This window comes from uncultured Psychroserpens sp., from assembly GCF_947501425.1.
Taxonomy (GTDB): domain Bacteria; phylum Bacteroidota; class Bacteroidia; order Flavobacteriales; family Flavobacteriaceae; genus Psychroserpens.
Window position 1 is genome coordinate 346,028 of sequence record NZ_CANMVN010000001.1, and the last position, 57,671, is coordinate 403,698.

A 57,671-nucleotide genomic window follows, 5' to 3' on the forward strand; every position below is an offset into this window, starting at 1 on the left:
GGTTGATCTATTAAAACAACCAAGATATATGATGGAACGAATTGATATCATTCCGGATTTGATACCAAAAGAGCACATTTTTAAAAACTTTGATTCCTGTTTAAAATGGATCAAATCAAATGTTGAAGATGAATATTAATAACACTCATAAGAGAATAAAAAGAAACACAATATGAAAAATACAGCAATTACTAAAGAAGTACAAGGCGCATTTACACCAGATGGTGTATTGCAAGATCTTTTAGAAGGAAATAATCGTTTTGTTAACGGCAATACAGAAGCAACTGATAACTCTGCATTAGTCAACCAAACCACTACAGGGCAATATCCAAAAGCTGTAGTGTTGTCGTGTATTGATTCACGTGTACCTGTTGAAACAGTTTTAGATCAGGCTATTGGTGACATTTTTGTAGCCAGAGTTGCTGGTAACTTCGAAAATGTAGACATTTTAGGAAGTTTAGAATACTCTTGCAATGTTGCGGGAAGCAAACTGATACTCGTACTGGGTCATGAGAGTTGTGGCGCAGTAAAAGCAGCTTGTGATGGAGTTGAACTTGGAAATATTACAGCGATGCTGGATAATATTATGCCTGCGGTAAAAAAATCTGCAGTTGAAGTAGAAGGCGAAGCTAACTCATCTAATAAGGCTTTTGTAGCTAAGACTGTCGAAAATAACGTACGATTAACGATAGAACGTATTCGTGAGAAAAGTCAGATATTAACCGAAATGGAAGATAATGGTGAAATCAAAATCGTTGGAGGCGTGTATAGTCTGCATACTGGAAAAGTGAATATGTTATAATAGATTATTCATAATAGTAAAACAAACTGTCTACAGCTTAGTAGGCAGTTTTTTTATGCCTCAGTAGTGTTGTCTTCAGTCTCATCTGGATCTTCCTTCCCTTTGTTCAAAATACTAGGGAAAATCATAGGTGCTAAACTTTTAACAGGCTCATAAAGAATTGAGTCTTCCAGGTCCTCTTCATCAGCAAAAGGAATCGTATTATTCATATTATCAAATACAATAAGCAATACACTTAAGATCAATCCTATCTTTAAAGCACCAAACACACCACCCAACAGTTTATTTAGAATGCCCAAAGCCGCAAAGTCAGCCAATTTAGTCAAGGCTTTTCCAGCAAGAGCAATGATTAAAACAATAATGACGAAGGTGATTGCAAAAGCTACAATATTGATATATTTTTCATCCCAGTCGAGACGACTATCCAAAAATTCTGCAGCAAAATTACTAAAGTGAATTGCGCCATAAACACCAGCAACCAATGCCACTAAAGAAGCAACTTCTACAAAAAGCCCTTTCATAAAACCTCTGATCAGGCCAAACAATAAAAGTGCGCCTAAAATAATATCAATTAAAGCCATAGTTTAGTCAGTTTTAGCAAACGTACACAAATTTTCTCATTTTAAAATAATAACGCATAACATGAACTTATAGTTTATTAACTTTACAAACTAATTTTTTTGAATAGATATAATGGCAAGAGACGAATTATTAAAACAACGTTGGGAACTTATTGTAGAGCGCCTTTCAGCAAAATTTTCTGATGGCGACCCGTTAGATCTTGACGCTATTATTTATCTCATTGGTGTACAAGAATTAGGACAATTAGACCGAAGATTCAAAAAAGATCACAAGCTGGATCTGATGCATATTGCTATATGCAAACTATTGACACCCTATGGATTTTACGAGTTTGATTATGTTGATGAAGATGGTTGGCCGCATTATAAAGTAAAAGAAGAATTACCACACTTAAAAGCAGGCGAACAAAGCATCCTCATGAAAGATGCTATTGTCAACTATTTCTTAGAAACCGAATTTATAGATTAGTTGTTTTGGCGTTTCCTCGTACGCTCAACGAAGTGTTTCGCGAAGTAGAGGTCAGGCTCTCGGTAGTCGCTTTCTCCATAGTTCTGTAAACTAAGGAGAAGAGCTCCAACAAAACCTCGATCCTTAACGCATATCTCGATAAAATTCATAAATTTGCGGTTCATTTTCAGGTATTATGATAGATAAGATAAAAGAACTCATAGCAGAAGCTGAAGCATTTAAAGCACAATCTAAAGAAGAGGTTGAGGCATTCCGTATAAAATATTTAGGTTCAAAAGGGCTTTTAAAACACTATTTTGCTGAGTTTAAAAATGTAGCCAATGAGCAGAAGAAAGAGTTTGGTCAAACCATTAACCAACTTAAAAAAACTGCAGAGGATAAAGTTAATGCCTTAAAAGAAGAACTGGAAAGTAAAGAAGAAACTGTAGGTGTTTATGGCGATTTATCTCGTCCTGGAGAACCTATAGAGATTGGTGCACGTCATCCTATTTCCATAGTAAAAAACCAAATCATCGACATCTTTTCACGAATTGGTTTTAATGTCAGTGAAGGTCCTGAGATTGAAGACGATTGGCATAATTTTACCGCATTGAACTTACCTGAATACCATCCAGCACGTGATATGCAAGACACGTTTTTTATTCAAACCAATCCAGATGTATTGTTGCGTACACATACCAGTTCGGTACAAGTGCGTTATATGGAAAATAATACACCTCCTATTCGTACCATTTCTCCTGGTCGTGTATTTCGTAATGAAGCCATTTCAGCACGTTCACATTGTTTCTTTCATCAGGTAGAAGGGTTGTACATTGATAAAGATGTAAGTTTTGCAGATTTAAAACAGACCTTGCAATATTTTACTACTGAGATGTTTGGTAAGTCAAAGATTCGCCTACGTCCATCATATTTCCCGTTTACTGAGCCAAGCGCTGAAGTTGATGTGTATTGGGGATTAGAGACCGAAACCGACTATAAAATGACCAAAGGTACAGGTTGGTTGGAAATTATGGGTTGTGGTATGGTTGATCCTAATGTCTTGGAAAACTGTGGTATTGATTCTAAAGAATACTCTGGTTTTGCTTTCGGAATGGGAATTGATCGTATTGCCTTACTACTTCACCAAATCAGTGATATTCGCATGTTGAGTGAAAACGATGTGCGTTTCTTGGAGCAGTTTAAGAGTGCGTTGTAGTTAATAAGGTGCATTCTCATTAACCTGTTTTAATAACCACGTTATATCACCTTCCATAACGTCTGATGCATTTTCGAATTTGATACGTTTGGCATGCTTACCTTTACCACTAAACTTAAGCCGTTCATGACTTATACTATCCACATGGTGTACATATAGCATGCAGGTGTCATTAGCTGCTTGTTGTATGCCACAAAGCACATTGTTTGTTCCATTTCGGGTGTACAAAGCTAATTTCACTTTAGCACCTCCAACAATAGATTCTTTCGCTTCAGGGAAAAAGGAAATGACAATATCTCGTAATTTAAGTCCTATCTTTTGCGCTTCCGAATTATCTGTAAATGTCTTTTTAAAAGCATCAAGTGCGTCCATGGTTTTGAGAATTGACTATGGCTAAGTTCGGTTTTTAAAAGGAAATATAAAAATCTAAGGAGCGTCTAAACATATTGTATTAATTTAGCTATCATGAAAAAAGACATCCAAATACCAGAAGTCAAAGACGTCTTTGTAGCTGTAGTTCAAGAGCAACATCCAGAGTACAAAACCGATGACTGGAATGCCTATATCATTAACAATAAAGATGTTGATCTTGATACGGTTCTTATTGTATCCAGAGGCTATTCCGAAGAAAAGATCACACCAGTCATGCGTCATACGATTAAGTTATTGCCTGCAAGAAGCTATGCTAAAATAGAATTCATGCAACATGATGTATTGCAATTAAATAATGAGTTTAAAGTGACATTTTTTGAAGGGAATCAAATGTTTGATAAAACCTATCTTTTCAGAAAAAACACCATCAATATTAAAGCCTTACAGACAGTTCCCTTAATGCAATTAAAAGGTGTTTTAGTAAAATAATATAAGATGTCAGATTTTAAACAAGACCTAAGTAATGAACTAAAGAACATTCAAGAAGATACAGTTCTCTCTCCCGAATATAGACGACAACGACTCATCATGTATCTCATAAGAACAAGTATCTCAGTAGTCTTGTTTTATCTGTTTTGGGAATATCTATGGGTAAGATGGGCACTGTGGTTGTATATCCCGTTAAACCTGATGTCTCTATTTTCAATTTTTGGATGGACTTATTTTTTGCGTAAAAAAATTAGTGAAACCCAACAACAGATCGATGATTTAGATGATTATGAAGACGAGTAATCAATCTAATTTTTCTGTTAACTTTTTAAAAACCTTTTTAGGATTTTTATTCTCATACAAAATCTCATAAACAGCTTCAATGATAGGTAGTCGCGTTTTCTTCTTGTTTCTAATATTGAGGTCGTGAGCACTTTTTGTAGCGTAATAGCCTTCAGCCACCATACTCATTTCCATTTGAGCAGATTTTACAGTGTAGCCTTTTCCAATCATGTTACCAAACATACGATTACGCGAAAATGTAGAATAACCCGTTACCAGCAAATCACCTAAATATGCCGAGTTATTAATGTTACGCTTCATCTTATGCATTTTTTTGATAAAACGCTTCATTTCTCTAATGGCATTGCTCATTAGTACGCTTTGGAAGTTATCACCATAACCCAATCCGTGAGCAATACCAGCAGCAATGGCATAAATATTTTTCAACATCACTGCATATTCGGTACCAATAATATCATCACTAATTTTTGTTCTGATATAGTTACTGGATAAGGCGTCGGCAATGGCTTGTGCTTTTTCGGCATCTGCACAAGAAATAGTTAAGTATGATAAACGCTCCAATGCAACCTCTTCTGCGTGACAAGGTCCTGCAATGACTGCAATATTTTCAAACGGAATATGGTAAATATCATGAAAATGCTCACCCACTAATAATCCCGATTCTGGCATGATCCCTTTAACCGCTGAGACCACAATTTTTTTGGAGATATCGACATCGAGTTTTTCTAATTCAGAATGTATGAAAGCAGATGGAATTACAAAAATCAACACATCAGCCCAATCAGCAATCTCATTGATGTCATTGCTCAACTTGAGTTGCTCCATATGAAACTCTACAGAGCTTAAATAACTTGGGTTATGTTGTTCTTTAATCAAATGCTCTTTGGTGTATACACTTCGCATATACCAACCAATTTCGTCCAGATTTTCTGAAAGCATCTTTACAATAGCTGTTGCCCAGCTTCCTGCACCAAACACAGCATATTTTAACGGTTGATTCATAAATGGATTATCAATTTCAGTTATTCAAAAATAAGCATTTTATGTGCGTTTTCCGAAGAGAATTCAGCAGACTTTCATATTTGGCACGCGTTTTGAATCTTCATTAATAGAAATCATAAAACGGACGACTATGAAAACGATGAAACTACTTTTAGGATTTGCTTTAACAGCAACATTATTGACCTCTTGCTATCAGGAGGAAGTCATCATAAATGACTTTAATAATCAGCCTGGTATCACATTAAACCAGTTGTTGAGCTCATATGAGTTATGGTATGTAGATATTAATCAGACTTTAGGTCCTGGCGAAACGCCGTTTTTACAAATTGCATTTACAGTATCGTTTAGAAATGGAGTACTCTATGCTAATAACAATTTGGTTGGTTTTGGTAGTCAGGGAAATGGGTATGGTATTGATGTTGGAACCTACGATGCGTATAATATGATTTTAGATGTCAACCATGATATTGATGGTTTTGAAACCTTTGATGTGTACCAAATTGATAACAACACGATAGAATTATACAATCCGTTCAATGATACGTCTTATTTCTTGAATGGATACCAGAGAAATACCTTTGATTACGACTTTGTATTCTATGATAATATTCATTATTTCTTACAGGAGTATGAAGCATGGGAAAAGACCTATACCAGTGAAATGGGAGTAATCAATGAGTTTGATGATGAGAACTACCTTCAGTTTTTAGCTGGCGGAAATGACTCAGAATTTAGAAGTTCTCAGGATGTTAATATCGCTGATCCAGCAAATATATACTGGGATTATACAGGCGTTTATGGTGTTGGAGACATTAGCAATAACATGTACTTGAAAACATTAACACTAGATTATGATTTCTTTGACAATGAATACTTCGAATTGAGCGTTATAAATGATCAAAGGATAGAATTATTTCATCCATCGTCTGAAACCATTTATGAATTTACAGGTCGAGGATACATTCAATTCCTGAGAGAATCTGGTCCTTCTGAAGATCGTTTAGATGATACAAAGAAGTTGAAAAAACGTAAGCAGAAAACTGCTAAGAAAGATAACCCAAGAGACAATACAAGGAGCTAAATTTTGGTTGGTTATTTAGTTTCCAGAAACGTCCAACTCATTCGTTTGAGTTGGGCGTTTTTCTTTGGTCTCTTTTTTACTTCGGAAAGTGACTTCTTGATGAGCTCTGGTGTCTTATATATGAAGTTGGTGCTTTAATTGGAATTGCCACATAATTTCACCAACTTTATAAAGACAGTAATAACATTAAAAACAAACAACTATGGGACTATTTTCATTTATTAAAAACGCAGGCGCTAAAGTTTTCGGAATAGGAAAAACAACTGAAGAAGAAGCTGCTGAAGCTAGAGCAAAAGCCGCAAGAGAAGCTGATGCTGCCGAATTACGATTAGAGGAAGCTGCAGCAAGAAATTTAGAAGAAACGATAACCGACTTACAACTACAGGTAGAGAATTTAAGTGTTTTTGTGGATGATGACATGGCGAGAGTATCTGGAATGGCTTACGATCAGGCTACAAAAGAGAAAGTCGTATTGGTTATTGGTAATACAGCTGGAATTTCTACAGTAGACGATCAAATGACGGTTGAGCATGTAGAGCCAGAAGCACAATTTCATACGGTTGCCAGTGGTGATACTTTAGGAAAAATTGCAAAGCATTACTACGGAAACGCCATGAAATATCCTGAGATTTTTGAAGCCAATAAACCCATGTTAACTGATCCTGATAAAATTTATCCAGGGCAGGTATTACGTATTCCAAACTTAGACTAAGCCTACGCATCTACTTCGCCTAAGCGGCTTGGTAGACCAAATAGCTTTGGCTTACTAAGTTTAATTTTACGATAAAAAAAAGCGCAACTATTGGTTGCGCTTTTTTTTGTTTGTATTGTTTCTATTTTAGGATAGCTTTTAAAGCTTCTACATCATAAGGTTTGGCTGTGATGGTTTTGTCTTTATCTAATACAAAATACGAAGGTGTAGATTCAATGCCATAAGCATTAGAGGTTGGGTTGTCCCATTTTCCTAAACCTAGCACATGAATAAAATCGGGATAATCACCAATCATTTTTGACCAGTTATCGGCTTCATCCTCGAGTCCGAAAGCAATCACCTTAAGATCTGTATTATCAGCTAAAAGCGCCTTTACTTTTGGAAGTTCATCAATGCAATGTCCGCAAGTACTGCTCCAAAAGATAACCAGGTATTGATCTGCAATATCCAGATCGTGAAGTGTTGTGGTTTTTGTTTTACCATCCTTTGTAATGGCAAGATCAAAGTTAGCAGCTTTATTTCCAACGGTATTGTTTTTATAAACGAGGAGTTTCTCCGTCAAGGCCTCATAACCCGTTTGTTTGGTAAGTTCCAGTAAGTGGTTATCAGTGACATAATTTGCTAATTCTGGATTATCCATACTTTTGAAACGACTCCAGATCATTTCGTATAAAATTGTTTTTAGTTGAATATTTCCTTCGCCAATACTCGTCATTAAATGGTCCACATCTTTTTTGTAAGTGGCGTTACTAGTATTGGCACTCATTCCGAAGATATAGGCCAAGACACGATCTACCATAAAGTCTGAACTTTGTAGTAGTGTATTACCAAAATCAACATGGTCTAGATAGGTGCGCTTTAAGTTTTTAGAATAGGTTGAGAGGTCTTCAAAACCTTCAGGAATATAAGGTGTGTTGGCTTTTACAAATGCCGAAGACATTAGATCTTTTGAAGCATCTTCGTAGGCATTTTGCGTATCGTTAAGTGTTTTAACAATATCAGCATAGGCTTTTTTATCTGTGCTTTCCTGAGTATAAAAATTACTTAAAGTCATATTGATCATCTCCATACTTTTAATGTAAGATGCCCAAAGTTGATTCTCTCGACTATCGGTAAAATCGAGACCATTCTCTAAATTGAAATTAAACGCAATAGATTCTCTTCCATTATAAATGAAATCAAAGTTGTTTTCCTCTGGAGGAAGCGCATATACGATTTTATAAATACCAGCATTCATAGTAGAATCCAGTGCCATGCTGAAACTGCCATCTTCGGCAAGTTCGGCTCTGTTGACATATTCTGCTCCAGTAGGTGTAGCGTGATATAAAAAAGCATAGGTGTATTGTTCAGCAGGTGTAAACGTGCCGCTAATGCTATGTTGTGCAAAAATGAATGTAGGAATCAATGTTAATAATAAAGCAAATCGTTTCATTAGTATGTAATTTTTATAAACACAGGTTCAATTTCAAATATCAAGCCAAATATCAGGATTTTTTTCTTTTCCGTCTAAAACTTTGCAGAATGTAATTACTGAAGAGGATTTGATCATAGTTGTCCTATGGTTTTTAAATCTCTTGAAGTCTGCTCAAAGCTTGTTTAACAGAGTTGATATGTTCAAAAGTAATCAACAGTCGTAAACCGTTTCTGGTTTGTTTTTCTTTCATTTTACAATCTTTTGGGCGGCTTTGGATGTACTGCAGCACTTTAGTGAAATTATCACTTTGATAAAACGGACTTTGCTGGTCGTTGATAAAATACCCAACAAATCGTCCTTTCTTCATGATGATCTTTTCCAGGCCAATTTTTGTAGCAATCCATTTAATACGGACACTGTTGAGTAAATCTATAACTTGTACTGGGAGTTCACCAAAACGGTCGAGAATCTCGGTTTCAAAAGTTTGTAATTCGTCTTCAGTTTTGAGCGTGTTGAGTTTGGTGTATAGGTTAAGGCGTTCGGTAATGTTATTGACATAGTCATCAGGGAACAACAATTCAAAATCGGTATCAATAGTGATATCTTTGACATAATCTTTTTCTTTTCCGTCGTCTTTATATAAATCTTTGAATTCATTTTCCTTGAGTTCTTCAATGGCTTCATTCAAGATCTTTTGGTAAGTATCAAAGCCTATATCGTTGATAAATCCACTTTGTTCACCACCTAAAAGATCACCAGCACCACGGATTTCTAAATCTTTCATGGCAATATTAAAACCACTTCCCAGTTCGGTAAACTGCTCTAAAGCTGTAATACGTTTTCTAGCGTCGTTGGTCATTGCAGAGTATTCTGGAGTGATAAAATAACAGAAGGCTTTTTTATTACTACGTCCAACTCGTCCGCGCATTTGATGAAGGTCACTTAATCCAAAATTATTGGCGTTATTGATAAAAATAGTATTTGCGTTTGGCACATCTAATCCACTTTCAACAATGGTTGTACTTACCAATACATCAAATTCCCCATTCATAAATGCAAGCATCAATTGCTCTAGTTTCTTACCGTCGAGTTGACCATGTCCAATACCTATTTTTGCGTCAGGCACAAGACGTTGAATCATACCAGCGACTTCTTTAATGTTTTCTATTCGGTTGTGAATAAAGAAAATTTGTCCGCCACGTTGAATTTCATAAGTAACCGCATCTCTAATGGTCTCTTCATTAAATCGTATCACATGACTCTCAATAGGATAACGGTTAGGTGGAGGCGTAGTAATAACCGATAGATCTCTGGCTGCCATTAGGCTAAATTGTAACGTTCTGGGAATTGGAGTTGCAGTAAGTGTGAGCACATCCACATTCTCTTTGAGTGTTTTTAATTTCTCTTTAACCGCTACACCAAATTTTTGTTCTTCATCAACAATGAGCAAGCCTAAGTCTTTAAATTTTACATTTTTATTGACCAATTGATGCGTCCCAATAATGATATCTACATGACCCTTTTCTAATTTCTCTAAGGTGATGCGTTTCTCTTTTGCTGTTCTAAAACGGTTGAGGTAATCTACAGTAACCGGAAAGTCTTTAAGACGTTCTGAAAATGTTTTGTGATGCTGATAAGCCAGAATCGTTGTTGGGACCAATACAGCCACCTGTTTACCATTATCAACAGCCTTGAAAGCAGCGCGAATAGCCACCTCTGTTTTACCAAAACCAACATCTCCACAAACGAGGCGATCCATAGGACGCTCACTTTCCATATCTGCTTTAATGTCAGCTGTAGAAGTGGTTTGGTCTGGTGTGTCTTCGTATATAAACGAGGCTTCCAATTCATGTTGAAGGTAACTATCGGGTTTATATTGATAGCCTTTTTCCAGCTTGCGTTTGGCATACACCTGAATCAAATTAAAGGCAATCTCCTTAACACGCGACTTCGTTTTTTGCTTGAGATTTTTCCAGGCTTTACTACCAAGTTTATAGACTTTAGGCGGTTTTCCATCTTTCCCATTAAATTTTGTGATCTTGTGTAGCGAGTGGATGCTCAAATACAAGACATCACGTTCGCCATAGACCAGTTTGATGGCTTCTTGTTTTTTGCCTTCGACATCAATTTTCTGGAGTCCGCCAAACTTTCCAATCCCATGATCAATATGTGTAACATAATCACCAATATCCAGATTGGTTAATTCTTTGAGTGTAATGGCTTGCTTTTTTGCATAGCCATTTTTGAGATGAAACTTATGATAGCGTTCAAAGATCTGATGGTCTGTATAACAGGTGATCTTTTGGTCATGATCAATAAAACCTTGGTAAAGCGAAAGGACTATAGTTTGGTAATGTACCTCCTGATCCACATCCTCAAAAATATCATGGAAACGTTTGGCCTGTTGCTCACTCACACAAGCAATATAATTGGTGTATCCTTTATTATGGTTGGTATTGAGATCATCAATTAATAAGTTAAATTGCTTATTAAATGAAGGTTGAGGTGTCGTATTGAAGACAATATGTTCTTCGGAAAATAAGCTTGATGTCCCAAATTCTATGAGTCTGAAATCCAGTAATTGTTGTTTCAGTAATTGAGAATTGCAAAAGAGTTCCTCAGGTTCTGAATGTTTTAATTCTGAAGACAAGGCTTTAAATGCCTCTTCAGCTTTTCTGAAGTTGTCATCAATTCGTGAAAATAGCAAATCGGTATTTTTTGAAAAAATGACTGTTTTTTGAGCAATATATTTTAAGAAACTCTGTCTGCTTTCCTCAAGAAATTTATTAGCAACATTTGGTATGATCCCAATTTTTTTGATTTGTTCTGTGGAGAGTTGTGTCTCTACATCAAAGGTTCTGATGCTATCTACTTCATCACCAAAAAACTCAATCCTGTAAGGTTCATCATGAGAAAAAGAAAATACATCAACAATGCCACCACGAACTGAGAATTCGCCAGGTTCAGTAACAAAATCTACACGTTTAAATTGGTATTCAAATAATACTTCATTTACAAAATCTATCGATAATTCGTCATTTACTGCAATTTTTAACGTATTCTTCTCAAGTTCACGACGCGTCACCACTTTTTCAAATAAGGCATCAGGATACGTAACAATAATAGCAGGTTTTTTTCGCGAATTGATACGGTTAAGTACTTCGGCACGAAGTAAGACATTAGCATTGTCGGTTTCTTCTATTTGGTATGGTCGTCTGTAACTTCCAGGATAGAAGAGAACATCTTTATCGTTGAGCAATACTTCGAGGTCATTAAGGTAGAATGCCGCTTCTTCCTTATCATTAAATACGAGTAGGTAAGGTGATTCTGTGACTTTAAAAGCTTCACTGATAACTAGTGATAATGAAGAGCCAACAAGACCTTTTAGATGTATTTTTGCTTCAGAATGGGTAATAGCTGTCTGCAGATTTTGCATTTGCAAAGCCTGTGCATACGTTTGCGAGAGAATGGTTTTACTCAAGGCATTTTATTTTGTGCAAATATAAAATTTTTGTGACACAGGTTATTGTTAAAATGTATTAATAAAACTATCTTTGTGGCACTAAAAAAACAAAATATATGTCATTTTCAGAATTATTCGAAAGCGGATTTAAAAAGCGTAACGAAGATCATTTTGCTGCAATTGTTAGAGTTGCTATGAGTGATGGAATTATCAATGATGCAGAAAAAGCATTTTTAGACCGTTTAGCGACACGTTTAGATATCACCGAAGCCGATTATAAAACAATACTTAAAGACTATCAAAGTCACCCAATCAATCCACCATTATCATATGATATGCGATTAGAGCGTCTTTATGATTTGGCGCGTATGGTTTGGGCAGATCACATTGAAGGTGAAGATCAGGTTAGATTGTTAGAAAAATTATGTATTGGTTTAGGGTTCAATCAGGATAATGTAAAATACATTACAGATAAGGCACTAACTTTAGTACATTACGAAGTAGATTTAGATGATTTTATTGAAAAAATGAAGAATATGAATCAATAAGAGATTTATATATTGAAATATAAGCAACCTTTTCAGGTTGCTTTTTTTATGCGTTGCGCATAAATTCTTCAGCTTTATCTACCATATTTTTGCTTCCGCAGATAAACGGCACACGTTGGTGTAATTCAGTAGGTTCGATATCCAAAATTCTTGTAAATCCGTCACTGGCTTTACCGTTAGCTTGTTCTGCTAAAAATGCCATTGGGTTACATTCGTAAAGTAAGCGTAGTTTACCTTCAGAATTTACTGAACTTTTAGGATATAAATAGATACCACCTTTAATCATATTTCTGTGGAAATCAGAAACTAAAGACCCAATATATCTACTTGTATATGGTCTGTCGCCTTCTTCCATTTGGCAGTATTTAATGTAGTTTTTTATGCCTTGTGGGAAATGTGTGTAATTTCCTTCATTTACAGAATAAATTTTTCCATTTTCAGGAAATTGCATATCAGGATGTGAGAGGTAGAAACTACCTATTGCTGGATTTAAGGTAAATCCATTAACACCGTCGCCAGTAGTGTAGACAAGCATGGTCGATGTTCCATAAACAATATAACCAGCAGCAACTTGCTGATTTCCCTTTTGAAGAAAGTCGTCGATGGTTACTGGAGTTCCAACTGGAGTTACACGTCTGTAAATAGAAAAAATTGTTCCAACCGATACATTGACATCGATATTGGAGGAGCCATCCAGAGGATCAATTAATACCACATATTTATTTTGGTGATTTTCATCCTGACTATTGATAGAAATAAAATCGTCTTCTTCTTCGCTTGCAATACCACAAACAATATTACGTTTTGTCATGGTTTGAATAAACTTATCATTGGCATAAACATCCAGTTTTTGTTGATCTTCACCTTGAATGTTCGTGTCTCCGGCAGTACCAATAATGTCAACTAAACCAGCTTTATTAACTTCATGGTTGACGACTTTGGCAGCCAATCGGATTGAATTTATTAAACGTGATAACTCACCTGAGGTGTATTTAAAAGAGGATTGATTTTCAATGATAAATTCACCTAGTGTTTGATTTTTTCGAGACATGCAGTTGGGTTGTTTTTACAAATATCTTATTTTTTTATTCAACTACAACGTTATCGTTAGATTATTATATGATAAAATTATTAAGTTTTAGACTATATTTGAGCTAAAGAAAAGCCATGACATTTTCCATCAGAAAAGCAATTAAACAGGATATGCCTAGAGTTCTGGAGCTTATCAAGGAACTAGCTGATTTTGAAAAAGAACCAGAGGCAGTTGAGGTGACTATTGAAGAATTAATCAAGGGTGGTTTTGAAGAGCCCGTTCAGTTTGTGTGTTTTGTTGCCGAGTGTAACAATCGTATTGAAGGAATTGCATTGGTCTATAACCGTTTTTCTACATGGAAAGGAGTTGTGCTTCATTTGGAAGATTTGATAGTAAGCCATAACATGAGAGGTTCTGGTTTGGGAACGGCACTTTTAGACGAAGTGGTTAGGTATGGTCAAAGTTTAGGGGTGAAACGTATCGGCTGGGAAGTATTAGATTGGAATCAATCTGCTATTGACTTTTATGAGAAAAAAGGTGCAGATATCAAACGTGATTGGCATATTGTACATCTTACAAAAGATGGAATGAAAAATTATATAGCAAATATTTAGAATGCAAGTATTTAAATTTGGAGGAGCCTCAGTTAAAAATGCTGAAGGTGTTAAAAATTTAGCTTCGGTGTTGCAACAAGTTGGTTATGAAAATACACTTGTAGTAGTTTCGGCAATGGGTAAAACTACTAATGCACTTGAAATTGTAATAAAAAACTATTTTGATAATAAGTCAGAATTACAAAGTTCTATCCAAGATGTCAAAAAGTATCACAATGAGATTCTTTTAGAACTTTTTGAAAATACACAACACGCTGTATTTAAAAAAGTGTCTTCGATTTTTGAAGATCTTGATTATTTTTTAAGTCGCAACAAATCTCCAGATTACAATTTTGTTTACGACCAGGTTATTGGTTTTGGAGAATTGACATCAACAACTATTATCAGTACATACCTTAATGAGATTGGATTAAAAAACAACTGGTTGGATGTTAGAGAATTTATCAAGACTGATGATTACTATAGAAGAGCCAATGTTGATTGGGAACACACTCAATACAAAATTAAAACCAATTTTGACTCCAGTGTGCTCAATATCACACAAGGGTTTTTAGGAAGTGACGCCAATAATTTCACTACTACTTTAGGAAGAGAAGGAAGTGACTATACAGCAGCAATTTTTGCCTATTGTTTAAATGCCGAAAGTGTTACGATCTGGAAAGATGTTCCAGGTGTTTTAAATGCTGATCCACGATATTTTGAAAACGCCCAATTGCTCAACAGTATTTCATACAGAGAGGCGATAGAGTTAGCATTTTATGGTGCCTCTGTTATTCACCCTAAAACACTTCAACCTTTACAGCAAAAGGAAATTCCGTTGTTTGTAAAATCATTTTTAAATCCGAAGAATTCAGGAACCATGGTTGGCAAAGGTATAGGTTTAGAGCCTGATATTCCTTGTTATATTGTTAAGAAAAATCAAGTATTGATATCCTTGTCTTCCTTAGATTTTAGTTATATCGTTGAAGAGAATATTAGTGAGATCTTTAAATTACTACATCTCTATAAAATGAAGGTAGATGTGATACAGAATTCGGCAATTAGTTTTTCGGTGTGTTTTGAAAACACCTACAATAATCTTGACCGACTGCTTCAACACTTAAAAGCAAAATTTAAAGTAACATTTCACGAAAACGTAAGTCTTTATACTGTTAGGCATTATAACGAACAAGCAATTACCTCTATAGAAAGCGGTAAAGAATTGCTGTTAAAACAGTTAACTCAAGAAACCATTCAAATCGTAACTAAATAGTTTATTTAGTACATTTACACTCATGACCAAACAACAAGATACAGGATTAGTTACCGCAAAAGAAGTTGCAAAAGCAATTAAGGCTGACAAGTATGGTTTTATAGGGACTTTCTTTGGCTGGTTACTAATGAAGGTATTAAAAATATCAACGCTTAATAGAATTTATAAACGAAATAAGCATCTAAGCGATGTTGAGTTTTTAGATGCTATTCTGGACGATTTTCAAATTAAATTTGAGATTCCTGAAGAAGATCTTAAGCGTTTACCAAAAGATGGCGCCTATATCACAGTGTCTAATCATCCTCTAGGAGGTATTGATGGTATCTTGCTACTCAAGCTTATGATTGAGCAGCGTCAGGATTTTAAAATTATTGCGAATTTCTTATTACATCGTATTGAACCTTTGAAACCTTACATTATGCCTGTTAACCCTTTTGAAGACAGAAAAGATGTAAAATCGAGTGTTGCAGGTTTCAAGAATGCAATTTTGCATTTACGTGAAGGACATCCATTAGGTGTATTCCCAGCAGGTGAAGTGTCAACTTATAAAGATGGAAAATTAGTGGTTGATAAACCATGGGAAGAAGCTGCAATGAAATTAATAAAAAAGGCTGAAGTACCTGTGGTTCCAATATATTTCCACGCAAAAAATAGTAAGTTATTTTATAAGCTTTCCAAGATTAGCGATACGTTTAGAACGGCAAAGTTACCATCGGAATTACTCACTCAAAAAAACCGAATTATCAAGGTTAGAATAGGAAAGCCTATTTCAGTAAATGACCAAAAAGAGCAAACAACAATTGCTGATTTTTCTGAGTTTATAAGACGAAAAACATACATGTTATCTAATGCGTTTGAAGACAAACCTAAAATATTAGATAATTTGTCAAACACCTTAAAGCCACCAGCAAAACCTCCAAAACGGATTGTAGGCTCTGTAAGTGCTGAAAAAATGGCTACTGAAGTTGATGCTCTTCGTGAGGCAGATCTCAGACTTTTAGTTAGTAAAAATTATGAGGTGTATCTTACACCTGCAGACCGAATTCCTAATATTCTTCATGAAATAGGCCGATTGCGTGAGATCACATTTAGAGAAATTGGTGAGGGTACTAATGAAGCCATCGATTTAGATAGTTTTGATACTTACTATCATCATATGTTTTTATGGGATGCTGACTTCAAAAAGCTTGCAGGTGCTTATAGAATGGGATTAGGTTCAAAAATTTATGCACGCTATGGCATTGACGGTTTTTACTTGCAAGATCTCTTTAGATTTGAGCCAGAGTTGTACAAAATGATGAGTGAATCTATTGAAATGGGTAGAGCTTTCATCATCAAAGAGTATCAGCAAAAACCAATGCCTTTATTTTTACTTTGGAAAGGTATTGTTCATACTACTTTGCGCTATCCAGAACACAAATATCTAATTGGAGGTGTGAGTATTAGTAATCAATTTTCAAATTTTTCAAAATCTTTGATGATTGAGTTTATGAAGTCTCATTACTACGATCCTTATGTTGCACAGTATGTACACCCTAAAAAAGAATTCAAGGTAAAACTTAAGGATGCAGATAAAGACTTTGTGTTTGATGCTACGGAGGCTGATCTCAATAAGTTTGATAAAATTATTGATGAGATAGAGCCAGGAGCATTACGATTACCAGTACTACTAAAAAAATATATTAAGCAAAATGCTAAGTTAGTGGCATTCAATGTCGATCCGTTGTTTAATAACTCTGTCGATGGCTTGATGTATATCAAAATTGCCGACTTACCCGAAAGTACTGTAAAACCTGTTATGGAAGAATTTCAAGCTGAATTGGAACGTAAATTTTCAAGTAACAATGAAGGTTAGTTTTTCAGTTTTAACACTCCTACTTTCAACTTTTCTTTCTTTTTCCCAGAGTATAACAGGTGTTGTACTTGATGCTCAAACCAGAATGCCAATTGAAAGTGCATCAGTCTATTTTGACAATACAACTATTGGAACATCAACAAATGATAAAGGTGAGTTTGAAATTGAAAAAGGAGATCATATTAATGCTACACTGGTCATTTCATTTCTGGGATATGAAAAAGTCCTGATTACTGATTACAATGATAAAATCAATTTAGAAATTCTTTTAAAAGAAGCTCCTGATGCTTTAGATGAGGTTGTGATATCTAGTTTTGATGGGATGTCTAAAGCCTTAAAATTACAGTTTTTTAGAGAACAATTTTTAGGAAAATCGAAACTGGCAGAATCCTGTATAATCCTTAATGAAGATGATTTGATCCTGAAGTATGATAAAGAGAAAAAACAACTTTCGGCTTCAGCATTAAACCCTATTCAGGTTAAAAATGAAGACTTACAATACCTTATAACTTTTGAACTTGAAGCTTTTGAACTTTATTTTAGTTACGCCAACTTATTGAAAGAACAATTTAGAATTCGGTCTATGTTCTACTTAGGCACGTCGTTTTATAAACCCATGGAGAGCTCAAAGAACAGACGAACAGAAAAGAAAAGAGAGAGAGTCTACAAAGGATCAGTATTGCATTTTATGCGAGCACTGACTGCAGAACAACTAAAAAAAGAAAAGTTTTCAATTTTCAGAGATGGTTTAGGTGTAAAACCCGATAAATATATTTCAGTATCAACAGTGGATATCACTGGACTTTTTCTTGTTAAAATGAAAGGTCCATTAACCGTTTTATACAAAGGAGATAAACAAACAGAGATTAAATTATCGCAATCAAATATTTTACAAGATCCATTTTTTAATATTGAATTCTATGTCGATCGATTTGGAAACTATAGTCCTATAAGCGCCTTTTATCTCGTTGGATATATGGGAAACCTTAGAGTAGGAGACAGCTTGCCCCTAGATTATAATGTAGAAGGCGATAAGTAGTTTGCCACAAATTTTTTCTTAATTATTTAATTCCTTCTCTTGCTTTTTGAAAAGGTATTTTACTATAAAAGCATCAAAAATTATGATGTAGTAGCATAGCGTTTTTACTGTGTATGAAAAGACACTTTTATTTAACAACAGGTTATTTTTAAGCGGTGAGCATTCCACAATGATTTTCCTTGTGGAAGGATCAAGATCAAATGAATTAAAGCTAATACAATACTACCTGGAATAATATTAATAGCAATAAACTGCATCACGTCTTTTCCAAAACCAGGATCTAAACCATAAGTTAAAGTTAATGCGCCATCGCTTATAGAAATTCGTGTAGCTATGATCAGGATAATAGCTGCAAAATGAAAACTGTTAGAAAAAAGATGAATGATATATTCCCATTTAGGCAAACCATTCATAAATGCTCTGCTATCATTTTCTACATAAGCATCAATTCCAAGCGTAATAAGATCAAGTATGACCAAACTTAATCCAATATAAAAACTCCATGGATATACAGTATTAATAAATAAAAAGCAAATGATCAAAGGAAATAGAATGGCTCTAATAGTATGTGTTTTATGCTCAAACAGGCTCTCTTTTTTATTAAAAAGTTCATATTTCCATATATGAAGATAGAAACCGTCATAGGTTGCTAAAACCATAAAAAAGATAAGACATAAAGATGATAAATAATACAGAGTTTCCATAGTTAGAATGTTTATAAATTAACAGCAGTTTCCTTCTGGAGAACAACAAGGAGCTTCACTTTCTGTAGTAATAGTCTCAGGAACACCACATAGTTCTTTGGCTTTGCAATCTGTTTTTTCAATGGCTAATTTAAGGATAAGCTTATTGTCTTGTATCTGGTAATCGTTTACAAAAAGTTGTGCTGTATGAAATGTAGGATTACTGTATTCAAATTTTACTTCAGCATCAAGTGTGTAAGGTTTCATATTACCTACTTTCTTGAGAATACCCATTGCTTTGAACACAGACATGCATTCTGTTTTATTCTCATCATTTGGACTTTCCCATAGTTGGATAATGGTTTCTTTCCAAGAATCGGTTTGCGCGCCACAATCAACAGAATCAACAGTAATATGTTTTACTTCTGTGATATGATAATTTGCAGCTACAAAAACGTTAGGAGCATATTCAAACCATAATTCTTTATTATTATGTTGATCCAGTATTGAAAATAATTCTTGTGTTTTCATCTTAATTTAAATTTTAGTTCATGTCATGAGTGAGTTAAGTAAAATGGAATGTCTTCTAACAACAGTTGGATGTCGTTTTATTAAAAAATGAATTCAGTAAGAGTTGAACTTCCTGAAATCGTTCAATATTCAAACAATAATATTTCTTTTTGCCTTCAAATGTTCCTTTCAGGAGTCCGGTATCTCCAATAACAGCAAGATGTTGAGATATGGTAGCTTGTGATAAACCTATTTCATCCACAAGGTCATTACAAATACAACCTTCCTGTTCGCTAATGTATTTTAAAATAGCTACACGCGCTGGATGAGCAAAAACTTTTGCAAAACTGGCAATTTGATTAATGCTTTCAGGAAAAATAAAACGTTTCGTAACTCCCATAATATAACTTTGTGAGGTAAAGGTAATCATAATTATCGTAATATTGCAATATTACGATAATATATTAATAAAAAAAGCCAGAAGGTGAATTCTGGCCTTGTATTTATAATGATTTAAACCAGTCTTGAAACTGATTGCCAAGTAAGAAAACAGGTTTTTTCTCTCCGCTAAATGCTCCAACTAAACTCATAATCCACATGGCAAATGGTAAAATCCATGCTACAAGATTAACAATAGGAATAATTGCACATACAAAAGCTAAAAGCATAATTCCTAATACTTGTCTAATGTAAAATGAGCCTAATTCAGATTTTGGATTATTCATAACTAAGGCTATAATCCATCCTATCAGTGTAAGGTGACTTATAATTGCTACATTTTTACCGTCACTTAGTACTTCCTTGGCGTCATTTGCAAATTCTTTTGCAGAGGCCTTGGCGTCTTCAGCGAATTCAGAGGCTTTTTCTTTAGCCTCACCAGCAAACTCTTTCGCATCATCTGCAAATTCACTTGCTTTTTCACTTACTTTATCGGCTGCTTTTTTTGCACCTTCTTTGGCATCTCCTAACATATCGTTAAGGTCATCGCCTAGGCTTTTACTATCGTCAGACATTTGATTTAATGTTTTTTGGTTATGCGTATAAAGTTAATAAAAATCAGCTAATTAGACTTATTTTTTTCCAAACAGTCTTTGAAAGAAACCTTTGGTTTTTTCTTTTGTTTCTGTGTAGGTTTCCTTGACATCTTCTGCCAGATCTTCTAGCTTATCTTCGGCTACATCAGCTAATTCTGAAGCTTTATCTACGGCACTACCCAAAGCTTCTTTTGCTTCTCCGGCAAATTTTGTTGCTTTCTCTTTCGCTGTATCTGCAAATTCCTCTAATTTTTCTCCAGCTTCATCGACAAACACAGAAGCTTTTTCTTTGGCTTCTGTATAGGTTTCTTTGGCATCCTCGGCAAAATCAGTAGCCTTATCCTTGGCAACATCAGTAAATTCACCAAGTTTTTCACCAGCCTCATTTGCCAGTTCATTTGCTTTGTCTTTGGCGTTATTCAGCATCTCTTTTCCGTCTCCTTGTATGAATTCATTGGCCTTGTCTTTGACATTACTTAAAACCTCCTTAGCGTCGGCAGCTAATTCATTAGCTTTCTCTTTAATATCATTAGCTTTATTGTCAATTGCGTCAGTTGTATCATTGGCAGTATCTTCTGCAGATCCAACAGTATGGTTTATATTATCTTCTAAGCTTTTATTTTCTTCAGTCATTGTTGTTGTTTATTTATGAGTAGTTTTGATAAGATATTTGTTACACTACTACTTAAATGCCTGATCAATGGGTTCCCAGAGTTCAATTTTGTTTCCCTCGTTATCCAATATCCAACCAAACTTTCCGTAGTCATATTCTTCCATATCTCCTACTATTGTGACACCTTCTTCTTTTAAAGTCACTAATAATTCTTTTAAGTTTTCAACACGATAGTTGAACATGAACTCTTTTTTTGAAGGCTCAAAGTATTTGGTGTCGTCTTTAAATGGACTCCATTGGGTTGAACAGTCGTTACCATCTTTATCTTTCCACCAAAATGTACAACCATAATCATCAGTATTGAAACCTAAATGCTTCTTATACCAATCTTTTGAGGCTTTTGGATTTTTAGATTTAAAAAATAATCCGCCTATTCCTGTGACACGTTTTTTCATTTTTTCTTTATTGCGTTTTCATAAATTCCTATATACTCTTCTGAAGTCATTTTTCTTGTAAGTTCGCCAATAAGTTCAAATGGAAATTCATCTAAGTTTTTAAAGCGAATACAGCTTTTTCCCATATCGAGTTTTCGTTTGCAGTGTTTTGGGTATTCTCCTACAAACCAATCATGAAGTTCTTTTTTTGCATAAATTCCGCTGTGATATAAGTTTACTGAGTTCTTTTGAGAAGCAAAACTCATAAATGGTAACGGGGTCTTAGGATCACAATGATAGCCATCGGGATAAACAGAATGTGGTACATAATAGCCTATCATTTTATAAATCATTCCTTCTTCAAAACCTTTGGGCAGATTATCATTAATAACTTTTCGTAATTTTTTTAATGTGCCCTGACGTTCCTCTGGAACTTGACTAATATAATCCTCAGGAGATTTAGCTTCGTATTGCATGATATTTAGTTTTTACGTTGTAGAATTAATGCAGAAATTAAAGATATAATAAATCCGATAATTAACACAGTGACAAACATGATAAATGCCATAATTGTAGGACTTGACATCATTTCCATAGACGCTTCTAATTGGTCAGTTTGAGCTTTCAATTCTTCTGCGGAAAGATTAGCTTCCTGAAGTTGGTTGATGGTGTATTCTTTGTATTGCACAGCAAAATCCGGATTAATTGAAGTGGTGTAAATATAATCTACAATCCCGAAACCTATTGCTGCAAATAATGAAATCAGGAGTCCGATAATAATGGCTTTCCCTAAACTAACTTTACCATCATTAACATGGTCTCTAAAATGCTTTATTCCGAAGAAAACAAACAATAAGGATAACACCATAGAGGCATATCCAAAAACAGCCATGGTATTAAAATCCAAATCTATTTGTTTGCCTATCAGGAATCCAGCTAAGAATAATACAGATGCTGTAATAAATGCATAGATTCCGTATTTAATAATTGTGTTTTTCATAATACAGAGTTTTAAGTTTTCGTGTACCAAAACTAAAATAATGTTCAGAATTCGCACTCATACTAAAGTACCAAAAACACTCATTCTTTAGTTCTGAATGCTCTTTTTTAAATAATACGAAGGTCTTTTGCGATTTGAAGTGCTTGCGTGCGACGTTTGGCGTTTAGTTTTGACAATAGATTTGAAACATGAGTTTTTACAGTACTTTCTGAAACAAAAAGTTTGGTTCCAATTTCTTTGTTCGATAAACCTTCTGAAATACTTAATAGTACTTCATATTCTCTCTTGCTAATGTCCAAGTCCTTTATTTTTTGATGATCAATCTCTTTGGAAGTTTGAGCTTGTTTCTGTAAACTTTTCTTATTGATAAAAATGCCAATAAAAAAGAAAACAATGGCAATAATACCAATAATGATCTCAATGTTTAAGTTGCTTGAAATCAAAGCATATTTACTAAACTGAAATAGTAATAACAATGCTAAAATGAGCAATCCAAAAACTAGAATGGTTTTTTTCATGCTTTAAATTTAGCAAAAATCTGCTTTTATTTTGTCAACAATAGTTTGTGCCAGTTTTTCTTTGCTTTCTTTGGTCCAACCTGCTACATGAGGTGTTAGAATTACATTGTCTGCGGAAATAAGATACTTGAAAGCCTCAGGCATTTTATTGGTGAATAAGTTCTCAAAAGATGATTTTTCGTATTCTAATACATCTAATCCAGCACCAAGAATTAGACCTTTGTCTAATGCCGAAACTAAATCTTTGGTGACCACACTTTTGCCACGAGCCGTGTTAATTAACCAGAATGGTTTTTTGAAACCCTTGATGAATTCTGAATTGACCATATTAATAGTTAGTGGTGTTTCGGGTGTGTGTAAACTTAGAATATCAGTTCTATCTTTCAGTTCCTGAAGCGAAGCTTGTTTTGCGTTCTCATCACCAACATTAGCTTTAATGTCGTAGAAGATTACATCAACATCAAAACCGCGGAGTTTTTTAGCAAAAGCTTTTCCCATATTACCATATCCAATGAGACCAACAGTTTTTCCATCAAGTTCTAAACCACGATTGTCTTCACGTTGCCATTTCCCCTGTCTTACTTCACGATCTGCTTTATTTAGTTTATTAAATAAAGACAATAACATAGCTAAACTATGTTCGCCAACAGCATTGCGGTTACCTTCAGGAGCAGCAATAAGTTTTATGCCTTTTTGAGTAGCATAATCGCAATCAATATTTTCAAGTCCAGCACCAACACGACCTATGAATTTTAAATGCTTTGCAGCATCTAAAAACTGACGATCGATTTTAAATCGGCTACGAATTACAAATCCGTCGTATTCATGAATGATCTTTTCTATAGTGTCTTTTGAGGATGTATAATCTTCATCATTAGTAAATCCAAGTGTATTGAGCTGATTAATGAGTAATGGATGATTTGTATCGAGGTGAAGGATTTTCATTGTTTTCGATATTTGTTTTTAAGGTGTTTAGACAGAGCACAATATGATTAGCTGGTGTTTAAATTTCTGGATATTCAGTTTGTGTCATGTCGTGTTCAACTGTTCCAGTGTGTGCAGTACTGAGTTTTTCAAAAAGTAATAAGTGTACTTCTTCGCCGTCTTTTGTAGACGGATTATGTTCTACACCTTTAGGAACAACAATTAGCTCTCCTTCTTTAATTACTTCAGTTCTGTCTCTAAATTGCATGTACAATGTGCCTTTTATGACTTGAAATAACTCATCTTCATCATCATGGCTATGCCATACAAATTCACCTTTTATTTTGGCTAGTATTACCTGCATGTTATCCACTGTAGCTATTCGATGCGGATGCCATTGCTTGGTAAATTGCGTATGTTTTTCTTTGATATTTATAGGTTTCATAATCTTTGGCTATGATTTGAGTTTAAAGTTACAAAGTTTTGCGTTAGTGATTGCAGTGAAAATCCTTTTGTATTACAAAAGATTGTAGCGTAAAGCACGGTGCTGCGGAGCTTTTTTGCTAAAATATTTTGAAGGTGTAAAATAAGCGAAGCAGTAAACGCGCTTATTAGAACCCAATGATGAGTCCGGAGAGTACAAAAAACAAATAGATACCTAATATATCATTACTTGTTGTGATAAATGGTCCTGTGGCAATCGCTGGATCGATACCTCGTTTGTCTAAAATAATTGGAACAAAGGTCCCAACCAATGCAGCAACTATAATAACACTCATCATGGAAACAGCAATAGCGAGACTTTCGGTGGCATTTTGATTGATAGCAAAACCAAATAAAATAACGAGTATTGCCAAGGCAAAACCATTGATAAGACTTAATCCTACCTCTTTTACCAAACGGTTGAAGATGCTTCCCTTTACGTTGTCGTTAGCAAGTCCCTGAACAATAATAGCACTGGATTGTACACCTACATTTCCAGCCATTGCGGCAATAAGTGGTGTGTAGAAAAATAATGAAGGTACAGTAGCCATAATGTCTTCATAACCTTTCATAATAAAGACAGAACCTAAACCGCCAAAAAGCCCCAATACCAACCAAGGTAAACGTGCTTTGGTAAGTTCCCAAACAGTATCATCAGCTTCTACATCTTGTGTGATACCTGCAGCTAACTGATAATCTTTTTCGGCTTCTTCTTTTAAAACATCAACAATATCATCAATTGTGATTCTCCCTAATAAGGTTTGCTCGTCATCAACTACAGGAATAGCTTCTAGATCGTATTTTGACATGACCTTTGCCACATCTTCCACATCATCATTGACATGAACATAATCCACATTATCTTTAGCAATATCAGCTATCTTTTGTTCACTTTTTGCTACAATTAGATCTTTAAGTGATAATCTGCCTATTAGTTTTTCTTCTTTGTTAACAACGTATATAGAATGTACTCTGGTGACCTCTTTTGCCTGACCTCTGATACGACGTAAGCAACCTGCTACAGTCCAAGTTTCATATACCTTAACCAACTCTTTTGCCATCAAACCACCTGCAGAATCGTCTTCATAGGTAAGTAATTCGGTAATTTCCTCTCGGTGTTCTTCATCTTCAATTTGGGAAATAACTTCAGCTTGTCGTTTTTCGGGTAATTCGGCAATAATATCAGCAGCATCATCGGTGTCTAACTCTTCAACTTCTTCGGCAATTTCTTTAGCAGATAGTTTTTCAAGAACTTTCTCTCTGGTATCTTCATCAAGTTCTGTTAAGATATCTGAAGTGGTTTCAGAATCTAATAATTTGATAAGATATACCGAATCCTCAAGACTTAACTCGTCCAGGATTTCGGCAACATCGGCATAGTGAAACTCATTTAAAAGTAGTTTTAGTTCTTTGTCGTTCTTAAGTTCAACAAGACGTTCTACTTTATCAATAAGTTCATCGGTAAGCTCAAATTGGATGTTTTCTTTTTCTTCAATCAAACTTGATGGTTTTACTAATCTACATGGTCGTTCTCAATGAGTTGTGTAAGTTCTAAAAATGAATCTACACTCAGTTGTTCCGGACGTTTGCCAAATATAACATTTGCTTTTAAATTATCTGAAAGATTAAAGGTTTTTAAACTGTTTCGCAATGTTTTTCTACGTTGTTGGAAAGCGGTTTTTACAACTCTGAAAAATAGTTTTTCATCACATGGTAAAGTGAAGTTGTCTTTTCTTTTCAATACTAATACACCAGAATCTACTTTTGGAGGTGGATTAAATACTGTTGGAGGTACAGTAAATACATATTCAGCATCATAAAAAGCCTGAGTTAATACTGAAAGTATGCCATAGACTTTAGAACCTTCTTTTGAGCAAATACGTTGTGCTACTTCCTTTTGAAACATACCTGAAAATTCAGGAATCTGCTTGCGCATTTCCAATGTCTTAAAAACAATCTGAGTTGAAATATTGTAAGGGAAATTTCCTATGATTGCAAAAGGTTCATCATTGAAAATGGATGTGAGATCATATTTTAAGAAATCTTGTTCATATACTCGATCTGCCAAATTAAGGAAGTTGGCTTTTAGATACGCTACAGATTCTGTATCAATCTCAATAACATGCGTTTTAATTGGCTTTTGAAGTAAATACTTAGTTAAAACACCCATTCCAGGTCCAATTTCCAGTACGTGCTTATAGCCTTCCAGACTTAATGTGTTGGCAATCTTTTGAGATACCGACTCATCTGTTAGGAAATGTTGACCTAAGTGTTTTTTTGCTTTTACTTGATAGTTATTTGCCACGTTACTTAAATTTTACAGTATACTCATCTACAATTTGAAGTTCAGTTCTAAAGGCTAACATTTTATCTGCAAACTTTTTAAGACCTTCCTGACGTAGTTTATCAGCATCTTCTCTGTAATAAGCGTCTAAAGCTTCTCTGGAGTAAGAACGGTATTGAATAGAATAGGTTTGTCCGCCCATGTCTTCTTCAACCAATACTTGGGATAAGGTTGCTCTGTCAAATTTTCCTGTTCCCAATACTTGAGGAATATGTTCGGTTTTCATCCATTCTAGCCACTCGGCATGAACAGTATCGTCAATATTGACTGTAACGTTATAAATAATCATTGTATTAATTTAACAGATTCTGCTATTAGCACAGAATATAAATTTCTATAGATCTTTTGCAAATAACAGAAGTTCTTCGTCCTCTTCAAAGGGTTTTACTCTTTTTTGGTAAGATAAGCCTAATTTTTCCAACAAATTAATGGATGGTTTATTTATTGGAAGTGTAATAGCACAAAGTGTTTTGATATTAAATGTGGTTTTGGCAAGTTTTATAATTTCACTGGCAGCTTCATAACCATAACCTTTTCCATGATAGTCGGGAAGTATAGAAAACCCAATATCTACATGTTCAAGTTGTTCGCGTTTCAATAATCCAGTAGTACCAATAGCTTTTAAGTTTTCAGATTTCACCTGAATTTTATAGTAGCCGTAGTCATATAATTCGTAGCATTTTAACTGATTGTTCTGAATATAATTAGCAGCGTCTTCAACTGTTTTGATATTTCGGTCTCCAATGTACTTTAACCAATCAGGTGAATTCATTAACTCCAAGATCATTGGTGCATCATCGACTGTGATTTTGGAAAGTATAAGTCGGTTGGTTTCGGCAATTATCATTTGAATTAATTTATAGCATCACCACGTAGCATTCTGAAACGTTTTCTGGCTTCAATAAAATAGATGCTGTCTTCATGGTTGAATATGATATGTTCGTAGAGAGCTTTAGCTTTCTCTGGCTGATTCAACTGATATTGGTAAAGTTCAGCTAAATAAAAATGAGCATCATCTGCTAAAATTTCATCTCTGTAATTCGCAATAATATATTCGTAGCTTGTTACAGCTTTTTCGATCTGATTGGTCTTTTCATACAGTTTTGCTTGCATAAACAGGGCTTGGTCTTCTATGGTTTCACCTTTGTGTTCCGTTAGAATTTTATCTAAAAGAAAAATGGCTTCTTCGTTTTTGTTTTGAAAAGACATCAGGTCAGCCTTAGAATATAACCTTAGAGCGGTTTGTAGTGAATCTTCATCTTTATTATCTGAAATGAGCAGTTTGAGTTCCAGAGCATCATTCGCTATGAGTTGTGATGTAGAAGATTTTAGAATCTTTAATTGAGATTCTGCCCATTCAAAATCACCTTTGTAATAGCTTGTTTTTGCTACTTTGAATCTTGCTTCCTGAGAAATGGTACTATTCTTTAAATTAAGTTGAATTTGAGAATAATAAATCAAAGCTTCATTAAAACGCTCTTGAAATACTAGAATGTCACCTAATTTTAGTTTTACAGTGGCTTCCTGAAATGCAGAAAGTTGCAAATCCAGACTCTTTTTTAAGAAGTCACTTGCCATTTTTGGTTCATGTTTATAGAAGGCAAGAAAATCACCATAGGCAATTTGTAGAGCAATAGTTTGTTCGTATTTACCATACTGATCAAACAGTGCATTGAATTTTTTATCAATATCATCCATCTGTTTTTTTTCAGCATTATTGATTTCAATTTCAAGCATATATTGATGGGCAGTCAGCCTTGTTTCTATGTCTTGAGAATTATCTAATACAAATTCAAAAATGGAGTTAGCAATGTTATTTTGCTTTTCTTTTACAGTTGTGAGGGCAAGATCTAAAATACGACTCAGACTTTCTTGACTTCTACGATATAGAGCCTTTTCCTGTATAAAAGCTTTATTGTATTCTTTTTGTTGAATGTATAACCAACTTAGTAAATCATACCAATAAGGATCGGGTTGTGCCTGTAGTTTTTTAAGTAATATCTTTCTTAAAATTAGATTGTTTTCATTGTCTTTATTCTCTGAGACGAAATCACTAAAAGCGCGTTTGGCATTATTCAAGAAACTTGGCTTGACTTCAATGTAGTTTATATAGTTAGCAAATAATTGTTCGATATTTCCTTGTTCACCATAGATACGAGCCATTTGCATATTAAAGTTGAAATCAGGATTGAGTTCCATTCCTTTTTTATAGGTCTCTAATGCCAGGTCCAGAAGTGAATGATCCTCAAATTTTTTGGCTATTCCGTAGGTATAGCTTGGTTTTTCTTCAACTTTAAGTAAGGCTCTATTGTAGTAATCATTTGCTAGATTTATACTGTCTTTAAGTTGGTAGTTATAGCCTAGTTCCACCAAAAGTGGAGGGTAATTAATTTCTTTCATTCGTTGCTCAATCAACGCTTGAGCTTCGTCATAGCGCTCCAGTTGTTGGAAGGTCTCTATAATTTTATAGATATACTTAGAGCTTTTTTTCTTTTCGTTTAACTTTTGATATGTTAACAGTGCTTTTTCAAATTCACCACGTTTAAAATAATCGTCTGCTAATTGCTCACTCTGTGCAAAAACCAGAGAGTAACTACAAATAAACAGTAAAACTAAAAGACGACGCATATTCAATAATTTATGTAAATATAACAAATGCAATTACGAGATATTGTGAATGTTTTTATAATTAATTCGTTAAAATCGTAAAAAAAATGCCTAAACGTGAGTTCAGGCATTACCAACCAAAATAAATGTGCTATTAATCACTATTTTTTAAAATGATTCAGTTATTCTGCTGTGGCTTTTTTTGTAGGTCTTGTGAGATGTCTGTATGCTTTAAAAAAAGACTTTGCTTGCCATAACAATAAGAGTTACAAGCAATACGATGCGTTTAATGTTTTTCATAATAAGTAGGTTAGTTCTTATTTGGAATACTAACTTCTCAATTATTATTAAAAAAACAAAGAAAAATGCTAAAAAATCGTTGAACAACGTCTTTTTTTAGCATTTAAACGATAAATACATGTAAAATTCTTACAAATTTAGATTTTATCAAATCCTGTGTATGGAATTAAAACTTCAGGTATTTGTATCCCATCTTCAGTTTGATAGTTTTCAATAATACCAGCTAGTACCCTTGGTAATGCCAAAGAGCTTCCGTTCAAAGTATGGCACAATTGAGTTTTACCGTCTTGATTCCTGAAACGCAATTTTAAGCGGTTAGACTGAAAGGTTTCAAAATTTGAGACACTAGATATTTCCAACCAGCGATCCTGAGCTGTTGAGAATACCTCAAAATCGTAAGTTAAAGCAGCAGCAAATCCTAGATCTCCACCACAAAGCCTTAAAATTCTATAAGGAAGCTTAAGTTCTCTTAAAATATCTTTGACGTGTTCTATCATCCCCTCAAAAGCCTTATATGATTGCTCAGGATGCTCTACACGTAAAATTTCTACCTTATCGAATTGATGTAATCGATTTAACCCTCTTACATCTGCACCATAGCTACCAGCTTCAACTCTAAAGCAAGGTGTATAGGTTGTTAATTGTTGGGGTAATTGAGATAGGCTTAGTATATCGTCGCGATAAATATTAGTAGCAGGCACCTCTCCAGTTGGAATTAAGTATAAACTAGGTTCTACATTGGTTGCATGATACATTTGACCCTCTTTATCTGGTAATTGACCAGTTCCAAAGCCAGAGGCTTCATTTACAAGGTGAGGCACTTGAACTTCGTTATAACCAGCAGCAGTATTTTTATCTAAAAAATAAGCAATCAATGCACGTTGTAATTTTGCACCTTTCCCTTTATAGACTGGAAATCCAGCTCCTGTAATTTTATTTCCTAATTCAAAATCAATGATATCTAGCTCTTTAACTAATTCCCAGTGTGGTTTTGCATTGGCGTGAAGTTTTGGAATGTCTCCTTCTTTAAAGACCTCCTCATTATCTTCGTCTGTATTTCCTGCAGGAACCGTGTGGTGAGGTATATTTGGAATTTGATACAAAAGCTCTGTAAGCTCCTCAGCTTTCCTATTAAGTTGGTCTTCTAAACCTTTAGAATCTTCTTTAAGTTGGGCGCCTTTTTCTTTCAAAGCATTGGCTTCAGATGCTTTTCCAGATTTATAAAGATTACCAATTTCCTTAGCAATAGTGTTACTTTCTGCTAATGTATTATCAAGTTGGGTTTGTAATTTTCTACGTTGTTCATCAAGTGTAATGACATTATCTATCATCTGAGAGGCATCCATATTTCGTTGTTGTAAACGTTCAATGACCTCGTCTCTGTGTTCTCTAATAAAAGCAACTTGTAGCATGGTATTCTTTAATTTATATACATCCTTATCACATTAAGGATCTATTATTTTTGAAACGCCAAATTTAATGAATTGTCAGTTATTTTCGTCTTGATTTGGAAGTAAAATCCAATCATGATGACTAAAATGACTCCACTCTTCATTAGCCAGATCAACTTCTGGGTTGATCAATTGTTTGGACGGCTTACCATTGACACTCACAAAAGCTCTAACATAGACTTCAATATCTACTCCTTTTTTGGCATAATCACGTTTAAGATGTTGAGCAAATTGCCAGATAAAATCTGGTTTAGAACTCAGTGATCGCTGTTGCTTTTTTGTAACATAATCATCTAGTTTAACAGGAATAACAGCTTTTGATGCTTTATCTACAACTCTAAAACTCGTTCTTGCGCTTTTTGAACGTAACATCATTCGCCAGGATAATCGGTGTCCTTCTTCAGTCCATAAAACATCTCCAGCGATAACATGATGGCGCAAAGGAAGTAGTATTTGAACAATAAAGTAGATTACAAAAACAGCTTTAAATGATTTAGCATAACGTGGTGTTTTTACCTCACCTTCGGAATAAAATATTTTTCGTTTTAAGAACAGCTTTTGTATGCTTTTAGGTTCAAAAAAGAATACTGCAAAAGCGAGTGATAAATAAGGAAATATACCAACTTGAAAAATGAATGAATTAAATAAATGAAAGAATATAGATGCAAAAAAAGCTAGCTTACGGGTTCGTTTCCAAAGTAAAAGAGGGATGACCAATCCATCAAACAAGATTCCGCCGTAAGCCACAAAGTAATGTACCCATTTTTCTTGAAGCAGTTCTCCAACCAAAATATAATTCTGTTTGGCTTTCATGAGTAATTCAGGAACGGTCAGGTCAATCCAATCAGGATACATTTTTGCGATGGAAGCATACGTATACAGAATAAATAATTGAATAAAGAAAAACCAACGACACCAATTAGGCATTGAGTTAGTTTTAATTTCAGGATTCTGTTTTGCATCTATGGAAGCATATCGATGTGCAGGCATTACGACCATAACCGCACTTAGGATCATTAAAAAGTAGTAATGATTATTGTAGGATGATTTTTGCATGAAGTAGGTTCCGGCCCACAACAATGTAAAGGCTAACATGTTTATTCTGTATTTATAGCCTACCATTACAAAAATGCCACAAATAGCCATAGTTCCATAGTAAACATACATCCAAGGACCAGGGAGTGGCTGGAGCCAGTCAAAACCTATAAAATTAAACGTGAATTGTGGGTCTATAAGTGTTCTTTTAACCCAACCCGTCAAGATGGCTCCAAAGCTTTCTAAAAAGATCAAAGCACCAAAAAACATTCTAAAAACTACAAGCGCACTATTATCGATATGTTTAAATAGAAACTTATTCATCATAGGTTTGAATAAACTTTAACGTTTGGTCTTTATCTTTTTTGAGTTGTGATTGAAGTTGCTCTACAGAGTTAAACTTTCGTTCATTTCTTAAACGGTGTAAAATCTCAATTTTTAGTGTTTTTCCGTATAAATTAGTATCAATATCAAAAAAATTAACCTCAATAGATTGTTTCTTTTCGTCAAAAGTTGGATTTGTTCCAATATTCATCATACCAAAAACAGTTTGGTCATTTATAATAGACTTGACGGCATAAACACCATGTTTCGGTATAAGTTTATAAGGTTTTTCGATATCGATATTTGCCGTTGGAAAGTCAATGGTTTTACCAATTCCTTTCCCTTTAATAACACAGCCTGTTAAAAAATATGGATACCCAAGGTAGGCATTAGCTGTTTGAATGTCTCCATCTTTAAGCGATTGTCTTATTTTAGTCGAACTAACAGCAACATCTTTAATGTCTTGAACTGAGATTTCCTCAACTGTAAATCCAAATTCTTTACCAAAAAGTCTAAGGTCATCAATGTTAGCAGTTCTGTTTTTTCCAAAGTGATGATCGTAACCAATAATAATGTGTTTAGCGTTGAGCTCGTCAACCAATATAGTTTTCACATAGTCATAAGCAGATAGGTTCGCAAAGTCCATGTTAAATGTTTTGATTACGAGTTGGTCTATACCAAATTTCAATAGAATTTCTCGACGTTCTTCAATAGTATTAAGTAGTTTAATGTCAAAATCAGGTTGAATTACCATTCTGGGATGAGGAAAAAAAGTTAAAACCACCGATTTTAAGTTTTTTGATTTCCCTGTATTTATTAATCGTTGAATAATTTTTTGATGACCTATATGTACACCATCAAAAGTGCCAATGGTGATTACCGAAGCTTCATTTATATCTGGATTAGAATTGAGATGTTGATTCAACGTTAATTTTTTTGATAAAAATAACTATAAACCCAAGACGAATGAAAAAATTAATGTCAATTAATTTTCAAGGTTTTAGCTTCTTAGACATTTATTCATAGAATTATGATTTTAAGCACATTGTTTTAGTTAAAAACTTAATTTTTTGTTAATAAAATCATTGATTTTCATTAGATTTGACGTCAATATTCAAAATACTTACATTTTTAACTAATAAAATCGTCTATGAAAAAGAATTTTACTTTAAAATCAATTTTCGCAATACTTATGCTTTTCTGTGTTATTAGCAGTTATTCCCAAGAACGAACTTGTGGAATGGTTGAGTATATGGAGCAGCAGATGCAGGATCCAGTTTTTGCGAAAGAATATGAGTTAAATCAGAAAAAATTTAAGGCTAGACTTCAAGAGATGTTATCTCAGGAAGATTTCAGTCAGAGAGGAGCTACAATCGTTATACCTGTAGCAGTGCATTTTCCAACAGGAAATGAAGCTGATAGAGACTGTCTGGAGGCATTGGCTCAAAACCAAATAGATATTTTAAACGCTGATTACTCAGGTACGAATGCTGATATATCTCAATGGACTTCAGCTAGTGCAAATTATCCAGGGATAAATACTGGTTCAGCAAATATCTCATTTTGTATTGCTGTATCAAATCACCCTGTAGGTTTAGATCCAGAATTACTTGAAGGAAATCCAGCTGTAACCATTGGTTACAACTTTGGTGGAGGAACTGAAACTGATCCAGCTTGGGGAGGATATATGAATTTCTTAATTAAGCCACTAGGAGGCGGTACCTTAGGATTTTCACCATTCCCTGGAAGTATAGCTGCAGGACAAGCGGTAACTATGAATACATTTGCTTTTGGTTCAGGAGCGGGTTGTCCAGGTTCTGGTATCGTTCCAGGAGCGCCTTTTAACTTAGGTAGAACCGTAACGCACGAATTAGGACATTTTTATAACCTTGATCATACATTTACAGGATCATGTGCTACAGATGATGGTGTTGCCGATACACCTAACATTGTCAATCCAACTTATGGTTGTCCTGCTGCTGGTAGTGTTGCCGGATGTACTGCAACACCATCTCTTACTATGAGTTATATGGATTATGTTGATGATGCTTGTATGTATATGTTTAGTGCAGGTCAAACCACCAGAGTGGATGCTTATGTTTCTGGAGTGTTACAGTCTCAACTGAAACCAAATGTTTGTACACCTGCCAGCCCAGGATTTAATCTTACAGCTAATAATAGTCCTATATTGAGTTGTCCAACTACAGATACTCAAGCAGTATTTGATTTGACCTTTACAACAGTATCAGGATTTAATGAATCTACTACATTTTCTGCAACTGGTGCACCAGCTGGAGCAACAGTGACATTTACTCCTGGATCTTTAAGTTCAGATGGAAACTTTACAATGACTATAGGTAATTTAGGAGCAACAGCTCAAGGTGTATACACGATTACTGTTACTGGGACATCATCTCCAGGAAATATAGTTGAAACTGTTGATGTTGTTCTTGATAACTCATGTACAGAAATTGTATGTGATACTTACGGATCAGCGACAGGATTGAACTTGTCAATTCCAGATGGAACTGGTTTCACTGGAACTCAACCAGGTACACCACTTACTCATGTCATTAATGTGCCAGATTCCAACACAATAGAAGATATTAAGATCAACGTAGATATTTCACATACTTATATTAGTGACTTATTAGTTCTTATTACACATCCTGACGGAACAACAATTATTGATGTTTGGAATGGCGATTGTGGTAGTAATGATGACTTTGATGTAACTTTTGATGATGCAGGTGGAGTTATTAATTGTGGAAGTCCAACTACAGGTACATTTGCACCTAATACTGCACTGAGTACTTTTTATGGCTTAGATTCACAGGGTGATTGGACCATTACTATACAAGATTTCTTCGAACAAGACACAGGTGTTTTAAATGATTGGTCTATTGAAATTTGTTCATTACAATCATTAAGCACTGAAGAGTTTTTAGTTGAAGACTTCTCAATTTTCCCTAACCCAAATACAGGTGAATTTACAGTTAACTTAAATTCTTCGTCTAGTAATGATATCACAATTGATGTATTTGATATCAGAGGACGACGAATCTTCAATAATAGCTATGCTAATACTGCAGATTTTAGTGAAGTAGTTAGATTGAATAATGTTCAATCTGGAATGTATCTTGTTACAGTTAGTGACGGAGACAAAAAAGCTACCAAGAAAATAGTAGTAGAATAATACATATATATCTAATAAAAAGAGAGGCCTATTGTCTCTCTTTTTTTTTAAACCTTCTTTAAATTGTAAGCTGTCAATTATTTAACGACTAATCATTTTTTTAACATAAAGCCATCAACTTATGAGAAAAACACTAACCCAAATTTCAACAGTTTTCTTCTTGCTCTTTGTTGTATCTACTTACGCACAAACAAGAGACTGGCAATTTATCAATCCTGATAAAGCCATTAATAAAATCGAATTACAGGTTTTAGACAACACTAATTTTAGTGTGTTTCAATTGGATATTGAAAATTTCAAATTGAAATTGACTGATGCACCCAAGCGAAAAGCATCAAATGGACAATCAAACACGATTGTTCAATTTCCAGATGTCAGTGGAAAACTTAAACAATACCGAGTAGTTGAAACTCAGATTTTTTCTTCTGAAGATAATGAAAATCAACATCCAGATATTAAAACTTACTTAGGATCAAGACTAGATAATTCTGGGACAAGAGTCCGATTTAGTGTAACACCTTTAGGGTTAAATGCCATGATCACAGAACCCGGAAAAGAAAATTATTATATACAACCAGCTACCAAAGTGGCAAATGGGCAATATTTGATATACAATCGAAATGCCAAACAAAGTCCTATGGACTCTTTCGAGTGTCTAACGGAAGACCTTAATATTCCAACGCGATCAGAGAGAACAACTCTTAATAGAGATGCTAACGATCAAGTTTTAAGAACGTTTAGAATTGCCATTTCAGTGACTCAGGAGTATACCAATTTCTGGGATGACGGAAACAATGCTAATGGTAATAATAGAGCAGATGCACTTGCTCAAATGATTTCAACCCTCAATAGAACTAACGAAGTTTTTGAAGTAGACATGGCTATCACCTTTCAACTGGTTGATACAGCTGATGATCCTGCTCTTGATCTTATTTATTCACCAACATTTCCAGATCCTTATGGTGGAGATTTAAATGGAGATCTACAAACTAACCTCACAGCAACGGTTGGAGAATCTGATTATGATATTGGACATTTGTTAGCTTTTGGAGGTAATAACGGTAATGCAGGTTGTATTGGTTGTGTATGTACTAATGGAAAAGGGAGTGGATTTTCATCTCATAGTTTTTTAGATAATGATGGCGGACCATATATGGCAGATTTTTTTGATATTGATTATGTACCACATGAAATTGGTCATCAAATGGGAGCAAACCATACCTGGTCATTTGGTTCTGAGGGAACAGGAGTTAATGCCGAACCAGGAAGTGGTACCACCATTATGGGGTATGCAGGAATTACAGGTCCTGACGATATTCAAGATCATTCTGACCCATATTTTCACTTTTACAGTATTGACCAAATATTAGATAATGTGACAACTTCTCCTAATACTTGTGCAGTACCGACAGGGATTACGAATGATCCTCCAGTAGCCGATGCTGGAGACGATTATATCATACCACAAGGCACAGCATTTATTTTAAAAGGAGATGCTACTGATCCTAATGGAGGTGATGTACTAACTTATACTTGGGAGCAAATTGATGATGGTGTAACTACAAACACCAATTTTGGTCCTACTAAGACAACTGGTGCTGTTTGGAGATCAAGACCACCAAGTGTGTCGCCAAATAGATATATGCCAATTTTAGAGCGCGTTCTTGCTGGACAATTAACAGAGTCTAATCCAGTAGAGACTGTAGATAATACATCATGGGAAACGGTTTCAACAGTTGGAAGAAGTTTAAATTTCGCACTTACGGTTAGAGATCGATCTGAAGCTGGAGGCGTTGGACAAACACCTCAGTCTGATTTTGATTTTATGACAGTTACTGTCGATGGAACATCTGGACCATTTGCTGTGACATCTCAAACTTCTAATGTCATCTGGGATGCTGGTTCTACTCAGACTGTAACATGGGACGTTGCTGGAACTGATATAGGGTTAGTCAATACTCCAACGGTGAATATACTGCTTTCAATTGATGGCGGACAAACATTTCCGTTTACCTTAGCCTCTAATATTCCTAATAATGGAACAGCAGATATCACAGTACCTCAAACAGGAGACACCTCTGAAGCCAGAGTTATTGTTGAGGGGAATAATAATATTTTTTATGCTGTGAATTCTAGTGATTTCACAATTCAGAGTTCTGAGTTTGTTATCACGTTTGATAATACTGAATTGGATGTATGTCAGCCAGATAATGCGATATTCAATTTTACTTATAATACGTTTTTAGGATTTACTGATACGACTACATTTAGCGTTAATGGATTACCAGTGGAGGTTTCAGCAGTAATTAATCCAACTACTGCTTCAGCTGATGGTACTACAGGAACTGTCACTATAAGTGGTACTGGTAGTTTAGCTGAAGGAAGTTATCCTTTTACTTTTGAGGGGAATTCAGGAGGGATTAATCAAACTGTAGATTTAACCTTAAATGTGTTGAGTAATAGTTTAAGTTCGGCCGTATTAACATCTCCTGCAAATGGAGCTTTAGGTTTGGATGATGAAGTAGATTTAATGTGGACAGGAGATGCTAATGCACAGGACTATTTAGTTGAAATTTCAACTCAATCTAATTTTGCTAGTATTTTTGATAGTGCCACAGTTCAAAGTACATCGTATGCTGTTTCTGGGTTATCTGCTAATACACAGTATTTCTGGAGAGTCACTGCGTCTAATTTATGTGGTAATGCAAGTCCTTCAACTGTATTTAATTTTACAACTGCTAACATCATCTGCCTAACACCAAGTGCAACGGATACACCAATTGCTATTTTAGAAACAGGTAATGCTACAGATAATTACACATCTGTGATTACTATTACAGATAATGAACCTGTTACAGATGTCAATGTCACTATTAATATTGAACATACATGGAACAATGATTTGGATATCTTTTTAATTAGTCCGTCAGGAACAGTAGTAGAGCTATCTACAGACAATGGTGATGCAGGTGATGACGATTATACTAATACCGTTTTTGATCAAGAAGCGGTAACACCTATAACTAGTGGGACGTCTCCATTTACAGGAACTTTTATTCCTGAGGGAGATTTGTCTGTACTTTATGGCGAAACATCTGGTGGTAATTGGACATTATCTGTTGATGATGATTTTGGCACAGCTGATGGCGGACAAATATTAGAGTTTACTTTAGAGCTCTGTATTGAGCCAACATTATCCGTGGAGAATGTAGGTATTGATACTATTGATTTCGGGATTTATCCAAACCCTAATAATGGATCGTTCAATGTAAAACTCAATAATGCGATCTCTGACCGAATTGAAATTTCAGTTCATGATATTAGAGGACGAAGGATATTTAAAAATAGTTATGAGAATGATTCTAATTTTAATCAAGCCATTACATTAAATTCTGTTCAGTCAGGAATGTATTTGGTGACTGTTAAAGACGGAAATCAACAAGTGACGAAGAAAATAGTGATAGAGTAAATCACTGAAATATATATAATAAAAAGAGAGGCTAATACAGCTTCTCTTTTTTATTTGCCGTTAAATGTATTCATGGTATTACTTACTCCAGCTGTACCAAAAGATTTAATAAGTTCAATGGATTTATCTAGACGTTCGGATAGCTTTTCAGTCTCTTCACTGGTCCATTCGCCTAAGACATAATCCACTTGTCTACCTTTACTGAATTGGTCACTAATTCCAAATCTAAACCGATTGTATTTTGTCGTTTGTAGTGTGTTTTGAATATCTCTCAACCCATTATGACCACCATCACTACCTTTTGTTTTTAGCCTTAGACTTCCGAAGGGAAGATTGAGATCATCAGTAATAATCAATACATTTTCAAGAGGTACTTTCTCCTTAGTCAACCAATACTTTACTGCTTTACCGCTTAAATTCATGTAGGTGCTGGGTTTTAAAAGAATAAATGTGCGGCCTTTGAATCTAAAGGAGGTGAGGTCACCCAGCTTTTGAGTTTCAAATTTAAGATCTTCTTTTTCTGCTAAAGCATCTAAAATTTTGAACCCTATATTGTGTCTTGTATTAGCATATTTGTCTCCAATATTGCCAAGTCCGACGATGAGAAATTTTTTCATAGGATCAGTATCATCAACATCTAAAGATGTAGAGTTCCAATTAAATAAATTACGTATAAACTTCCAGATAATTAAAGTGTTTGTGTAAAAATAAAAAAGCATTCTAAATAAATAGAATGCTTTTTATAATTATAGAATATATATGTTCTATTCTTGAGCTGGCGCATCAGCTGCTGGAGCATCTCCTCCTTCAGTTGCTGCTGCAGTTCCTTCAGCTCCTTCTTCTAATTCTTCATCTTCATCGTCATCTTCAACAATAGCAGTTCTAGCAGTTTTAATTTGTACTACAACAGTGTTGTCAGAATGTAATAAAGTGTAACCTTCACCTTCTAGTGCTGTTACATAAAGCTTGTTACCAATTTTAAGTGGTGTGATATCTGCTTCTAAGAAATCAGGTAAATTTTTAGGGAGCGCTTTCACTCTTAATTTACGTCTGTTTCTACGAAGAACACCTCCATTTAAAACGCCTCTAGACGTTCCAATAATGTGTACAGGAATGTCCATAGCAATTTCTTTGTCTTCAAATAGACGGTAGAAATCTATGTGTAAGATTCTATCTGTTACTGGGTGAAACTGGATGTCTTGTAAAACAGCATCATAAGTTTCGCCATTGTCTAAGGCAATCACAACTGTATGCGCATTAGGCGTGTATACAAGTTTTGAGAAAGCCAATTCTGGTGCAGAGAAATGCACGTTTTGGTCTCCTCCGTATAATACGCAAGGAACCTGACCAGCATTACGTAGGGCTTTCGTTGCCTTCTTGCCCACGCTTTCTCTTTGAGATCCATTGATTGTAATTGATTTCATTTTCTGTGTTTATATTAATATTAAATTACATTAAAAATTTAGAGCTAATTGATTTGTTGTAGTGTACATTATGCATGACTTCAGCAAATAAATCGGCACAACTCAAAACTCTAATCTTTTCACTTTTTTGTTTCAGCGGAATTGAATCTGTTACAATCAATTCTTCCAGTTTAGAATTTTCAAGTTTCTTGTAAGCATCTCCAGATAAAATAGGGTGTGTACAAATAGCTCTTACGCTAAGTGCTCCTTTTTCCATCATAAGATCTGCAGCTTTCGTTAAAGTTCCGGCTGTATCCACCATATCATCTACCAAGACAACATTCTTACCTGTAACATCTCCAATAAGTTCCATATGAGAGATTACATTAGCTTTTGCACGTTGTTTGTAGCAAATAACCACATCACTCTCTAAAGCTTTAGAATAAGCGTAGGCTCTTTTAGAACCACCCATATCTGGTGAAGCAATTGTGAGGTTGTCTAAATTTAAAGACTTCAAATACGGTAAAAATATGGTTGAAGCGAATAAGTGATCAACTGGTTTTTCAAAAAATCCTTGAATCTGATCTGCATGTAAATCCATAGTGATGATTCGAGTTGCACCAGCAGCTTCCAACATCTTTGCTACTAATTTAGCAGCAATAGGAACTCTAGGTTTATCTTTTCGATCTTGTCTTGCCCATCCAAAATATGGTAATACAGCTGTGATATGTCTGGCCGATGCACGTTTAGCAGCATCAATCATTAACAACATTTCCATTAAATTTTCAGGACCAGGATGTGTAGAACCAATGATAAAGATTCGTGTTCCTCTTATAGATTCTTCGTAAGATGGTTGAAATTCACCATCACTATACGTTGATGTAATTACATTACCTAAAGGCACACCAAAAGTGGCTGCGATTTTCTCTGCAAGTTCTTTACTTTGTCCACATGCAAAAATTTTTGCTTCTGTTGCTCCAGTTGGCATTGGTAATTAATTATTTAAGGTTTTTAATTCGCTTTGTTTTAACGAGGTGCAAATTTATGAATTTATTTCAACTGAAAAAGCATAAAACCTACTATTTTTGCTAGATTGTAATAAATTATTTTATAATTTTGCAGTCCTAATTTGCTCAAGTGGCGGAATTGGTAGACGCGCTGGATTCAAAATCCAGTGACTTCGGTCGTGTGGGTTCGATTCCCACCTTGAGTACGAATACATCATCAAAGGATGAAAATACAAGCGAGTTTCAAAATGAAGCTCGCTTCTTTTTTGAAATATAGAGAGGTGTTTTCTTTGATGATGTTCAAAGCGACGCTTTGGGAACAACGAACAAAGTGAGTTAATCCCACTTTGAGTACAAATGCCCTTAACACTAACGTTGGAAGCTTTTTTATTTTTCAAATCAATTAAATCCTGTAACTTTGGTTCAACCCAAATAAAAAACGCTATGATTGACAATGTTCTGTCAAATTTTCAAGATGGAGTCTTCCATGTGCTTCATCTAAACGCCTACGACCACATCTTATTTTTAATCGTACTCGTTATCGCCTATCTATTTAATGATTGGAAACGTGTATTGTTGTTAGTAACAGTGTTTACCATTGGTCACTGTATTTCATTGGCATTAACAACTTACGACATTATCAGAGTCAATGTAAAATTGGTGGAGTTTTTAATTCCGTTAACCATTTTAGTGGTGGCCTTATTCAATGTGTTTACAGCAGGAAAAAAATCACATGGCACTAAAGTCGGACTCCTATTTTTTGCAACGCTGTTTTTTGGTTTGATTCACGGATTAGGATTTGTAGGTGCTTTTGAACAAATGATTTCATCTTCAGAAAGTAAATTATTAGCACTTTTAGAAATCGGACTTGGGATTGAAGTTGGTCAACTTATTGTGGCTTTTGTAGTCCTATTTTTGAGTTTTCTGTGTCAAACCATTTTTAGATTTTCTAAACGCGATTGGGTCATGGTCATTTCGGCTATTGTGGTTGGATTTATCTTACCAATGCTTATTCATCATGAATTATTATCCTGAAATTAGAATCCCAACGTAAGATTTGATAAAACTTTAACGAAATGTAAACAGCCCATACAATTCTAACCTTTTATCTTCGTTAAACTGAAATGAGCAATTTTTTATTACGCAGATTTATTGTCACGAAGAGATTATTCCTCTTACTATCACTCATATTAGTATCCTGTTTTCAAGGAAATGAATACAAGACTGAACTTGAAGCTTATGTAGATGAAGATATTAGGATTAATAAGAATAGAAAAGAATACGAAGTATCTGCTCTGGAGGTTTTGGCAGAAGAAAAGCCGCAAGAGTTTGAAATAATGTATAAAGAAGCTAAAAATATTAATTTTCTTGTTTCTGAATTTGAAAGTTTTGTACTGAAATCAGAATCTATTGATTCAATTAATCTAAAATTAAATTTTTTTAAAGAAAATATCTCTACGCTCAATTTGAAGCAATTCAGAATGTTAAACGAAGAGTTAGATTTACAATCATTAACGAGATTATCAGAGAAATATAAGCTTTTGAGTAAGTTAAAAAGTATAAGCTTTGAAAGATATAACATATTAAGATCTATAGGGTGTGATTTGTCTGGAATATCAAGCTATAGAACTAAAATGTTAGCATCCAGATTAAATGATAGTGTAGTTGTATTAAATGTTTTTAGTAGATTATTAAAGCAATACAACACCAATGAAGATGATTTATCTCTAAATGTTACTATAAATCAAAATATGAAAGCAAATACTTTTATTGGTTTACATATAAAACCAATCACTAGTTATATGGCTTATCTTGTAAAATCAAGGTCTGATACACTTTTTGTAGATGCAATTCTAAGAACAAATGAAAGGGCTAAGCTTGTAATTGCAAAGAACTCATCATATATTTATGTTGGTGAATTAAAAGAATTTGATGAACATTATTTAGAGGACTATTTTAAATAAATCTAGGATGAATAAAAAGCATTCAAAATAAATGCCTAAAGACAAACAATTACGATACGACAAAGCCTACCTTAGAATAGCGAAAGAATGGGGTAAATTATCCCATTGCAAGCGTAAACAGGTTGGCGCACTTATTGTAAAAGATAGAATGATCATATCCGATGGTTACAATGGTACACCAACTGGTTTTGAGAATTACTGTGAAGATGACAAAGGTTATACCAAATGGTATGTATTGCATGCCGAAGCTAATGCGATATTAAAAGTAGCGTCGTCAACACAATCTTGCAGAGGAGCAACATTGTATATCACCTTATCACCTTGTAAGGAATGCAGCAAATTGATTCATCAGGCTGGAATCGTAAGAGTGGTGTATCATGAAGCCTATAAAGACTGCTCAGGAATAGAATTTTTAGAAAAAGCTGGAATTGATCTGGCACTTATAGAAGATGTAACTGTATAATGGCATTTGAAAAGAAATACATACCACTTATTGTTGGTGTTGCGATAGCAGCTGGTGTTTTTATTGGCGGAAAGTTGAATTTCTCTGATACCTCTGATCGTTTGTTTACGTCTAACAGCAAAAAAGACAAACTCAACCGACTCATAGATTATATTGATTATGAATATGTGGATGAGGTCAATACCGATAGTATTGTAGATGTCACTGTTAATGGTATTCTCGATAATCTAGATCCGCATTCTACTTATATTCCTAAAAGCGAATTAGAACGGGTTACCAATAATATGAAAGGTGATTTTGTTGGCTTAGGTGTTAATTTCTATACCTATAATGACACAATTACAGTGATTAGAACTATTGAAGGCGGACCAAGTGAAAAAGCTGGTATAAAAGCTGGAGACAGAATTTTAACTGCTGATGGCGATTCTATCTTCGGAAAAGAATGGAGTAACAGAGATATTATCAATAAACTGAAAGGAGAAATCAATTCAAAAGTTAAACTTTCAGTCTATAGAAAAGGTGAGGACGACATATTAAAGTTTACGGTTAAACGTGATGTGGTTCCTATTAAGAGTGTTGACGCAGCTTATATGCTCACTGATAAATTAGGCTATATTAAGATCAACCGTTTTGCAGAGTCCACCTATAAAGAATTTAAAAAGGCATTAGATCAATTGCAAGATCAAGGCGCTACGCAATTGGCATTGGATCTTCGAAATAATCCTGGTGGATTTTTAGGTATTGCTGAACAAATTGTAGACGAATTCCTAGAAGATGACAAATTGATTTTGTTCACTAAAAATAAAAAGGGTAGAGTGGAAAAATTCTATGCGACCAAACGCGGTGATTTTGAAGAAGGCGAAGTCTATATTCTTATCAATGAAAGTTCAGCTTCTGCCAGTGAAATTGTAGCAGGTGCACTTCAGGATAATGATAAAGGAACCATCGTAGGAAGACGAAGCTATGGTAAAGGTTTGGTGCAACGTGAAATGTCTCTTGGTGATGGTAGCGCAGTGAGATTAACAGTTTCAAGATATTACACACCAACTGGACGCTCTATCCAACGACCATATGATAATGGTAAAAATTCCGACTACTATAATGATTACTACAAACGTTTAAGCAGTGGAGAATTAGAGAATCCTGAAAGTATTGAAATTGCCGATTCTTTAAAGTTTAAAACTCCAGAAGGCAAGGTAGTATATGGTGGAGGTGGTATCATTCCTGATATTTTTGTGCCATTAAATACATCGCATCAAAATGAAACGCTTAATTATCTGAAACGTAGAGAGTATATCAGCAATTTTGTGTTTATAGAACTGGATAAAGACCGAAGTATCTACGACGGTGTAGAAGCTGAAGACTTCATAGAAAATTTTGAAGTTAGTGATGATATTGTGATCAAGTTTCAGGATTATATCAATGAGAAAGAGCGCACCAATATTACTTTTGTAGCTTACCATGATCAAATGCGCCGACTCATAAAATCAGAATTAGCCGAACAGCTCTATGGAAGTAATGTTGCTGAAAAAATTCTAAATGAGACTGATGATATGATTGAAGAGGTAATTCTTTTAAGTCGCGGTGACGAGCTTTTTGAAACGGAACCTTCCGAAGGCCAAGAGGATTAATCCAATATTAGTAAGCTTAAGACTGCATTTTGTAATTTATCTAGTATGAAATGTATTATACTTTATCGTGAACCTTGGTATGCTTTCCGTTATTCCAAAGTGTTAAGATATCAGTAGCAACTTGTGCACCACTTCCTGATGCAATAGCAAACTGACTTCGCCAACCCGCTAGAGTTCCAGCTACATACAGTCCATTATCAACAAGATGATCCTGATTTTTTAACCAGATGCGATCTTTTTCAATTACCGCTCTTGGATGTGGCTCAATGTAATCTTCGAGTCCTTTTATAGTCATTAGACTTGTATAGCCTACTGCAATCACAACGAGTTCCGATTGATATACATTTTTATTAGTTGTAACGATAAAGTGGTGTTCAGATCGTATGACCGAAGTCACCTTTTCTTTCTCTATCTGTTCAACATGAGGATATAACGTATCAAGTTGAGCTTTACCATTGTTTAAAATATCAGCACCTAAGGTGCCAGGAGCGAGGCCAAGCACATTATTAAATAAAGCATTTTGTAAATGCGAGGTCTTTTGATGCATGATAATGCCAATACGCTTATCTGAGGCAAAAGGTTTAAACTTTGCTGAACCTAAAACCAAAGCACATGACATGCCAGCCGCTCCACCACCAATAATTAGAGCGTTATACATTAGTCGCGACCTTTTAGTTTGTTATCTACGCGTTTAGATAATCGTAAGATCTGTAGTAATGCAATGGCACAAAGAGATGCAAATATGGTGATCAAGGCAACAATACTCTGACCTTCAAAAAGATTGTCAAAATCAAGCATTCTTGCATTGTAAACAATAAGTCCTAATGCAACAATAGTAACTAAAATGGTGAAATATTTCATCTGTTCTTATCTTATATAATTACGCAAGTTCAAAAAGCGCTTTAATATTGTGAGCAAATAATTTTACTGCAATTGCCAACAAGATCACACCAAATACTTTACGGATAATATTAATCCCGTTTTGACCGATCATGCGTTCAATTCTTGCAGATGTTTTTAAGACTACAAAGATAATGATAACATTCAGTATAACGGCAATAATAATATTTTCAATTCTGTACTCTGCTCTTAGTGATAGTAAGGTTGTTAAGCTACCAGGACCTGCAATAAGAGGAAAGGCTAATGGAAATACAGAAGCAGTCATTGCTGCATCTTCATCTTGCTTATATAATGTAATACCTAAGATCATTTCTAAAGCAATAAAGAACAGGATGAACGCTCCAGCAACAGCAAAAGAGTTTACTCCTACACCAATAAGGGATAAAATGGTTTTTCCTATAAATAAGAATACAACCATAATCACACCTGCTATAATCGAGGCTTTTTCACTTTGTATATGTCCTACTTTTTTTCGTAAATCGATGATAATAGGAATATTTCCAATAATATCAATTACAGCAAATAATACCATAAATGCTGTAAATATTTCTTTAAAATTTAATTGAATGTCCATAATTTCCAATTTTCGGCAAAAGTAGGTCTTTAATACAGATATATAACATTATTAAATCGTAAAGTTTAACTATTTTTGCTGGCAGCATTTTTAGTGTAAAAACGTATGTTTCAGTTAGGAAAAACAATAGTTTCAGAAGATATCATAGAAAAAGACTTTGTGTGTAATTTATCGGCATGCAAAGGCGCTTGTTGTATCGATGGCGATGCTGGAGCTCCTTTGGATAACGATGAGGTTCAGATCTTAAAAGAGATTTATCCTAAGGTGAAACCTTTTTTACGACAAGAAGGAATAGAAGCCATTGAGAAACAAGGCACTCATATTACAACAGATTTTGGCGATTTTGAAACACCGTTGATCAATGGAGCTGATTGTGCCTATGTTATTTTTGATGATAAAAAAACTGCGCTCTGCGGAATTGAAGAAGCATACAATCAAGGTGAGATCTCATGGAAAAAACCAGTGTCTTGCCATCTCTACCCTATTCGTGTTAAAGACTACTCTGAATTTTCTGCAGTCAATTATGATAAATGGGAGATTTGTGATGATGCCTGTGCCTTAGGTAAAGAATTACAAGTGCCTATCTATAAATTTGTTAAGGAAGCTTTGATTCGAAAGTTTGGAGAAGATTGGTATTCTGAGTTGGAAAAAGTGGCTGAAAATTATCGCTAGATTTTTATAGCTCCAATCACACACAATTTTTAACCACCTATACATTAGTGTTTTACATATACACAATTCTTGTGTAATTTGAAGGTTTTCAGACTATTAATTCTTAAACCTTCAAAAACAATGAAAACGCAACACATTACAAAAATTACTCTTTTCCTAGCATTTTTTGTCTTTTTCAATAATGGCTATGCGCAAAAAGCATCTAAGGTTCAATTGCCTTCCAATTATGAGTTTAACTATATCTACAAACTTAAAATGACCCATAAAAAAGGTGACATGACCTTTGATTATTATTTAAAAGAAGGTGCCAAGTACTTTGGGTTTGATTCTGCGGAAATGAGCAAAGCCAATCCAGATGCGAAAGTATTTATGGTTATGGACAATGATCTTGGAATTACAGCTATGTTTATGGAAATGATGGGTAAAAAAGTAGTTCAGAAGACCAAATTAAAGGGTTCAGACTTTAAAGATGACACAGACAATAGTAAATATAATTTTAGTAAAATAGACTCAAAAACCATTTTGGGTTATGCATGTGAAGGTTTTGTAAGTGAAAATGATGAGGTTAAAATCACCTTTTATATCACTGATGAAGTTCCTGTAAGTTTTAATCAGGTTTGGGGTGTTAACAAGAAGAATATTCCAAAAGGGTTTAATCCTGCTTGGATGAAAAAATATGAGGACAATGGTCTCATGATGGAGATGATTTTTGTGGATAAAAAGAAATCTAAAAACAATATGACCATGCAGTGTACAGGATTGGATAAAACCGATTTTTCAATAGATACTTCTAAATATGGTTCTATGATGTCTGCTTTTGGTGGATAATTAAGCCGTTTGTAAAATTGAGGAACGCGTTGGAATATCCACTATAACTTTTGTCCCAATAGCTTTTTGTTGATCGTCATAAAGATCCTCAATAGAAATATTATAGTCGTTGGTATAGCTTTTAGAAAAGTTGGTTAATCTGGCTTTTGTGATGGCGATACCAACAGATTTTCGTTTGAGTAGTTTGTCTCTGTTAATTTTATCAGCTTCAACCCTTCCTATGCCATTATCGGTTATTGAGATGGTTACCGAATCCTCTTTAGTTCTGTAAACATGAAGTTCAATTGTTTTCTTGCCTTCTTTTTTTGAAGACAATCCATGCCAAAGTGCATTTTCTAAAAAGGGCTGCAATACCAATGAAGGGACTTTAATATTGGCTGTATTGATCACATCATCAACAATAATCTCAAAATCTATTTCATTAGAGAATCTGATGTTTTCAATATTCATATACAACTTCATGGTTTCTAATTCGTCTTCTAAAGAATTCTCTTTTTCTGTAGAAGCTACCAGAATCTTCCTGATAAGTTTAGAAAATTTATTGAGGTAATACACCGCATTTTCCTTTTCGTTGTTAATGATATACAGCTTTATGGAGTTTAAAGAATTAAAAATAAAATGCGGATTCATCTGACTGCGAAGCATGTCCTGCTCTAAAGTCAATATTTGTTTTTCCTGTTGTAATTGACGGTTTCGGTATAATGAAACCAATACACCCACAATAATAGCCAGAGCAAGCATGGAGTACCAAAAAATCTTTTTGTTGCGCTCCAGTTTAGATTTTACAATTTGGTTTTCACTGGCTAGTGCTTTGATTTCTTTATTTTTTGCTTCATTTTCATATTGAATAATAACATCGTTCACATAGCGCAGATTTCGGTCATTATTAATGGTTTTTTCTATGTCAACAGATTCTTTATAATGGGTATAGGCTAATTGGTAATTACCAGTTTCATTATATAACTCTGAAAGCCGCTTGTCGGCTTCAACAATAGACAGGTTAAGGTTGTATTGCTTCGCAACTTCTAGTCCGCGCTTTAAATTTTTTTCCGAAGCATTGAGTTCGCCCATTTCTTTTTGAGTCCAACCTAAGTTGATAAATGACGAGGCAATGTAAAACTGATCTCCAATCTGTAGTGCCTTTTCTAAAGCTTTTTCAATGATAACTTTAGCATCGGTATATTTTCGTTGTTTGATATACACTTGACCGATACTGTTATAACAAATCACACGACCTAAATTAGAGTCGATCTGTTCATTGTATTCCAAAGACAACTTATAATTTCGAAGTGCATTCTCCAAATCACCTTGCGCTTCGTAAGCATAACCAATATTTTGGTAATTGATGGCTAATCCTAATCGGTTACCAGATTTTTTCTCAATAACTAATGACTTCTGAAATTGTTTTGATGCCAATTCATATTGCTCTAAAATGAGATAGATATTACCAATACTATTTTGTGATACCGCTATATTATAGGAAATGGTTTCAGAAGGATTTTCAACAGAACGTGCTATGTCTAATGCTTTAGAGTGAAAATCTAAAGCTGGCTTTACAAGGTCCATTCTTCGATAGGCAACACCTATATTATTTAAACTAACAATTTTTAGTTCGGTATTATTAGCTTCATCTGCTACAGTCTTAGCGTCTTCATGTGTTGATATAGATTGCTCATAATAGGAAACATTTCTGTAAATAACGCCTAGTGCATTAAGAGCGTAACTCTCACCTTCTAAATAGTTGTTTGCTTTTGAAACGCTTATCAAACGCTTCATTTTAATGCTATCACGTGTATGATCTCTTATAATGGAGTCTATACTGGCATATTGAATTGGCTTTGACGAGATTAATGTGCTGAGGGTTTTTTCAAATTCTGAAATGGGATCATCCTGGCTATAAGATCTATTGGAACTTAAAAAACACAAGAGGAGAAGTGCTAAAAAAGCAATAGTTGTTACTTTGTTTGTATGAGATTTGAGACGTTTCAAACTATAGTTTTTCTAAAAAGTCAGATTTGCGTTGTCTTGCAACAGGAATTTTATGATTAGACTCCATAATGACGTAACCTTCGCTTTTGATAAACTCTTTAATTTTATTCAAGTTAATAATAAATGAGTTATGTATCCTAAAGAAATAGTGTTGAGGAAGAATGGCATCCACTTCTTTAAGCTTTTTAGTGATGACAATATTTTGTTGTTTTGATGTTACTATGGTACTGTAGTTGCCATCAGACTCAACAAATAAAATATCATCTATATCTAGGAATATAAGCTTACCATCTGTATTTATAGTGATTTTCTTTTTATCAAATTTCTCGTTAAAACTAACTAAGACCTCTTCTATCTTTGAAGAGTTGACTAATCTGCTATTAAATTTTTTGATTTTTTTGATAGTATCTTGTAGGTCGTCAGTGTCTATGGGTTTCAATAGGTAATCAATAGCCTCGTGCTTTAGAGCTTTAATAGCGTATTCATCATAAGCAGTGGTAATCACTACAGCAAAGTCCTTGTTTGATAATTTTTCCAGAAATTGAAAGCCATCCATTGTAGGCATCTGTATATCAAGAAATAAACAGTCAGGAGTATTCGTATTTAAATAGGTAATAGCCTCCTCTGGATTAGAAAAGGTTTCAATAATTTCGATATCGTTACTAAAATTTGTGAGTTCCCATGAAAGACCTTGAATGGCTTTTGGTTCGTCATCAACTATTACTGCTTTAATCATATACCAAATATAAAAGATAATACAATACAATGATTGTATTATGTATAGTTAGCACAATTTCCTGTGTAAAGTGTTTTAAAGTATGTATTGACTTAAATGTTTGAATATTGTTTTACCAGTTATACACTATTTCTTACCAACCATACAAATTGAAACTTTAGGCCGCATATTTTTTTTCATATTTGACATGAGATTAAGGTGACCAACCAATTAATAGAAAAAAATAGGGTGATCGTGGGGATTCACTATTTTGATTAAACGCTATTAATCATAAAAAAGTCAGGTGTAATCCTGACTTTTTTTTAGCCTTATTGTCATGTAACAAAACTTCATATTAGTAAATAGTTTAGTTAGTTTAGTTAATTATTAGGGTAAAAAAAGAGAGCTTTCGGCTCTCTTTTTTTTATTGTCTTTTGATGCTTTTTTTTGAAACAATATTTTGCAGTAAACATCACTTGTGGCTAATTTTTTAATAGGATTATACTTACGTTTTTTAATTAAATTATAATTTTATAAATAATTGAATATCAAATAGTTGAAATTATTTTTAACAATTCTTTGATTTTTTTATCAAATCTTTAATTGTTAAAAACTTGTTGAAAAGCTTTCCAAAAAAACATCAAAATATCTCATACATTTTTCAATCTTTGTTAGTCCCAAATCACACTAAATTTTTCAGCTAATTTTTAATTTTAAAAAAACCAATTAATATGTCTCAAGTTGTAGAACCAATTTTGCAAGAAAACAAAGATAGATTCGTGATTTTCCCTATCCAACATCATGATTTATGGGAATGGTATAAAAAGTCTGAAGCGAGTATGTGGACGGCAGAAGAGATTGATTTACATCAAGATATAACAGATTGGACAGAAAAACTAACTGATGATGAACGTTACTTTATCAAGCATGTTTTAGCGTTTTTTGCTGCAAGTGATGGTATTGTTAATGAAAATTTAGCTGAAAACTTTGTGAATGAGGTACAATATAGTGAGGCTAAGTTTTTCTATGGGTTCCAAATTATGATGGAAAACATTCATAGTGAAACCTATTCATTATTAATTGATACCTATGTAAAAGACGAAAAGGAAAAAGCAATGCTTTTTAATGCTATTGAAACCTTTCCTGCCATTAAAAAGAAAGCTGATTGGGCATTGAAATGGATTGAGTCTCCAAGTTTTGCTGAACGTTTGATTGCTTTTGCAGCAGTAGAAGGTATTTTCTTTTCAGGTTCTTTTTGCTCAATATTTTGGTTGAAAAAACGTGGTTTGATGCCAGGTTTGACGTTTTCTAACGAATTAATTTCTCGTGACGAAGGAATGCACTGTGATTTCGCAGTACACTTACATGAAAACCATTTAATTAATAAAGTGCCAAAAGAGCGTATCAAAGAAATTATTGTTGATGCCTTAAATATTGAAAGAGAATTTATCACTGAGTCTCTTCCAGTAAGTTTGATTGGTATGAATGCTAAGCTTATGTCTCAGTACTTAGAGTTTGTAACCGACGGGTTACTTGCAGATTTAGGATGTGAAAAAGTGTATAATACAGCAAATCCTTTTGATTTCATGGATATGATTTCACTACAAGGAAAAACAAACTTCTTCGAAAAACGAGTGTCAGAATATCAAAAAGCTGGTGTTTTGAACAAAGAGGAAGAAGAAAATAAATACGATTTCGGTTCAGATAGCTTTGATTTCTAGAACCAAATCATAAATCAAAAACATAATTTTAATTGGCTTAACATTTCAGCAGTCACCAGACTACAGAACAAATAAATGTGGCCAGTTTTAATTTCAGAATAAAACCTAATAATTAATTCATTGCTAATCAGCTCCCTAGCTAATTAGTAAAAGCTAACTAACCCTTTTTCTGAATGGTAGCTTCAGAAAAACTAAAAAAAGTGTAACGTATGTATGTAGTAAAAAGAGACGGAAGAAAAGAGCCGATAATGTTCGACAAAATTACGGCGAGAGTTCGTAAATTATGTTATGGACTTAATGAACTTGTAGATCCAATTAAAGTGGCTATGCGAGTTATTGATGGTTTATATGATGGTGTAACCACAAGTGAACTGGATAATTTAGCAGCAGAGCAAGCAGCAACAATGACGACTGCTCATCCAGATTATGCAAGATTGGCAGCACGTATTTCTGTATCTAACTTACACAAAAACACTAAAAAGACCTTTAGTGAGGTCATGACAGATCTCTATACATATGTCAACCCGAGAACTAATAAAAAAGCACCATTATTAAGTGATGAAGTGTATAAAGTCATCATGGATAATAAAGATAAATTAGATTCTTCTATTATCTATAACCGCGATTTTGGATATGATTACTTTGGATTTAAAACTCTAGAACGCTCATACCTTTTAAAATTAAATGGAAAAATTGCTGAACGTCCACAACATATGTTAATGAGAGTATCTATTGGTATTCACCTTAACGATCTGGATGCTGCAATTGAGACGTATGAGTTAATGTCTAAAAAATACTTTACACACGCTACACCTACATTATTTAACTCTGGTACTCCAAAACCTCAGATGTCATCTTGTTTCTTATTAACTATGAAAGATGATAGTATTGATGGTATTTACGATACATTAAAGCAAACAGCAAAAATCTCACAATCTGCAGGTGGAATAGGATTATCTATCCATAATATTCGTGCTACAGGAAGTTATATCGCTGGAACAAACGGAACAAGTAATGGTATTGTGCCAATGCTAAAAGTATTTAATGATACTGCACGTTATGTAGATCAAGGTGGAGGAAAACGTAAAGGAAGCTTCGCTATGTACATAGAACCATGGCATGCAGATATCATGAGTTTCTTAGACCTTAAGAAAAACCATGGTGCCGAAGAATTACGTGCTCGTGACCTGTTCTACGCGATGTGGATGCCAGATCTATTCATGAAACGTGTTCAGGAAGATGGACAATGGACTTTAATGTGTCCTAACGAATGTCCAGGATTATGCGATGTGCACAGTGAAGAATTTGAAGCACTATACACTAAATACGAAGAACAAGGTAAAGGACGTAAATCAATTAAAGCACGTGAGCTTTGGGAGAAAATCTTAGAGTCTCAAATTGAAACAGGAACGCCTTACATGTTGTACAAAGATGCAGCTAACCGTAAGTCGAATCAGAAAAATTTAGGAACCATCCGTTCTTCAAATTTATGTACTGAGATCATGGAGTACACCTCTAAAGATGAGGTAGCGGTTTGTAACCTGGCGTCAATTGCATTACCAATGTTTGTTAAAAATGGTGAGTTTGATCATAAAGAGTTATTTAGAATCACAAAGCGTGTGACTAAAAACTTAAACAGAGTTATCGACAGAAATTACTATCCTGTTAAAGAAGCTGAAAACTCAAATTTCCGTCACAGACCAGTTGGTTTAGGTGTGCAAGGATTAGCTGATACCTTTATCAAACTGCGACTACCATTTACTAGTGATGATGCTAAAAAATTAAACCAAGATATTTTTGAAACCTTATACTATGCTGCTGTAACTGCAAGTATGGAAGAGGCTAAAGCAGATGGTCCTTACGAATCTTATGAAGGATCTCCAATTAGTCAAGGTGAGTTCCAGCATAACCTTTGGGGAATTAAAGATGAAGAATTAAGCGGACTTTGGGATTGGGCTAAACTACGTAAGCAAGTTGCAAAACATGGTGTGCGTAACTCATTATTAGTAGCGCCAATGCCAACAGCATCAACATCACAAATTCTTGGAAATAACGAATGCTTCGAGCCTTACACCTCTAACATTTATACACGTCGTGTATTATCTGGTGAGTTTATTGTAGTGAACAAGCATTTATTAGAAGATCTTGTAGACCTCGGGCTTTGGGATGAAAATCTTAAGAATGAGATCATGCGTGCAAACGGATCTATCCAACATGTAGATGCTATCCCACAGGATATTAAAGAGCTTTACAAAACCGTTTGGGAGTTAAGTATGAAAGATATTATTGATATGTCTCGTCACAGAGGATATTTCATTGATCAGTCGCAGTCGCTCAACCTATTTATGGAAGGTGCTACTATGGCTAAACTAACTTCAATGCATTTCTATGCATGGAAGAGCGGATTAAAAACAGGAATGTACTACTTACGTACAAAGAGTGCCGTAGATGCTAAAAAAGTAACAATTGCCAATACGTCAAAAGCACAACCTGTAGCTAAAACTCAGGAAACTGTAGTTGAAAACGTGGCTCAGAAACAGCAAAAAGCTGCAGAAACAGCTGCAAAATTTGCAAAACAAACTACAGACAAAGTAGAAGTAGAACCCATGAGTCCTGAAGAAATGAAAGCATTAATTGCTCAGGCTAAAGAAGCCGAAGGTGATGATTGCCTGATGTGTGGTTCTTAATAATTAAGTGTTATATGTAAAAAGCCTCTCAATAGAATTATTGGGAGGCTTTTTTTGTTGAATAGATTGAGAATGTTTTTATTTTACATTAAATTTACATTGCGTTAAACTTCTATTAACACTTAATGACTTACGGTCTTTACGATATTTTACAGCTTATAGGCGCTTTAGGTTTATTCCTTTTTGGAATGAAGGTGATGAGTGATGCCTTGCTGAAATTAGCAGGAAACAAACTACGATCTATTTTAGCATCCATGACCTCCAATCGTGTATTTGGAGTGATTACAGGATTTTTTATCACCTCAGTTATTCAATCCTCTTCGGCTACTACCTTAATGGTGGTAAGCTTTTCTAATGCAGGTTTATTGACACTTGTTGAATCTATTAGTGTCATCATGGGAGCTAACATAGGAACGACGATTACAGCCTGGCTTATTACAATTCTAGGATTTAAAGTGAGTATGAGTACCATGGCATTGCCTTTAGTTGGATTTGGGTTCTTATTTACATTCTCTAAGAAAAAGAACCTTGGTCATTGGGGAAACTTCATCATTGGATTTGCACTGCTTTTTATTGGTCTTCAGTTTTTAAAAGATGCCATGCCTGATATAAAAAGTAACCCTGAACTCCTTGAATTTTTAAGTCGCTATACTGATCTCGGATTTTTATCCGTGTTATTATTCTTATTAATTGGTACCATACTAACTGTAGTCATCCAGTCGTCGAGCGCCACAATGGCCTTGACCTTAATCATGACTGCTGAAGGATGGATTCCTTTCGAATTAGCTGCAGCTATGGTATTAGGTGAAAATATTGGTACAACCATAACTGCAAATTTAGCAGCATTGGTAGCGAGTTTTAAAGCGAAACGAACAGCAAGAGCCCATTTGGTGTTTAATATCATAGGTGTTATTTGGGTGCTTATTCTTTTTTATCCTTTTTTACGATTTGTAGGATGGCTAAGTGAAGCCTTAGGCTCAGAATCACCATATGTAACAGCTGCAGCAATTCCAGTAGCCATATCCTTATTCCATACCGCATTTAATATCATCAATACCTTTGTGTTGATATGGTTTATCAAACCTATTGCACATTTGGTAGAGAAAATAGTACCAGAACGTATAGAGTCAGAGTTACAGGTGGATGAACCAAAATTTATAACAAAAGATGTTTTAAAATATCCTGAAACTGCGATTTCTGCGCTTCAAAATGAATCAAAATATTTATTTAAAAAGACCATTTTTGAAATTGTTGCACATGCTTTAAATATCCATAGAACAGACATCAAGTCTGATGAGAAACTCAAAAGAGTCATTAAAAAATCGAATGTACTTTTTGATCTCAATGTTCGTGAGGAATATATCAGAAAAGTAAAAAGTATTTACGGACAGATCATTAGTTATGCTACGAAAGCTCAAAGTGGGCTTGATTTAACCGAACAACAAAATGGACAGATTAGTCAGGTTAAAGTGGCTAATCGGAAAATGGTTGAGATCATTAGAGATGTGAGTGAATTAAGTCGAAATATTACCTTGTATCTCAATTCTGATAATAAGCATATCAAGAAAGAGTATAATAAGTTGCGTAAGCGAGTAGCAAAAGTATTGCGAGTTATTCATTTGTTCAGAACTGAAAAAGATAATGAGTCGTATTATAAAACCCTAAAAAAACTAGAACAGGAGGCACGAGCTAATAAATACAGAGACAACTTAGAGCTTGATGCTATCATAAGAAAAGATCTCATTACAGTTGATATGGCGTCCTCACTCGTGAATGATACCGATAATGTGAATGATATCATCAAAAACTTAATTAGTGTAGCAGCATTGCTCTATGGTAAAAAAGATACGCTGTTAGAAAATGGAAACTCGCCTAATTCGTAAGCGTGTCGGTTCCTAAATAGCCATCATCTTTATTGTAATACCAGGCTCTTATTTTTGGCATTTTTATACCATTGATCGTCGTGGT

Annotated in this window: 58 protein-coding genes and 1 tRNA gene (2 of these 59 running past the window's edge); 25 read left to right on the plus strand and 34 right to left on the minus strand. The window is 34.5% G+C overall.

Going from position 1 to position 57,671, the window contains the following annotated elements; genetic code table 11:
• Both Q0951_RS01555 and Q0951_RS01560 read left to right on the plus strand, forming a co-directional pair.
• Positions 1-139: the 3' end of a SulP family inorganic anion transporter gene (locus tag Q0951_RS01555; RefSeq protein ID WP_299333374.1), read on the plus strand. 1,724 nt of this gene lie to the left of the window's left edge; the window shows 139 of its 1,863 coding nt (coding positions 1,725-1,863); its start codon lies beyond the left edge, outside the window; it ends in the stop codon at positions 137-139.
• A gap of 33 nt (positions 140-172) precedes the next feature.
• Positions 173-802: a carbonic anhydrase family protein gene (locus Q0951_RS01560; protein ID WP_299333376.1), complete on the plus strand. Its 630-nt coding sequence runs from the start codon at positions 173-175 to the stop codon at positions 800-802.
• 53 nt (positions 803-855) lie between these two features.
• Here Q0951_RS01560 and Q0951_RS01565 read toward each other — a convergent pair whose 3' ends face one another.
• The gene (locus Q0951_RS01565; protein ID WP_299333379.1) at positions 856-1,383 is read right to left on the minus strand and encodes a CvpA family protein; all 528 of its coding nucleotides are present in this window, start codon (positions 1,381-1,383) and stop codon (positions 856-858) included.
• Between the two features lie 112 nt (positions 1,384-1,495).
• Here Q0951_RS01565 and Q0951_RS01570 point away from each other — a divergent pair, with 112 nt between their 5' ends.
• Together Q0951_RS01570 and pheS are read left to right on the plus strand one after the other, a co-directional pair.
• Positions 1,496-1,852 (plus strand): hypothetical protein, encoded by a 357-nt coding sequence (locus Q0951_RS01570; RefSeq protein ID WP_299333381.1) that lies wholly within the window; start codon positions 1,496-1,498, stop codon positions 1,850-1,852.
• 175 nt (positions 1,853-2,027) lie between these two features.
• Entirely contained in the window at positions 2,028-3,047 is a 1,020-nt protein-coding gene (gene pheS / locus Q0951_RS01575; RefSeq protein ID WP_299333384.1) for a phenylalanine--tRNA ligase subunit alpha, read from the plus strand.
• On the opposite strand, the gene Q0951_RS01580 is transcribed toward pheS, so the two are convergent.
• Positions 3,048-3,419: a hypothetical protein gene (locus Q0951_RS01580; RefSeq protein WP_299333387.1), complete on the minus strand. Its 372-nt coding sequence runs from the start codon at positions 3,417-3,419 to the stop codon at positions 3,048-3,050. It abuts the gene before it with no gap.
• A gap of 93 nt (positions 3,420-3,512) precedes the next feature.
• Between Q0951_RS01580 and Q0951_RS01585 the strand changes: the two genes are divergently transcribed.
• Together Q0951_RS01585 and Q0951_RS01590 are read left to right on the plus strand one after the other, a co-directional pair.
• Positions 3,513-3,908 (plus strand): hypothetical protein, encoded by a 396-nt coding sequence (locus tag Q0951_RS01585; protein ID WP_299333389.1) that lies wholly within the window; start codon positions 3,513-3,515, stop codon positions 3,906-3,908.
• Between the two features lie 6 nt (positions 3,909-3,914).
• Positions 3,915-4,211 carry a hypothetical protein gene (locus tag Q0951_RS01590; RefSeq protein WP_299333391.1) on the plus strand — a complete coding sequence of 99 codons (297 nt, stop codon included), beginning with the start codon at positions 3,915-3,917 and terminating at the stop codon, positions 4,209-4,211.
• Here Q0951_RS01590 and Q0951_RS01595 read toward each other — a convergent pair whose 3' ends face one another.
• Positions 4,212-5,213 carry an NAD(P)H-dependent glycerol-3-phosphate dehydrogenase gene (locus Q0951_RS01595; RefSeq protein WP_299333394.1) on the minus strand — a complete coding sequence of 334 codons (1,002 nt, stop codon included), beginning with the start codon at positions 5,211-5,213 and terminating at the stop codon, positions 4,212-4,214.
• Between the two features lie 130 nt (positions 5,214-5,343).
• Between Q0951_RS01595 and Q0951_RS01600 the strand changes: the two genes are divergently transcribed.
• A complete protein-coding gene (locus Q0951_RS01600) occupies positions 5,344-6,294 on the plus strand; it encodes a nicotinic acid mononucleotide adenyltransferase (protein ID WP_299333397.1) in 951 nt (316 codons plus the stop codon).
• A gap of 202 nt (positions 6,295-6,496) precedes the next feature.
• Complete coding sequence (gene lysM / locus Q0951_RS01605) at positions 6,497-7,006, plus strand: peptidoglycan-binding protein LysM (RefSeq protein WP_299333400.1); 510 nt, start codon at positions 6,497-6,499, stop codon at positions 7,004-7,006.
• 121 nt (positions 7,007-7,127) lie between these two features.
• On the opposite strand, the gene Q0951_RS01610 is transcribed toward lysM, so the two are convergent.
• Positions 7,128-8,438 (minus strand): thioredoxin-like domain-containing protein, encoded by a 1,311-nt coding sequence (locus tag Q0951_RS01610; RefSeq protein ID WP_299333403.1) that lies wholly within the window; start codon positions 8,436-8,438, stop codon positions 7,128-7,130.
• Positions 8,439-8,571: 133 nt separating this feature from the next.
• Entirely contained in the window at positions 8,572-11,901 is a 3,330-nt protein-coding gene (gene mfd / locus Q0951_RS01615; protein ID WP_299333406.1) for a transcription-repair coupling factor, read from the minus strand.
• Positions 11,902-11,999: 98 nt separating this feature from the next.
• Between mfd and Q0951_RS01620 the strand changes: the two genes are divergently transcribed.
• The gene (locus Q0951_RS01620) at positions 12,000-12,431 is read left to right on the plus strand and encodes a TerB family tellurite resistance protein (protein WP_299333409.1); all 432 of its coding nucleotides are present in this window, start codon (positions 12,000-12,002) and stop codon (positions 12,429-12,431) included.
• Between the two features lie 46 nt (positions 12,432-12,477).
• Here Q0951_RS01620 and fbp read toward each other — a convergent pair whose 3' ends face one another.
• A complete protein-coding gene (gene fbp, locus Q0951_RS01625; protein ID WP_299333412.1) occupies positions 12,478-13,482 on the minus strand; it encodes a class 1 fructose-bisphosphatase in 1,005 nt (334 codons plus the stop codon).
• Positions 13,483-13,598: 116 nt separating this feature from the next.
• On the opposite strand from fbp, the gene Q0951_RS01630 reads away from it, so the two are divergent.
• Genes Q0951_RS01630 through Q0951_RS01645 form a run of 4 tightly spaced genes read left to right on the plus strand, consistent with a single transcriptional unit; the run spans position 13,599 to position 18,224 of the window.
• Positions 13,599-14,078, plus strand: coding sequence for a GNAT family N-acetyltransferase (locus tag Q0951_RS01630; RefSeq protein ID WP_299333415.1), 480 nt, complete (start codon positions 13,599-13,601; stop codon positions 14,076-14,078).
• A gap of 1 nt (position 14,079) precedes the next feature.
• Positions 14,080-15,330: an aspartate kinase gene (locus Q0951_RS01635; RefSeq protein WP_299333418.1), complete on the plus strand. Its 1,251-nt coding sequence runs from the start codon at positions 14,080-14,082 to the stop codon at positions 15,328-15,330.
• Positions 15,331-15,352: 22 nt separating this feature from the next.
• Positions 15,353-17,185, plus strand: a complete 1,833-nt coding sequence (locus tag Q0951_RS01640; protein WP_299333421.1) for a lysophospholipid acyltransferase family protein — start codon at positions 15,353-15,355, stop codon at positions 17,183-17,185.
• Positions 17,175-18,224 carry a carboxypeptidase-like regulatory domain-containing protein gene (locus Q0951_RS01645; protein WP_299333424.1) on the plus strand — a complete coding sequence of 350 codons (1,050 nt, stop codon included), beginning with the start codon at positions 17,175-17,177 and terminating at the stop codon, positions 18,222-18,224. Before Q0951_RS01640 ends, Q0951_RS01645 begins: the two co-directional genes overlap by 11 nt.
• Before the next feature lie 131 nt (positions 18,225-18,355).
• On the opposite strand, the gene Q0951_RS01650 is transcribed toward Q0951_RS01645, so the two are convergent.
• The 19 genes from Q0951_RS01650 to Q0951_RS01740 form a co-directional block, all read right to left on the minus strand.
• Positions 18,356-18,928: a hypothetical protein gene (locus Q0951_RS01650; RefSeq protein ID WP_299333427.1), complete on the minus strand. Its 573-nt coding sequence runs from the start codon at positions 18,926-18,928 to the stop codon at positions 18,356-18,358.
• 18 nt (positions 18,929-18,946) lie between these two features.
• Positions 18,947-19,438: a DUF6428 family protein gene (locus Q0951_RS01655; RefSeq protein ID WP_299333430.1), complete on the minus strand. Its 492-nt coding sequence runs from the start codon at positions 19,436-19,438 to the stop codon at positions 18,947-18,949.
• 55 nt (positions 19,439-19,493) lie between these two features.
• Positions 19,494-19,847 carry an ArsR/SmtB family transcription factor gene (locus Q0951_RS01660; RefSeq protein ID WP_367179732.1) on the minus strand — a complete coding sequence of 118 codons (354 nt, stop codon included), beginning with the start codon at positions 19,845-19,847 and terminating at the stop codon, positions 19,494-19,496.
• A 73-nt stretch (positions 19,848-19,920) separates the two neighbouring features.
• The gene (locus Q0951_RS01665; protein ID WP_299333433.1) at positions 19,921-20,430 is read right to left on the minus strand and encodes a YtxH domain-containing protein; all 510 of its coding nucleotides are present in this window, start codon (positions 20,428-20,430) and stop codon (positions 19,921-19,923) included.
• A 57-nt stretch (positions 20,431-20,487) separates the two neighbouring features.
• A complete protein-coding gene (locus tag Q0951_RS01670) occupies positions 20,488-21,084 on the minus strand; it encodes a hypothetical protein (protein ID WP_299333436.1) in 597 nt (198 codons plus the stop codon).
• Positions 21,085-21,132: 48 nt separating this feature from the next.
• Positions 21,133-21,519: a VOC family protein gene (locus Q0951_RS01675; RefSeq protein ID WP_299333439.1), complete on the minus strand. Its 387-nt coding sequence runs from the start codon at positions 21,517-21,519 to the stop codon at positions 21,133-21,135.
• Positions 21,516-21,974, minus strand: a complete 459-nt coding sequence (locus Q0951_RS01680; RefSeq protein ID WP_299333442.1) for a DUF1801 domain-containing protein — start codon at positions 21,972-21,974, stop codon at positions 21,516-21,518. The genes Q0951_RS01675 and Q0951_RS01680 overlap by 4 nt, the downstream gene beginning before the upstream one ends.
• A 5-nt stretch (positions 21,975-21,979) precedes the next feature.
• Positions 21,980-22,498 (minus strand): DUF4199 domain-containing protein, encoded by a 519-nt coding sequence (locus Q0951_RS01685; protein ID WP_299333445.1) that lies wholly within the window; start codon positions 22,496-22,498, stop codon positions 21,980-21,982.
• Between the two features lie 107 nt (positions 22,499-22,605).
• Positions 22,606-23,016, minus strand: a complete 411-nt coding sequence (locus Q0951_RS01690; protein WP_299333447.1) for a response regulator transcription factor — start codon at positions 23,014-23,016, stop codon at positions 22,606-22,608.
• 9 nt (positions 23,017-23,025) lie between these two features.
• A complete protein-coding gene (locus Q0951_RS01695) occupies positions 23,026-23,961 on the minus strand; it encodes a 2-hydroxyacid dehydrogenase (RefSeq protein ID WP_299333450.1) in 936 nt (311 codons plus the stop codon).
• Between the two features lie 58 nt (positions 23,962-24,019).
• Positions 24,020-24,385 (minus strand): cupin domain-containing protein, encoded by a 366-nt coding sequence (locus Q0951_RS01700; protein ID WP_299333452.1) that lies wholly within the window; start codon positions 24,383-24,385, stop codon positions 24,020-24,022.
• Positions 24,386-24,551: 166 nt separating this feature from the next.
• A complete protein-coding gene (mgtE, locus tag Q0951_RS01705; protein ID WP_299333455.1) occupies positions 24,552-25,922 on the minus strand; it encodes a magnesium transporter in 1,371 nt (456 codons plus the stop codon).
• A gap of 14 nt (positions 25,923-25,936) precedes the next feature.
• Positions 25,937-26,728, minus strand: a complete 792-nt coding sequence (gene rsmA / locus Q0951_RS01710) for a 16S rRNA (adenine(1518)-N(6)/adenine(1519)-N(6))-dimethyltransferase RsmA (RefSeq protein WP_299333457.1) — start codon at positions 26,726-26,728, stop codon at positions 25,937-25,939.
• Between the two features lies 1 nt (position 26,729).
• On the minus strand, positions 26,730-27,056 hold the full coding sequence (locus Q0951_RS01715; protein ID WP_299333460.1) for a DUF4286 family protein: 327 nt from the start codon (positions 27,054-27,056) through the stop codon (positions 26,730-26,732).
• Positions 27,057-27,101: 45 nt separating this feature from the next.
• The gene (locus Q0951_RS01720) at positions 27,102-27,614 is read right to left on the minus strand and encodes a GNAT family N-acetyltransferase (protein WP_299333462.1); all 513 of its coding nucleotides are present in this window, start codon (positions 27,612-27,614) and stop codon (positions 27,102-27,104) included.
• A gap of 5 nt (positions 27,615-27,619) precedes the next feature.
• Positions 27,620-29,395 carry a tetratricopeptide repeat protein gene (locus tag Q0951_RS01725; RefSeq protein ID WP_299333465.1) on the minus strand — a complete coding sequence of 592 codons (1,776 nt, stop codon included), beginning with the start codon at positions 29,393-29,395 and terminating at the stop codon, positions 27,620-27,622.
• A gap of 416 nt (positions 29,396-29,811) precedes the next feature.
• Entirely contained in the window at positions 29,812-31,086 is a 1,275-nt protein-coding gene (serS, locus tag Q0951_RS01730) for a serine--tRNA ligase (protein ID WP_299333467.1), read from the minus strand.
• 75 nt (positions 31,087-31,161) lie between these two features.
• Positions 31,162-32,487: an HTTM domain-containing protein gene (locus Q0951_RS01735; RefSeq protein WP_299333468.1), complete on the minus strand. Its 1,326-nt coding sequence runs from the start codon at positions 32,485-32,487 to the stop codon at positions 31,162-31,164.
• Complete coding sequence (locus Q0951_RS01740) at positions 32,477-33,409, minus strand: bifunctional riboflavin kinase/FAD synthetase (protein WP_299333470.1); 933 nt, start codon at positions 33,407-33,409, stop codon at positions 32,477-32,479. Before Q0951_RS01740 ends, Q0951_RS01735 begins: the two co-directional genes overlap by 11 nt.
• A gap of 225 nt (positions 33,410-33,634) precedes the next feature.
• Between Q0951_RS01740 and Q0951_RS01745 the strand changes: the two genes are divergently transcribed.
• Complete coding sequence (locus tag Q0951_RS01745) at positions 33,635-35,680, plus strand: T9SS type A sorting domain-containing protein (RefSeq protein ID WP_299333473.1); 2,046 nt, start codon at positions 33,635-33,637, stop codon at positions 35,678-35,680.
• Between the two features lie 121 nt (positions 35,681-35,801).
• Positions 35,802-39,149, plus strand: coding sequence for a reprolysin-like metallopeptidase (locus tag Q0951_RS01750; RefSeq protein WP_299333476.1), 3,348 nt, complete (start codon positions 35,802-35,804; stop codon positions 39,147-39,149).
• A 50-nt stretch (positions 39,150-39,199) separates the two neighbouring features.
• Here the strand turns inward: Q0951_RS01750 and pth are convergent, their stop codons facing one another.
• The 3 genes from pth to Q0951_RS01765 form a co-directional block, all read right to left on the minus strand.
• Complete coding sequence (pth, locus tag Q0951_RS01755) at positions 39,200-39,766, minus strand: aminoacyl-tRNA hydrolase (RefSeq protein ID WP_299333479.1); 567 nt, start codon at positions 39,764-39,766, stop codon at positions 39,200-39,202.
• A 147-nt stretch (positions 39,767-39,913) separates the two neighbouring features.
• Positions 39,914-40,573 (minus strand): 50S ribosomal protein L25/general stress protein Ctc, encoded by a 660-nt coding sequence (locus tag Q0951_RS01760; protein ID WP_299333483.1) that lies wholly within the window; start codon positions 40,571-40,573, stop codon positions 39,914-39,916.
• Positions 40,574-40,598: 25 nt separating this feature from the next.
• Positions 40,599-41,540 carry a ribose-phosphate pyrophosphokinase gene (locus tag Q0951_RS01765; RefSeq protein WP_299333486.1) on the minus strand — a complete coding sequence of 314 codons (942 nt, stop codon included), beginning with the start codon at positions 41,538-41,540 and terminating at the stop codon, positions 40,599-40,601.
• A gap of 143 nt (positions 41,541-41,683) precedes the next feature.
• Between Q0951_RS01765 and Q0951_RS01770 the strand changes: the two genes are divergently transcribed.
• The 5 genes from Q0951_RS01770 to Q0951_RS01790 all read left to right on the plus strand — a co-directional run bounded on the left by Q0951_RS01770 (position 41,684) and on the right by Q0951_RS01790 (position 45,617).
• Positions 41,684-41,765, plus strand: a tRNA-Leu gene (locus Q0951_RS01770).
• A 238-nt stretch (positions 41,766-42,003) separates the two neighbouring features.
• Positions 42,004-42,594, plus strand: a complete 591-nt coding sequence (locus Q0951_RS01775; RefSeq protein WP_299333489.1) for a HupE/UreJ family protein — start codon at positions 42,004-42,006, stop codon at positions 42,592-42,594.
• A gap of 89 nt (positions 42,595-42,683) precedes the next feature.
• A complete protein-coding gene (locus Q0951_RS01780) occupies positions 42,684-43,523 on the plus strand; it encodes a hypothetical protein (RefSeq protein ID WP_299333492.1) in 840 nt (279 codons plus the stop codon).
• Between the two features lie 31 nt (positions 43,524-43,554).
• Positions 43,555-43,986, plus strand: coding sequence for a dCMP deaminase family protein (locus tag Q0951_RS01785; RefSeq protein ID WP_299333494.1), 432 nt, complete (start codon positions 43,555-43,557; stop codon positions 43,984-43,986).
• The gene (locus Q0951_RS01790; RefSeq protein WP_299333497.1) at positions 43,986-45,617 is read left to right on the plus strand and encodes a S41 family peptidase; all 1,632 of its coding nucleotides are present in this window, start codon (positions 43,986-43,988) and stop codon (positions 45,615-45,617) included. The genes Q0951_RS01785 and Q0951_RS01790 overlap by 1 nt, the downstream gene beginning before the upstream one ends.
• Before the next feature lie 55 nt (positions 45,618-45,672).
• On the opposite strand, the gene Q0951_RS01795 is transcribed toward Q0951_RS01790, so the two are convergent.
• Genes Q0951_RS01795 through Q0951_RS01805 form a run of 3 tightly spaced genes read right to left on the minus strand, consistent with a single transcriptional unit; the run spans position 45,673 to position 47,085 of the window.
• A complete protein-coding gene (locus Q0951_RS01795) occupies positions 45,673-46,275 on the minus strand; it encodes an FAD-dependent oxidoreductase (protein WP_299333500.1) in 603 nt (200 codons plus the stop codon).
• A complete protein-coding gene (locus Q0951_RS01800) occupies positions 46,275-46,478 on the minus strand; it encodes a hypothetical protein (RefSeq protein WP_299333503.1) in 204 nt (67 codons plus the stop codon). Before Q0951_RS01800 ends, Q0951_RS01795 begins: the two co-directional genes overlap by 1 nt.
• A gap of 19 nt (positions 46,479-46,497) precedes the next feature.
• On the minus strand, positions 46,498-47,085 hold the full coding sequence (locus Q0951_RS01805) for a MarC family protein (RefSeq protein ID WP_299333855.1): 588 nt from the start codon (positions 47,083-47,085) through the stop codon (positions 46,498-46,500).
• 111 nt (positions 47,086-47,196) lie between these two features.
• Between Q0951_RS01805 and Q0951_RS01810 the strand changes: the two genes are divergently transcribed.
• On the plus strand, positions 47,197-47,763 hold the full coding sequence (locus Q0951_RS01810) for a DUF3109 family protein (RefSeq protein ID WP_299333506.1): 567 nt from the start codon (positions 47,197-47,199) through the stop codon (positions 47,761-47,763).
• A gap of 120 nt (positions 47,764-47,883) precedes the next feature.
• A complete protein-coding gene (locus Q0951_RS01815; RefSeq protein WP_299333509.1) occupies positions 47,884-48,591 on the plus strand; it encodes a DUF4412 domain-containing protein in 708 nt (235 codons plus the stop codon).
• On the opposite strand, the gene Q0951_RS01820 is transcribed toward Q0951_RS01815, so the two are convergent.
• Both Q0951_RS01820 and Q0951_RS01825 read right to left on the minus strand, forming a co-directional pair.
• The gene (locus tag Q0951_RS01820) at positions 48,592-50,580 is read right to left on the minus strand and encodes a tetratricopeptide repeat protein (RefSeq protein WP_299333511.1); all 1,989 of its coding nucleotides are present in this window, start codon (positions 50,578-50,580) and stop codon (positions 48,592-48,594) included. It abuts the gene before it with no gap.
• A gap of 1 nt (position 50,581) precedes the next feature.
• Positions 50,582-51,316: a LytTR family DNA-binding domain-containing protein gene (locus Q0951_RS01825; protein ID WP_299333513.1), complete on the minus strand. Its 735-nt coding sequence runs from the start codon at positions 51,314-51,316 to the stop codon at positions 50,582-50,584.
• A 710-nt stretch (positions 51,317-52,026) separates the two neighbouring features.
• On the opposite strand from Q0951_RS01825, the gene Q0951_RS01830 reads away from it, so the two are divergent.
• The 3 genes from Q0951_RS01830 to Q0951_RS01840 all read left to right on the plus strand — a co-directional run bounded on the left by Q0951_RS01830 (position 52,027) and on the right by Q0951_RS01840 (position 57,586).
• The gene (locus Q0951_RS01830; protein WP_299333516.1) at positions 52,027-53,016 is read left to right on the plus strand and encodes a ribonucleotide-diphosphate reductase subunit beta; all 990 of its coding nucleotides are present in this window, start codon (positions 52,027-52,029) and stop codon (positions 53,014-53,016) included.
• A 209-nt stretch (positions 53,017-53,225) separates the two neighbouring features.
• Positions 53,226-55,703, plus strand: a complete 2,478-nt coding sequence (locus Q0951_RS01835; RefSeq protein ID WP_299333518.1) for a ribonucleoside-diphosphate reductase subunit alpha — start codon at positions 53,226-53,228, stop codon at positions 55,701-55,703.
• 125 nt (positions 55,704-55,828) lie between these two features.
• A complete protein-coding gene (locus Q0951_RS01840; protein WP_299333520.1) occupies positions 55,829-57,586 on the plus strand; it encodes a Na/Pi cotransporter family protein in 1,758 nt (585 codons plus the stop codon).
• Here Q0951_RS01840 and Q0951_RS01845 read toward each other — a convergent pair.
• On the minus strand, positions 57,576-57,671 hold the 3' portion of the coding sequence (locus Q0951_RS01845) for a DUF6503 family protein (RefSeq protein ID WP_299333523.1). Its footprint extends 627 nt past the window's final position; the window shows 96 of its 723 coding nt (coding positions 628-723); its start codon lies beyond the right edge, outside the window; the stop codon is at positions 57,576-57,578. The genes Q0951_RS01840 and Q0951_RS01845 overlap by 11 nt on opposite strands.

Bases quoted from the DNA above. Each gene is read 5' to 3' on its own strand.
- Q0951_RS01560 (WP_299333376.1), top strand. From the start codon at position 173: ATGAAAAATACAGCAATTACTAAAGAAGTACAAGGCGCATTTACACCA.
- Q0951_RS01565 (WP_299333379.1), bottom strand. From the start codon at position 1,383: ATGGCTTTAATTGATATTATTTTAGGCGCACTTTTATTGTTTGGCCTG.
- Q0951_RS01570 (WP_299333381.1), top strand. From the start codon at position 1,496: ATGGCAAGAGACGAATTATTAAAACAACGTTGGGAACTTATTGTAGAG.
- pheS (WP_299333384.1), top strand. From the start codon at position 2,028: ATGATAGATAAGATAAAAGAACTCATAGCAGAAGCTGAAGCATTTAAA.
- Q0951_RS01580 (WP_299333387.1), bottom strand. From the start codon at position 3,419: ATGGACGCACTTGATGCTTTTAAAAAGACATTTACAGATAATTCGGAA.
- Q0951_RS01585 (WP_299333389.1), top strand. From the start codon at position 3,513: ATGAAAAAAGACATCCAAATACCAGAAGTCAAAGACGTCTTTGTAGCT.
- Q0951_RS01590 (WP_299333391.1), top strand. From the start codon at position 3,915: ATGTCAGATTTTAAACAAGACCTAAGTAATGAACTAAAGAACATTCAA.
- Q0951_RS01595 (WP_299333394.1), bottom strand. From the start codon at position 5,213: ATGAATCAACCGTTAAAATATGCTGTGTTTGGTGCAGGAAGCTGGGCA.
- Q0951_RS01600 (WP_299333397.1), top strand. From the start codon at position 5,344: ATGAAAACGATGAAACTACTTTTAGGATTTGCTTTAACAGCAACATTA.
- lysM (WP_299333400.1), top strand. From the start codon at position 6,497: ATGGGACTATTTTCATTTATTAAAAACGCAGGCGCTAAAGTTTTCGGA.
- Q0951_RS01610 (WP_299333403.1), bottom strand. From the start codon at position 8,438: ATGAAACGATTTGCTTTATTATTAACATTGATTCCTACATTCATTTTT.
- Q0951_RS01620 (WP_299333409.1), top strand. From the start codon at position 12,000: ATGTCATTTTCAGAATTATTCGAAAGCGGATTTAAAAAGCGTAACGAA.
- fbp (WP_299333412.1), bottom strand. From the start codon at position 13,482: ATGTCTCGAAAAAATCAAACACTAGGTGAATTTATCATTGAAAATCAA.
- Q0951_RS01630 (WP_299333415.1), top strand. From the start codon at position 13,599: ATGACATTTTCCATCAGAAAAGCAATTAAACAGGATATGCCTAGAGTT.
- Q0951_RS01635 (WP_299333418.1), top strand. From the start codon at position 14,080: ATGCAAGTATTTAAATTTGGAGGAGCCTCAGTTAAAAATGCTGAAGGT.
- Q0951_RS01640 (WP_299333421.1), top strand. From the start codon at position 15,353: ATGACCAAACAACAAGATACAGGATTAGTTACCGCAAAAGAAGTTGCA.
- Q0951_RS01645 (WP_299333424.1), top strand. From the start codon at position 17,175: ATGAAGGTTAGTTTTTCAGTTTTAACACTCCTACTTTCAACTTTTCTT.
- Q0951_RS01650 (WP_299333427.1), bottom strand. From the start codon at position 18,928: ATGGAAACTCTGTATTATTTATCATCTTTATGTCTTATCTTTTTTATG.
- Q0951_RS01655 (WP_299333430.1), bottom strand. From the start codon at position 19,438: ATGAAAACACAAGAATTATTTTCAATACTGGATCAACATAATAATAAA.
- Q0951_RS01660 (WP_367179732.1), bottom strand. From the start codon at position 19,847: ATGATTACCTTTACCTCACAAAGTTATATTATGGGAGTTACGAAACGT.
- Q0951_RS01665 (WP_299333433.1), bottom strand. From the start codon at position 20,430: ATGTCTGACGATAGTAAAAGCCTAGGCGATGACCTTAACGATATGTTA.
- Q0951_RS01670 (WP_299333436.1), bottom strand. From the start codon at position 21,084: ATGACTGAAGAAAATAAAAGCTTAGAAGATAATATAAACCATACTGTT.
- Q0951_RS01675 (WP_299333439.1), bottom strand. From the start codon at position 21,519: ATGAAAAAACGTGTCACAGGAATAGGCGGATTATTTTTTAAATCTAAA.
- Q0951_RS01680 (WP_299333442.1), bottom strand. From the start codon at position 21,974: ATGCAATACGAAGCTAAATCTCCTGAGGATTATATTAGTCAAGTTCCA.
- Q0951_RS01685 (WP_299333445.1), bottom strand. From the start codon at position 22,498: ATGAAAAACACAATTATTAAATACGGAATCTATGCATTTATTACAGCA.
- Q0951_RS01690 (WP_299333447.1), bottom strand. From the start codon at position 23,016: ATGAAAAAAACCATTCTAGTTTTTGGATTGCTCATTTTAGCATTGTTA.
- Q0951_RS01695 (WP_299333450.1), bottom strand. From the start codon at position 23,961: ATGAAAATCCTTCACCTCGATACAAATCATCCATTACTCATTAATCAG.
- Q0951_RS01700 (WP_299333452.1), bottom strand. From the start codon at position 24,385: ATGAAACCTATAAATATCAAAGAAAAACATACGCAATTTACCAAGCAA.
- Q0951_RS01715 (WP_299333460.1), bottom strand. From the start codon at position 27,056: ATGATTATTTATAACGTTACAGTCAATATTGACGATACTGTTCATGCC.
- Q0951_RS01720 (WP_299333462.1), bottom strand. From the start codon at position 27,614: ATGATAATTGCCGAAACCAACCGACTTATACTTTCCAAAATCACAGTC.
- Q0951_RS01725 (WP_299333465.1), bottom strand. From the start codon at position 29,395: ATGCGTCGTCTTTTAGTTTTACTGTTTATTTGTAGTTACTCTCTGGTT.
- serS (WP_299333467.1), bottom strand. From the start codon at position 31,086: ATGCTACAAGTTGCTTTTATTAGAGAACACAGAGACGAGGTCATTGAA.
- Q0951_RS01735 (WP_299333468.1), bottom strand. From the start codon at position 32,487: ATGATGAATAAGTTTCTATTTAAACATATCGATAATAGTGCGCTTGTA.
- Q0951_RS01745 (WP_299333473.1), top strand. From the start codon at position 33,635: ATGAAAAAGAATTTTACTTTAAAATCAATTTTCGCAATACTTATGCTT.
- Q0951_RS01750 (WP_299333476.1), top strand. From the start codon at position 35,802: ATGAGAAAAACACTAACCCAAATTTCAACAGTTTTCTTCTTGCTCTTT.
- pth (WP_299333479.1), bottom strand. From the start codon at position 39,766: ATGAAAAAATTTCTCATCGTCGGACTTGGCAATATTGGAGACAAATAT.
- Q0951_RS01760 (WP_299333483.1), bottom strand. From the start codon at position 40,573: ATGAAATCAATTACAATCAATGGATCTCAAAGAGAAAGCGTGGGCAAG.
- Q0951_RS01765 (WP_299333486.1), bottom strand. From the start codon at position 41,540: ATGCCAACTGGAGCAACAGAAGCAAAAATTTTTGCATGTGGACAAAGT.
- Q0951_RS01775 (WP_299333489.1), top strand. From the start codon at position 42,004: ATGATTGACAATGTTCTGTCAAATTTTCAAGATGGAGTCTTCCATGTG.
- Q0951_RS01780 (WP_299333492.1), top strand. From the start codon at position 42,684: ATGAGCAATTTTTTATTACGCAGATTTATTGTCACGAAGAGATTATTC.
- Q0951_RS01785 (WP_299333494.1), top strand. From the start codon at position 43,555: ATGCCTAAAGACAAACAATTACGATACGACAAAGCCTACCTTAGAATA.
- Q0951_RS01790 (WP_299333497.1), top strand. From the start codon at position 43,986: ATGGCATTTGAAAAGAAATACATACCACTTATTGTTGGTGTTGCGATA.
- Q0951_RS01795 (WP_299333500.1), bottom strand. From the start codon at position 46,275: ATGTATAACGCTCTAATTATTGGTGGTGGAGCGGCTGGCATGTCATGT.
- Q0951_RS01800 (WP_299333503.1), bottom strand. From the start codon at position 46,478: ATGAAATATTTCACCATTTTAGTTACTATTGTTGCATTAGGACTTATT.
- Q0951_RS01810 (WP_299333506.1), top strand. From the start codon at position 47,197: ATGTTTCAGTTAGGAAAAACAATAGTTTCAGAAGATATCATAGAAAAA.
- Q0951_RS01815 (WP_299333509.1), top strand. From the start codon at position 47,884: ATGAAAACGCAACACATTACAAAAATTACTCTTTTCCTAGCATTTTTT.
- Q0951_RS01825 (WP_299333513.1), bottom strand. From the start codon at position 51,316: ATGATTAAAGCAGTAATAGTTGATGACGAACCAAAAGCCATTCAAGGT.
- Q0951_RS01830 (WP_299333516.1), top strand. From the start codon at position 52,027: ATGTCTCAAGTTGTAGAACCAATTTTGCAAGAAAACAAAGATAGATTC.
- Q0951_RS01835 (WP_299333518.1), top strand. From the start codon at position 53,226: ATGTATGTAGTAAAAAGAGACGGAAGAAAAGAGCCGATAATGTTCGAC.
- Q0951_RS01840 (WP_299333520.1), top strand. From the start codon at position 55,829: ATGACTTACGGTCTTTACGATATTTTACAGCTTATAGGCGCTTTAGGT.